Below are 52,406 nucleotides of genomic sequence, written 5' to 3'. Positions count from 1 at the left end.
GTGGAATAGGGCTGGCTGGCCCAGTCAAAGAACCACCAGCCCCAGATCTTCTTGTGCTGCATGCCGGTCGTCCCGCCCTTGTGTCTTTGTGCGGGCATATGGCCAATGGCGGCTCAGGCTGGCAAGTCGTCTTTCGGATCGCCGAATGCCAGATCCGGCAGGACCGGAGGCCAAGGCCGCTGTGCATCCGCCGCGATCCATGCCTGCACCCAGTCGGGCAGTTCCGGGCTGGTCGTGTCGCGGCCAGCCGCCTCCATCAGCCGGGCGGGCGGGACGATCCCGTCGGCCGAGGTGATCGCGCCCCGCAGCAGCATGTGGTTGCAGCATTCGCCTTTGCGCCAGATGCTCTGCTCCATATACAGGAAGCGCGCGTCCCAGCCCAAGGTGCGCGAGACCATGGTGAAGCGGTCGAAGCCCCTGACCCGGCGACGATAGCGCAGCGAGTTCCCGGCGACGGTGATGCCCCAGCCATTGTCGCGCATGGTGCCGATAATGCCGGTCCGGACCGCCATCGGCACCCGACCAAGGTCGTAAAGCGTCAGGGTGCGGCCGTTGTTCAGCTCGATCCAGGGGTCCAGGTCCCAAGGCCAGCAACGATGGGTCGAGACATGCGGGTCAAGCACGCCAATGCGCGGTGCATTGCGGTATTTCAGCATCTCGGCGGCAAAGCGCAGGATCGGATACATCGCCCCTCCTTGTATGGAACCCCGGCTATGCGCTGGATCGGCCAAGGTCAATCGGGACGCAGCGGCGCGCAGGGTTGCGCAAGGGCGGGTGCTGCCTTACCTGTCGCTGGCATGGATTTGGCGAGGAAATGATGGGCACGCTGTTCGAAGCACTGATGCTGATACTTGACGTGGTGTGGTTCGTGATGATCGCCCATATCATCATGTCCTGGCTGATCAACTTTCAGGTGCTGAACCTGCGCCAACCGCTTGTCTGGCAGATATGGAACGGTCTGAACCGGGTGCTTGAGCCGCTCTATGCCCCGGTCCGCCGCATCCTGCCCAGCACCGGATCGCTGGATCTGGCGCCGCTGGTGGTCTTCATCGTGATCATCATCGCCCAGCGTGCCCTGATCAACAACGCCGGCTGGTTCTACGGGTTCTGAGCATGTCCGCAGCCCCTCTGCTGCGGCAGGTCTTCGGCTTTGACGGCTTCCGTCCGGGTCAGGAGGAGATCGTCGATGCCGTTGCCTCGGGTCGCGACGTGCTGGCGATCATGCCGACGGGCGGGGGGAAGTCGCTGTGCTATCAGCTGCCTGCGCTGATGCGGGACGGGCTGACGGTAGTGGTTTCACCGCTGATTGCCTTGATGCGCGATCAGGTCCGCGCGCTGACCGAGGCCGGGGTCGCTGCCGCAGCCCTGACCAGCGGAAATTCCGAGGATGAGAACTCCGAGGTGCTGCGCGCACTGTCCGCCCGCGAATTGCGCCTGTTGTATATCGCACCGGAACGGCTGGCCTCGGGCGCGACCTTGCCCTTGCTGCGTCGCGCGGGCGTGCAGGCCATTGCCGTCGATGAGGCGCATTGCGTCAGCCAATGGGGCCATGACTTCCGCCCCGACTACCTGCGCGTGGGCGAGCTGCGCCGCGCGCTTTCGGTGCCGCTTGCCGCCTTCACCGCCACTGCCGATGCCGAAACCCGCGATGAGATCGTCGCCCGCCTGTTTGGCGACGCCGCGCCGCAGGTCTTCCTGCGCGGTTTCGACCGGCCGAACATCCATCTGGCTTTCCAGCCCAAGGACGGGCCGCGCCGCCAGATCCTTGATTTCGCCACGGCCCGCCGGGGCCAATCGGGCATCGTCTATTGCGGCACCCGCGCCAAGACCGAAACCCTGGCACAGGCGTTGAATGAGACCGGACTGGCCGCCGTCGCCTATCACGGCGGGATGGAGCCGGATAACCGCCGCGCCGTCGAGACCCGTTTCCAGCGCGAGGACGGGCTGATCGTCACCGCCACCGTCGCCTTTGGCATGGGCATCGACAAACCCGATATCCGCTGGGTCGCCCATGCCGACCTGCCGAAATCCATCGAGGCCTATTATCAGGAAATCGGTCGCGGCGGCCGCGATGGTGCCCCCGCCGAGACCCTGACCCTTTACGGCCCCGACGACATCCGCCTGCGTCGCAGTCAGGTCGACGAAGGCCTTGCCCCGGTCGAGCGCAAGGCCGCCGACCACACCCGGTTGAACGCGCTGTTGGGGCTGGCCGAATCCGCGACCTGTCGGCGGGTCGCGCTGTTGGGCTATTTCGGCGAAAGCGCCGAGGCTTGCGGCAATTGCGACATCTGCGATGCCCCGCCCGCGACATTCGATGGCACGCAGGCCGCGCAAAAGGTGCTCTCTGCCATTCTGCGCACCGGCGAAACCTATGGCGCGGGTCATATCATCGACCTGCTGATCGGCAACCCGACCGAGCGTATCAGCGCGCGCGGCCATGACCGGCTGCCGACTTTTGGCGTTGGCAAGGATCTGTCCCGCAGTGAGTGGCAGGCGGTGGTTCGCCAGATGCTGGGCCGCGACCTGATCCGCCCTGATCCTGAGCGACATGGCGGTCTTGCCATTACCGCGGCCGCCCATGCTGTTCTGCGCGGCGAGGAAACCGTCACCTTGCGCCGCGATCTGGTCAGCCGCGCGCGACCCGCAGTCGTCGTGCGCACGCAGGTCGACGAGGAGGACGCGCCTCTGCTTTCCGCCCTCAAGGCCCGTCGCCGCGCCTTGGCCGAGGCGGCGCGCGTGCCCGCCTATGTGATTTTTCCCGACCGCACCCTGATCGAGATGGCTCAGTCCCGTCCGATGACGCTGGACCAGATGGCGCGCGTGAATGGCGTCGGGGCCAAGAAACTGGAAAGTTACGGTGAGGCATTCCTGCGCGTCATCGCTGGCGAGGTGGCGCCCATGCATCCGGCCCGGAAAGCTTTGGCAGGTCGTCCCTCGGCAGAGCTGTTTGACCGGCTGTCCGCCGCGCAAATCCGCTTGCAACGCGGCGAGGACGGGACGGAAAAGCCGCTTTCCGTCGGAACCTCGACCCTGCGCCGGATCGCCGAGGATCGTCCCGATGATCTGTCTCGCTATCTCGACCTGGCAAGGCTTGACCGCTTCGGCGCGGCCTTCCGCACCGAGATTGACAACGACTAGGCTGCCGTATTTGCGCGCCCTGCGTCGCCGGGCGTGAATATCGCCTCTCCATATCGACAGACGACGCTCTGCGACATTGCCCCTGATCGCGACCGCTATTGGTAACTGCGCACCAGTGCCGTCGCCACCAGTTGCCATCCGTCCACGACGACAAAGAATGCCAGCTTGAACGGCAGGGCGACCACGGCTGGCGGAACCATCATCATCCCCATCGACATCAGCACCGCCGAGACGACCAGATCGATGATGAGGAAGGGCAGCGAGACCAGAAAGCCGATCTCGAAGGCACGCTGGATCTCGGTCAGCATGAAGGCCGGGACAAGGACCGACAGACGCGCAACGTCGCCTTTGGGTTCGGGCGACAGCTCGGCCAGCATTTCCAGCGTCTCGGGATCGGCGCGTGCCTCCATGAAGTTGCGGAATGGAACGATGCCGCGTTCAAAGGCCTGTTCGATGGTGATCTTGTTGTCGCGAAGCGGTGCCCCTGCAACATTCCACGCCTCGGTCAGAACCGGGCTCATGACGAACCAGGTCAGGAACATCGCAAGCGAGACGATGACCATGTTGGGCGGCGCCTGAGAAAGGCCGATTGATTGCCGCAGGACCGACAGGACGGTTGCGATGAAGGGAAAGCAGGTCACCATGATCGCAATGCCGGGCGCCAAGGAAAGGGCGGTCATCGCGGCCAGAATCGTGATCGTATGCCGACCGACCCCGTTGCCTGCTGCCTGTGCCACCTCGCCCCAAGGCGCCGTTTCCTGTGCGATTCCGACCTGAGGAAGCAGAACCGCAATCGTCAGCAGAAGCAGCCTGGTCATGACCGTTGTGCGGTCCCAAGAATACGGACGCAAAGCCGGTTGTCGCTTTCCCCGCCCGAGGTCAACTCGCCATGGGCGATCACCTTTTCGCCCACGCAGATTTCGACCCCGTCCGAGATCTCCTGATCCAGAGTCACGATATCGTCACGCGTCAGGCGTGAGAGTTCCGCGATTGTCATCCGGGTCCTGCCCAGACGGATCGTGATTTCGACCTGAATCTGGTCTGTTGCAATCATTCCGACCAAATCGTCCATGACTATTCCTCGTGTGTGAATTCCTGAATGATGGATCGGATGGATGAGATCATCCGCTTTGGCTCGATCAGCACGCGACCGCCTGCGCCCTTCAGTTCCACAGTGCTGCCGGTATCCGCGCTCTCGATGACCAAGATCGAATCACTACCGATTTGTGCGATGCAGTCGCGGACCGGAACTGCCATCTCTGACGAACAGGTGATTTTGACGGTTGTGCCGGAACTGTCTTCGGTCAGGACCCGCAGGGCCTGCGAAAGCTGTTCAATCAGTTTTTCACGACCATAACGTGGGCCAAGCTGATCGACGATCGAGATCAGGACAGGAAGCATCGCCTGCAGCGTATCCTGCCGAATTTGCGCGAATTCAGACGCCTGTTGCGCAAGTTGCTCGCTGATCCTGCCGATCTGTGCGGATAGCTGGTCGATACTGCGCGCATGGGCGTCCTGACGGCCTTGCTCAAAGCCCTCCTGCCAGGCCCGCTCCAGATCGGCCTCGGTCAGGGATCGTGGTGTCACCACCGGGCGGGCGAAGGATTCCAGCCGTAGCGCCGGGCCAATCAAATCCGATCCTCCCGCGCCTCAATCCATCCCGAAAGCAGCTTCACGCTTTCCTCTTTGCGGGATTTCATCAGCTCTTTCAGCCGCTGCACCGGATCGCCATTGCCGATCGCAGCGGGATCGAAGTCGATTTCGGGGATGGCGGCCGAAGCTGGTGGCATCTCCGGATCTGCGGTGATCTCGCGTGCGGTCAGCGCAGGAATCTCGGTCGGTCGGGACATGTCCAGCAGGGCTTCATTCTGGCGATTCCGCCGGATCGGACGCAGGACGAAGGCCACACAGGAAAGGATGAAAAGACCAGCCAAAACCAGACGCAACAGGCTGTTCAGATCAAGGCGAGAGAGCATCCCGGCCTCTGTCGCAAGCGTCCCAGCATCGGACAGCGTGGCAAAAGCCAGCGATTTAACCGTTAGCTGGTCTCCACGCCCCTCATCAAAGCCGACGGCCGAGGCGACCAGTTCGCGGATTGCATCAAGATCACCGGCTTCGCGGGGGACGAGTTGTGGGTTGCCACTCTCGTCGGGTTTGTTGATGCCGTTGACAAGGACGGCAACGGTCAGTCGGCGGATGGCACCGGGTTGACGGTTGACCTCGCGCGTCAGCTTGCTGACTTCGAAGTTGGACCTTTGCCGGGTCTCGGAGCGTGACGCACGGCTTTTGTCGCCGTCATCCTGCTGCCCTTCCGGTAGGTTCGATGCCGCGGTGACCGTTCCGGGCGCGGTATTCGAGCTTTGGTCCGCCAGCTCTTCGCTCTCTTGCGAAATCAAGGCGCGCTGCTGGGGATCGAAGCGCTGTTCGGTCAGGACCTCGGATTCGGTCACCACATCCAGGTTCAGCTCGACGACCGCGTTCCCGCTGCCGACATGGGCCTCAAGGATGCGCTCGACGTTGCGCTTCATTTCACCCGCGCGATCATCCATCGCGGCGTCATCGCCGGTCGAGATCACGCCCCGTTCACTGTCGATGACTGTGACCCGCTCTGCCGACATCCCCGGAACGCCGGAAGACACCAGAAACTTCAGCGCTTTGGCCTGCGAACGACTGATCGGAGTGCCGTCCGTGGTCAGCGTGATCGAGGAACTTGCCTGTGCCTCGCGCCGGTAGCCACGGCCATTTGGAACCGCCAGATGCACCCGCGCCGATTTTACATTGGGCAGGGCCAGAACGGTGCGGGCCAACTCGCCTTCCTTCGCGCGCCAATAGGCGGCGTCGAACATCTGCGACGTGGTGCCAAAGCCCGACATGCCGTCCAGTATCTCATACCCGGTCCCACCCGAGGCAGGCAGCCCCTGACCCGCCAGCGTCATCCGCAGCGCGTCGCGACGGCCTTCCTCGACCCAGATGGTGTCGCCGCGAACCTCGAAGCGGATGCCCGAGGCCTCGATCGAGGAAACGATGGCACCGGATTGCTCGGGCGCCAGCCCCGAAAACAGCGGAGCCAGCGTCGGGCGCGAGGCCATCCATGACACGCCGGCAATCCCCAGAAACGTGAGGACGAAGGCCAGAACCAGGGTAACCCGCTGATTCAGACTTCTTTCACGCCAGTAATCCTGCAGCTTCAGCATGCGTGTCCTTCGAATCGGCCTGTGACATGACCAGACCCTTCTGACACGGCGCGGATTAAGAATTGGTTAGCCCGCAGGTGATATCCGATTGAGGCCAAGACGGAGAATCACCATGGCTGACGCCGCCCTTTCCCCGCCCGACACCGTTCAGAAAACCGGCCGCAAGCCGTTCCTGTTCATCGCTGTTATCGCCGTGATGCTGGGTGCGGGCTTTGCCTCGAGCTTCTTTGGGATCTGGTCTCCGATGGCATTGCTGCCCGCCGGAAAGGCCCAGCATGAGGTCAAGCCGCTGCCCGCGATCGAATTCGTCTCGATGCCGCAGATCGTGGTGACGCTGGCCGGGCCACAGATGCGCACGCTGATCATGGCGGTCGAGGTCGAGACCACGCCCGAGAAACGGGCGGAAATCCAGTTGCTGCTGCCGCGGCTGAGCGATGCCTTCAACACCTTTCTGGCCGAGATCGACCCGTCTGCCTTCGAAAAGCGCGGGATTCTTGAAATCGTCCGCGACGAGTTGGCGACGCGCGCGATCTACATCCTTGGAAAGGATGCTTTCACCGACATTCTGATTACGGAGTTCCGCATTCAATGACCGTTTCCCACCTTCTTCAGGCTGGATTTCTGCTGTTTTCCGTCGGTCTGGCCTTCTTCTGCTTCCTGCTCGCGCGGCGGCTGCGCAAGCTGAATGATCTGGAAACCGGGCTTGGCGGGGCCATCGCCGTCATGACCAGTGAGATCAGCCGCCTTGAGCGATCGATTCAGGCCGCCAAGTCCGAGGCGATGGCCGCCACGCGCGGGCTGGCCGATGAGATCGAGCGCGCCAAAGAGGAACGTGCCTTCTGGGTGCTGCGAAAGAAATTCGCGGAAAACACCGCGGCAGGCTCGGGCAGGCTCAGGCGCAAACGCCGCGCTCCGGCCCGCGAGATGACCAATGCGTAGGCCACTGCTTCAGGTTTTCGGTGCAGCTATGCTGCTTGCGGCAGCGGCGCAGGCTGTGTCCCTGCTTGGGGGAACCGGGCCACTACGCGCGAATGCCGAGCCTGCGGCGCTACTGAAGGGCTGCGACGATGTCCCCGAGGCTGTGGCTCTGGCTGAAACCCTTCAGCAGCGGGGTCTGCGGATCGAGAGCTATATCAAGGACATCGACCGGCGAAAGACCGAACTGGCCGAGGCCGAGAAACAGTTGACCGAAAAGCTGGTCGAGTTGCGCAAGTTGCGTCAGCGCATCAACGACCACAACCAGCAGGTTGATCAGACCCAGAACGACGAGATCACCCGCATCATCGCCATGTACGACCAGATGAAGCCGGAACAGGCCGCGCAGGTCCTGGCCAATCTGCCGCCCGATTTCGCGGCGCAGATATTGATCCGGGTGCAGCCGGAAACCGGAGCAAGGATCATGGCCTCTGTCGAGCCGCATCAGGCCGCGGTTCTGACCTCGTTCATGGGCGTTGCTCGCGCAAATCAGAAACAGGAGTAGGCCATGTTTGGCATGATTGGGATCGTCCTGACCTTTGCGACGGTGTTTGGCGGCTACATCCTGGCAGGCGGAAAATTGGGGGTGATCCTGCATTCGCTGCCCTATGAGATGATGATGATAGGTGGCGCGGCGCTGGGGTCTTTCCTGCTGTCGAATGAGACCTCGGTGATCAAGCAGTCACTGGGCGGGATTGGTCGTTCGCTGAAAGGGCCAAAATGGCGTGAATCTGATCTGCAGGACGTTTTGTGCCTGCTGTTTCAACTGCTGCGGATCGCGCGCGCCAACCCGATCGAACTGGAAAGCCATGTCGAGGACCCAGAAAACTCACCTATCTTTCAGGCATTTCCCCGTATTCTTGCCGATGGACATGCGGTTACCCTGATCACCGACACGCTGCGCTCGGCCAGTCTGAACTACGACGACCCCTATCAGGTCGAGGAGATGCTTTCCCAGCGTATCAATCTGATGAACGAAGAAGCACTGCACGCCCCGCATGCGCTGCAGAATATGGCCGATGCGTTGCCTGCACTGGGGATCGTGGCGGCGGTGCTGGGTGTGATCAAGACGATGAGCGCGATCGACCAGCCGCCCGAGGTTCTGGGCAAGATGATCGGCGGTGCCTTGGTGGGGACGTTCCTGGGGGTGTTCCTGGCCTATGCGTTGGTCGCACCATTCGCGCAGCGCCTGCAGGCGGTAACGAAGCAGGATCAGTCCTTCTATGACGTGATCAAATCCGTGCTGGTGGCCGGTCTACATCAGCATGCGACCAACCTATGTGTCGAGGTCGGCCGTCAAACCGCGCCCGAACATGTTCGCCCCAGTTTCGGTGATGTTGAAAACGCGCTTCGAGACCTGAAGAGGGCATCATGATCGCGGCGCTGACCCTTGCCGCGATGATCGCGGCAACCGATGCGGCGGCGGGACTTTCTGTTCAGCACGATTCGGCGACGGCACTGATCGCAGACGCACGTGGCTGGCTGCTGAGCGGTGAGCCCCTGCCCAAGGACATGGCCTTGCGTCTGCAGCGGTTGGACCCGGCCGCACGGATCACGGTGCTGGTGTTCCTGCGGCGCTCCGGGCTGATGACCGGCCCCGGCTGGAGCGCTGAGCAGATTCTGTCTCCCCCTGATGTACCGGAAACTGCCGAATGAGCGATGTGCAGGCCTCGTCGACCGGGCAGGGGTCGCTGCGTCCATTGCTGATCACGGCAGGGCTGGTCATTGTCGTTCTGTCCATGGTGCTGCCCTTGCCCGCGGCGGTCCTTGATGTCGGCATCGCCTTTTCCATTGCGACAGCAACCCTGATCCTGGTGATGGCGGCGCTGGTCGAGAAGCCGACCGACTTTCAGGCCTTTCCGGTGCTGCTGCTTGTGTCCCTGCTGATCCGGCTGTCCCTGAACGTTTCATCGACCCGGTTGATCCTGACTCATGGACAGAACGGCCCCGAGGCCGCAGGCCATGTCATCAACGGCTTTGCGGAATTCGTCGCAGGTGGCTCGCTTCTGGTCGGGCTGACGGTGTTCGCGGTCATCTCGATCGTGAACTTCATGGTCATCACCAAGGGTTCGGGCCGGATGGCCGAAGTGTCGGCACGGTTCGCACTGGATTCCCTACCAGGTAAGCAACTGGCAATCGACGGCGACCTGAATTCGGGCGCGATCGATCATGAAGAGGCCAAGCGCCGTCGCATTCAGGAACAGAATGAAATCAGCTTCTTTGGCTCGCTCGACGGGGCGTCGAAATTCGTCAAGGGCGATGCGATTGCGGGGCTGCTGATTACCGTCGTCAATCTGTTCGTCGGGCTTGCGGCAGGCATCCTGGTCCATGATCTGCCTGTCTCCGAGGCCTTCTCGACCTATTCCCGGCTGACGATCGGCGATGGGCTGGTTTCGCAGATCCCGGCGCTGATTACCTCGATGGCTGCGGCGCTGCTTTTGTCGCGGGGCGGGGCGTCTGAGACGACGGCAGACCTGCTCTCGCGCCAGATGCTGTCGAACTGGCAAGTGCCTACTGTCGTGGCTGGCGGGATGCTCATCGTTGGCATGATCCCCGGCATGCCTGTCGGGGTGTTCGTGACGCTGGCCGCGGCCTGTGGGCTGGCCGGTTGGGTAATCCGCAAACGCAGCCTGAATGCCCCTGCCAATGATGCTGCGCAAGACAATCTGCCTGCTCCGCTGCCGATCCAAAACAAAATCGGCGATGTCCTGGATACCGAGGAGATCAGCGTCGAGATTGGTCCCGGCCTGATTGCAAGCGCGCTCGATCAAGGACGGGGGTTGGGTCAAAGGATTACCAATCTGCGGCTGCATATTGCCCGTGCCTTTGGGCTGATCCTGCCCGATGTCCGCATCACTGACGGGACGGATTTCGGACCGGGCGAATATGTCATCCGGCTGCAAGGTGTGGTGCGGGGGCGAGGTACGCTGCTGCCGGATCGCGTGCTGGCCTTGGGTGCCGAGGGCGTTCTTGGCCATATCCCCAGCGAGGAAATCAGAGAGCCGGTCTATGGCAGCCCCGCGAAATGGATCGATCCTGATGATCAGGATGAAGCCGCGATCGGCGGCGCAACGATCGTCACGCCCATGGAGGTGCTGTCCACCCACCTGATGGAGGTCGTGCGAACCAATCTGGCCCTGCTGATGACGATGACAACCATGCAGCGCATGATCCGCGAGCTCTGCGATGTCTCGGACACGCATCGGGCACAGGTCAACCAGCGCTTCTTCGACGGGATGGTCCCCGACAAGGTTTCGCCCGAATTGCTGCTGGCGGTGCTGCGGGCCATGCTCGAGGAAAGGCTGTCGGTGCGAAATCTCGTGCTGATCACTGACGCCGTCTATGAGGCCCGCAATGCCGCCTCGCCCGAAGCTGTCTATGAACAGGTGCGGCGCCGCATGCGCGGCCAGATCTGCGAGCAATATGCCGCCATCGACGGCCAGCTTGAGATCCTGCAGTTGCATCCGATGTGGGAGGCCGAATTGACCCGCGCCGAAAGCGAAGCAGGGCGCTTGGGCAATGCCGCCCTGCCGCAGTTGCAGCAGAAGTTGACCGAGGCACTGCGCAAACTGCTGGCGACACTGCCACCCGCGCAAGAGTTCGTCCTGACCGTGCCCGACCATCGGCGGCGCCTGATCCGAATGATTCTGGGCAGCGCCGGGATCTCGATGCCGGTCATGGGGCTTGATGAGATCGATCCGGCGATCCGCGTCCGGCTGTGCGGAACGGTCGCCTCGTGACCGAGCTGCTGCATGATCCACGCATGACGGCGATGTTCGGGGCGATGCTGCTGGTCTATTGCCGCGTGCAGGCATGCATTCTGGCGATGCCCGGGTTCTCGTTGCCCGGCCTTCCGGCCCGCATCCGCATCGCGGTGGCCATGGCGATGACGCCGCTTCTGGCCGAGGGGGTCGCGATTCCGCCGGTGTTGAATTCGATCGCATGGTTCGGGGTGGCTTGCCTTGCCGAGCTGGTGACCGGACTGGCACTGGGCATGCTGGTTCGGCTGTTTTCCGCGGCGCTGGACGTTGCGGCAGCGGCGATCGCGGCAACCGCCTCGCTTTCGCAGCTGATCGGCGCCGCGACGGAATATTCGCCCCATCCGATCGGCAATCTGCTGCATCTGGCCGGCCTTGCTGTGCTGATGGCCATGGGCTTCCCGCTGGCCGTTTGCGAGCTGCTGCGCGACAGTTTTGCCCTGCGCGCGGTGGGCGAATGGCCGCAGATCACGACTTTGCTGCCGGTGGCGATCGATATGCTTTGGCAGGGATTCTTGCTGGCGCTGATGCTGGCCGCGCCGTTCATCTTGGGTGGATACCTGTTTCAGGTGCTATCCGGCATGATCAGTAAGGTGATGCCGGCATTGCCCGTCACATTCATCGCAGCACCCGGGGCGATCCTGCTTGCGCTGGTCGCTCTGGTCTTGCTTGCGCCTGCCACGGTTTCGCTGTGGGCGCAGGCGGTGCTCTCCTCAATGCAGCAGGTGCTGGATTGAGCGGCTCTGAAGATGATGACGACAAGCAGTTCGATGCCAGCGAGCACAAGCTGCGCCGGGCACGCGAGGAAGGGGATATCCCCCGCTCGGCCGAGCTGTCATCGGCCCTGACCTATCTTGGTCTGTGGGGTGCGCTCAGCCTGGCGGTCGTCTGGCTGGTTCCCGACTGGACGGCAATGGCGGCGCGGGGACTTGGGGCCGAGCCTTGGCCGGATGGCCGCGGCAAGTCGGTCATGGATCTGGCCCGAGCTATGACCGGGCAGGCAGGGCTGGGGATCCTTGCCATCCTTGTGATCATTGCGCTGCCGGTCCTGATCGGCCTGATTGTGCAGCGCGCGATCATCGTCACCCCAAAGAAGCTGTTGCCCGATATCAACCGGGTAAATCCGCTGAAGAACGCCGGTCAGAAGTTTGGCCGCTCAGGACTGGTCGGCTTTGCGATCTCATTGGGCAAGGTGTCGCTGGTCGCTGCCGGGGGGTGGTTTCTTTATCGTTCGCTTCTGGGCTGGATCCTGTCCACGAACGCCATGGCCGAAATGCAGTGGATCTCTGGTCTTGATGACGTGACCCGCAAGGCGCTTTACCTCGCGCTCGGCATTGGCGCGCTTTTCGCCGGGATCGACGTGCTGTGGAAACGGTTCGAGTTTCTGCGCCGCCAGAGGATGTCCCGAAAGGAAATGCAGGACGAATACAAGGACAGCGAGGGCGATCCCCATTTCAAGGCTGCACGCCGTCAGAAGGGTGTCGACATCGTGATGAACGCGATGCTGGCCGATGTCGAAAAGGCCGACGTGGTCATCGTCAACCCGACCCATTACGCCGTTGCGCTGGAATGGAAACGGGGCAGCGGTCGTGCTCCGGTTTGTCTTGCCAAGGGTGTGGATGAGGTTGCACGCCGCATCCGCGAACGTGCGACCCAGCACAATGTCCCGATCTGGTCCGATCCACCATGCGCAAGGGCGCTGCACGCGACCGTGGAAATCGGACATGAAATCAGCACCGAGCAATTCGCCCCCGTCGCCGCCGCCATTCGCTTCGCCGAAGCCATGCGCCGAAAGGCACGCGGCGGCTGGACAAACCTGCCTGTCGGAGGACCACGCCCATGAGTCGTCAAACCCAAGGCCTGAACCGGCTCGAACGATTGGCCCGCCTCAAGTCGGATATCGAGATGCGGCGATTCTCGGCATTTCGGCAAACCGTCGAGGCCGCGCGCCTGCGCATCGCGGCGGTCGAGCAGGATCTGCAACGCCTCTACGATACCGAGACGGATTTCTCGGTGAGCGAAGCCAGACTGGCAAACGCCATCGCGCAAGAGCTCAGCCGGGCGCTTCTGAAAGCCGAGCGGGACCTGCAACAGATGCTTCCCGGTTTCGAGGCCGCTCGCATCCGTGCGCAACGCGAATTCGGTCGCGCAGAAGTTCTGAAGACGCTGCAGGTTCAATCTGGTTTGGAGGATCGGTTGATCGCGACGCGAAAACGTGAGCCGCAGGCTTAGTCGGCTGCTGTGCAGGCGATCCGGTTATTCGATGTTCCGGTGGCGATCGGTTCTAGAATGAATCCCCCTGCACATTAGCGAAGCTGGCATCATGGCCAGGCAAGGTCAGCCAAGCCTCCCAGATTCGGGCGTTTGGTCGTCAGTTCACCGGGCGACTTACTCACCCAGAGGTCCCTCAACTCCAACCTGCCCTTTCGCACAGAAATGCAAAGGCCCATCACGTGGCTCTTTGCAACTTCAGGTAATCGGCCTACAAATGAACCATCTGGTTCGCTCCGGTGATTTTTCTGAGTGGAAGCCCCTGATCCCAAGGGCAGATTTTAAGGAGCTCCGGTTGATGGAGAAGGGTACTTCGGTCATGAAAGGGCGCAAGTTCCTTCAGGTGCTGGAGGGTGCGCGGACGATCTTTCTGAGGGATGGTTTCGAAGGCGCAAGCGTCGATGACATCGCGCATGAGGCCGGGGTCTCCAAGGCCACGCTTTACAGCTATTTCCCCGACAAGCGGATCATGTTCACCGAGGTCTTTCGCAACGAACTGGCCCGCGACACTGCCGATGCCGGCGCGCTGCTCGAGGTGGATCTGCCGGTGCGCCAGATCCTGCCTTTCATCGTGCAACTGATCTCGGCCCATATCGTCTCGGACTTCGGGCTGGCCATGTATCGGGTCAGCGTCGCCGAGGCGGACCGCTTCCCCTCGCTCGCCCGCGAATATTACGAATCGGGCCCGGTCCAGCTGCGGCTTCAACTGGTCCGCTACCTGCGCCACCGCGCCGCGCGCGGCGAATTGGAGATCGCCGATTTCGATCTTGCCGCGGATCAGCTGATCGAACTGGCCAGCACAACCCTGCATGATCGCGCGCTGTTTGCCGGGCGCGAAGCCATCGATGCCGAGCTTTTGCGCAAAGTCTGCGACGGGGCGGTGCGCATGTTCCTGGCCTGCTATGGTACCAGCCTGTCCGAATTCAGGGGGCAGGGCGCGTAGAAAGGTCACGCCCTCGGGGGAATACGTCGCAACGGCTTCATTTTTCTGGCTCGTCTTCCTATGATGCGGCCACCAAATTTCAGCACCCTTGGATGAACTTGATGAACCGAGCCCTTCTGCTTCTTGCAGCTCTTTCTCCGCTGGCCGCTTGCGCACCTGCGCCCGCGCCTGAGCCCATCCCGCAGGTTGCGCCTGCGCCCATCGCCCCGGTTGCCGGTGTGTCGGGCCTTCAATCGCGCGAGCCCGATGCCTGTCACGCCAAGGACTATGTCTCGGCGCTTGGCCAGCCCGGCACCGTGATCCCGTCGCTGGGCATCACCCGCGAACTCCGCGTGGTAGAATATCGCGGCATCGAGCCGCAGGAATACAACCCGCTGCGCATCGTGTTCCGCCTCGATGCTTCGGGCAAGATCTACAACATCGACTGCGGCTGATCCGGCCAATGCGATTCCCGCTGCCGGCAAGGCTGGCAGCGGGTCTCAGCGACCTACCGACAGTTGTCGGTCTGGAACAGTTTACCGTCCGAGAAGAACTCCATCTTCTTGTAAGGATGCAGATAGAGGCGATATGTCGGGCCACCGTCGGTCGTCAGGCCGACTACGGCGGTTCTCTCTGCAGTTTCTTCCACAGCGAGGACGCTATATTGAGTGTCGTTAGCTGAAACCGACCGAAGGTCAGCGTCGAATTCCACCCGATATTCCCGTTTGGGGCTTTCACAGACCAGGGAGACCGGGTCGCTCAGCGATATCTGTGGGATGATGGCAGCGGTGGACAGAGCAACAGCCAGAAGTTTCACGAAATGATCTCTCCGCATGGTATCGGTGCATTGCCGATGCCGTCGCATGGGATCGCGTTGCAAGCGCAAATCAGTTGGTGAGGCTTTGGGCAGGTCGACCCACATGCTGCCATGAAACTGCAGCGACATCCTGTGCTTGATCGGGAAGTGGAGGCGGGTACCGCCCCCTTTGACGGGTAATTGCTCGTCGCAGCATGTAACATTTTCTTCGCAATACCAGCAATTTATCCCGGGCGGGTGTAACACTCCGTTGCGTCCAGTTGCATCCATCCGCTATCCTTTTTGTTGGGTAGTGCGTGGGTACGAAATGCCGAAGTTGGTTTCCGAACTGTCCCCCATCGAGGTAAAGCGGCTCTCTCATCCGGGAGGGGCACGCCCGAACGCGCTTTTCGCCGTGGGCGGCGTGACCGGCCTTCACCTGCAAATTACCCGCAACGGCGCGCGAAGCTGGATTCTGCGAGCGACGATCGGCGGCAAGCGTCGCGACTTGGGTCTAGGCGGCTATCCCGATGTGACGCTTGCCCAGGCACGAGAGAGGGCACGGGAGGCCAAGGATAAAATTTGGCGCGGCATTGACCCTGTCGAGGAGCGGAAGGCTGCCAGGGCCGCGTTGGCGGCCGCCCAGAAGCGCGGGATGACGTTCACGGATGCTTTCGAGAAGTATGCCGCAGCGAAGTTGGGTGAGCTTGGCACAGACAAGGATCGTATTCGCTGGCGGTCATCCATCGAGCGACATGTGCTTCCCCATGTCGGGGAGATGCTGGTCGCGGACTTGACCGTGCAAGACATGGTGCGGATGCTGGAGCCGATTTGGCACGAAAAGACCGACACGGCTTCTCGGGTCCGGGCCAGAGTCGAGGCAATCTTGTCCTGGGCGATCGTGGCCGGTCACAGGTCGGGCGATAATCCAGCGCGATGGCGGGGCAACCTCGATGCCCTGCTGCCGAGGCCCGGGAAGATCGCGGATACAGAGAACTGGCCGGCTGTTTCGCTCAACGCCGCGGCGCCATGGTTCGCTGCTCTGCGGAAGCGAGACGGTATCGCGGCCCGCGCTCTGGAGTTCCTGACCCTGTGCGCAAGCCGCTCTGGCGAGGTCAGGGGCGCGACTTGGGACGAGATCGACGCCAAGGCAAAGGTCTGGACGATCAGCGCCGATCGAATGAAGGCGGGGAAGGAACACCGGGTTCCTCTGACTCACGAGGCGCTGTCTATCGTCGAAGCCATGCCGAGGCACGCTGGTAGCCCCTACATCTTTACGGCACCCCGTGGCGCGCAGTTCTCAGACATGGCGATCAGCGCAGTCATGCGCCGGATGCACGCCGACGCGGTAAAGGCTGGAGAGAAGGGCTGGCTCGATGCTCGCTCTGGTCGCCCTGCGGTTCCCCACGGGCTGCGCTCGACCTTTCGTGACTGGGCTGCCGAGCGCACGGATTATCCCCGCGACATGGCCGAGATCGCCTTGGCACACACCGTCGGCTCGGCTGTCGAGCGGGCCTATCGTCGTGGCGACATGATGGAGAAGCGCCGTGCGATGATGGTCGACTGGGTGAAGTTTCTAGGAGCCGAGTAATGGATAAGCGGGTTCTAGATGCGCTCGTGGGTCTTAGGTACCGCAACTCAGATGACGCGATGCGCGAGATTGCCAAGTTGGTCCGCGAGGGTTGCACAGAGCCAATCTTTGTCCGCGTGCTGGCAGACCTCCTGGATCCCGGCGTCAAAACTACTTCCTTGGGGGCGAAATTTCGACTGGCAAGAACCACTGGGAAGAAGGCACCCCCTAAAAAGCCAAACTACGAGCTACGTATCTTCTTAGAGCGGTTTCTGGACATCTTCCCTGACGAAGAACCGGCGGAAGCCGTGAAGGCCGAGGCGGCGAGGCGGTTCAATGTGTCTAGATCCACGTGCGGAGAAGAAATCGCCACTATGCGCAAGTGGCAAGAACTACAGCCGGATGAATTCGAGTCGAGAAAAGCCGACGCCCTGCTACTACGCGAGTTAGGCGACCCGGACTATCTTCCCCTTTGGCCGGATAAGTAGTCACTTAACCGGACCCGCATTCTCGTGCATCCACGATAAATGTCGTCAGATTGAAAAGCATTCCGCAAACACGGGGTGCGAGGTGAAGCATCCCGAATCGCACGAGGATGCAGAATGTACCTGACCGACAAACAGATCGCTGATCGCTACGGAGTGACGCGCCCGACCATTTGGCGCTGGACCCGGACCGACCCGACCTTCCCGAAGCCCATTTCCCTTTCGCCCGGCTGCACCCGCTGGAAGCTCGATGAAATCGAGTCGTGGGAAGCTGCACGCCGCGCGGCCTGAGAGGATCAATATGCAGATGCAAATGGAAAGCCTCGGCAGCGCTGGCGGGCGCCCCGAGGCGGTATTCGAAGTCTTCTGGAATCGGTTCGATCATAATCTGGAACGGCAGTCCGCGGCAAGCGCGGTAATCGAGGCGGTGCTTGATTGTGATCCCGTCGATCGGGTGCTGTTCCTCGAAACGATCCTCGATCAGATCCGAGCCGGTTGGCCGAGCAGCTATAATATAGATCTAATCCAGGAAGCCTCATACTGGGCTGACATTTCGACCCGCCAGGAACGCAAAGCCTATCTCTGGGCCTGCTGGCAGCGCCTGCCGGCCGCTGATCAATCCGCGTTCCTGAGGCGCGTCCAGGGGAGGGCGGCGGCATGAGGGGCCTTCGCATCGCACTGCTCCGCCGGAAATATGGCTTTGACGCTGAACGCGCGGCTCTGCTCGCCTCGGTGATCTGGGGTGGCGATCATGAGTGACCTTCGCTCAGTCGACGAGCTGCTCTGGTCTTGGCCGACAGTATGCAAGACGGCGACCAATGAATGGGCACGAAGCTTTGCCCAGTCAATTCAGCGGAAATCCCGGCGCCCCAACTGGATGCCATCGCCCAAACAGCATCAGTTGATGAACCGCATGGTCAGCCAACTCTACCAGAATGACGGGGACGACTTTCCCTTGCTTGAGGATGACTAATCGGTGGGGAGAGATCGAAAGAACGAGCAGCAGACGGAGCATTGGACAAAGATGCTCAGGGCAACGATGGAGACTCCTGCGTGGCGGGCACTCTCTACCACTGCGCAGGCGCTTTATCCGTGGCTGAAAATGGAATGGAAGGGGCCACAGGCCAATAACAACGGCAGGATAAGTCTTCCCGTGCGTGAGGCAGCAGAGCGGCTCGGCTGCAACATGAAGACTGCCGCGCGCGCGTTCCACGACCTACAGGCCAAGGGCTTCCTTGTCCTGCGCACCCATGGACGGATGGGCGTCGAGGGCAAGGGCGCGCCTCCTGCATATGAGATAGCCGAATTGGCGATGCCCGGTGAGACCGCTGGCTGCAAGCTCTACCTGCGCTGGCAGAAGGATGGTGACTTTCCGGTTGGAGCGCATGCTCCAGTCAACCCGAGAGGGCACAACGGGTTATTGACTGGTGAGTCAAAAAACAAAATCCCGTCCCCAAAATTGGGACGTGTCGTCCCCATAAACGGGACGAAAGCATGAGCTCCAGTCCCCAAAATCGGTACGCCCAGTCCCCAAAACTGGGACGAAAAGGACCGGTTCTTGCCCATCTCCAGTCCCCAAAAACGGGACATCCTTATCTACCACTACCTAGCGCAGGCGCCCGAGGGGTGGGGGAGGGTTCGAAACCTGTTCGCTTCGGCCCGGGAACCCGCGTCCCAAGTCTCTTCACACATCCGCAATTCAAACTTTCGGAGGCATCCGATGCCTAGGCAGAAACAACCCCTCTCAAAAGCCCGTCTGACCGGCGCTGATCGGAAAGATCCGCAGCGTTACCGTGACCGCTCTGAGCCTGCTGGCGGTGGACCCGTGGGCAGCCCGCCTGCCCACCTCGATGCCGAAGCAAAATCGTTCTGGCGCATCTTCGTGAGCGAGCTTCCGTGGCTCACAAAGTCGGATCGTGCCCTGCTAGCCTCGGCATCTATACTGAGGGCACGTGTCGTGGCTTCCCCTGAGGGGATGACCTCGGCGCTCGTGCGGGAATACCGGTCTCATCTGTCATCGCTTGGTGCAACGCCGGTCGATCGGCAGCGAGTGGGATGGAACCCCGGCGATGATGAGAGCGATCCGTTCGGGTTTCTTGACAGACCGACGCAATGACGAAGATTTCCCCGAAGGAACGCCTCGTCGGTGAACTGTCAGTTATCATTGCCGCGCTAGAAAATCTAAAGCGGCGCACCAGCGGCGTTGTTCTGGCGCTGGGTGGAGACATGACCGACGACGGCGGCACAGCACTGATTGTCGCACAGTTGCGCGCCACCTGCGTTGAGCGCAATCACCCGCTCACGGGCGATGGATGGACAACCGAGCGTGCTGCAGCGGCCCTCATCGGCGTTGCTCCCTCCACCCTGCGGGGCTGGCGCGATCACGGCGATGGTGTCGCATGGCGCAAACTGCACAATGGCATGGTCCAATATTCATTGGTCAGCTTGGCCGAATATCTCGCGGATCTTCCTCAGAACACTGCTGAAACCCGCTGAATAGCGCTGAGCGTTACCGTGATCGGGGAAAGCAATTGGCTCATGATGGACGGAACATGTCTAAGGAGCCATCAGTATGGATCAGACCAACATTCGCACCATCGTCCGGAGCGTGGAGCGGGCCGCATTCGCAGCATTCAAGACCGGAGCCGATGCCAGAACTATCGGCGGCATCTATGATTCCACGCCAGTGGCGCGCCAATTGTGGCCGAACGATCCCGGCCCGCTGGCTATCCTGACCAAAGCTGCGGTGACTCCTCTCACGACTGCGGGCGTTCCCGATGCGGACCGCACGCTCAATCCGATCGGGGAATTCCTCTCGTCACTCGAGCAATCAGCCGGTGCCAAGCTGCTGCGCGCCGGGACCTTCTTCAATCTGAGCGGATATGAAACCGCCGTGATCCCCTATCTGCCAGACGATCCCACAGCGGCGCCATGGGTCGCTGAGGGCGCGCCGATCCCGGTTCGGGATTACTCATTGACCGCCGCGACGGTCGGTCCGGTGAAAAAGGCAGCACTGTTGACCGTCCATACTGCCGAGGCGGGTCGGATGCCTTCCGCTGAGATTGTCTTCACTGCCTTGCTTCGCAGAGACGCTGCCCGTGCCCTTGACGCCGCGCTGTTTAGCGATGCTGCAGCGACGGCTGATACTCCGGCAGGCCTGCTGAACGGTCTGACTCCGTTGCCCGAAATCCTGCCTGACACTGCCGAGGAATCGCTGAATGCTAACTTGGCGGCTCTGGCCGCGGCAGTAACCGAAGCTGGCGGTCAAGATGTTGTGTTCATCACGACGCCTGCGCTCGCTGCAAAGGTGTGGATTCGCAAGCCTGATCTCGCTGCGCGCGTGTGGGGTTCCCCGGCGCTGGATGCTGGAATGGTGATAGCTCTTGATCCGACCGCATTTGTTGCAGGGTTTGACCCCTACCCGGCGATCGAAGTCTCAACGTCCGCGACCTTGCACCTTGAGGACACCACCCCCGCGCAAATCGGCACCGCGGGCACCCCGAACGTTGTGGCTGCGCCGGTTCGTTCCATGTTCCAGACTGATACCGTTGGCGTTCGCATGGTCTTCGAGATGGCCTTCGCCATGGGCGCGCCGGCCATTGCCTTCATGGAAGACGTAGCATGGTGACGAAGCAAGAGGCCCGCGAGAGGGCGCAGGTTGTGCTTGCTTCGGTGGACCGGACGCTTGTCGAGCCTCGCCCCGAAAGACCGCCATCACCGGGCCAAGCCATGACGGAGTGGTGGGAGCGGAAGGAACAAGAATGGGCCAGATGGGAACGCGAGCAATTGGAGAGCAAGGAACGCGATGAGGAAGTCGGAAGGCAGGTCCGACAAGGCCGCCAGGCCGTTGGCCGGCCGGCCGGCAACATCTTTACGCGAATGAATGACAAACAGATTGTGGAGGTGTTCGGCACGCTCATTGGCGAATGCCGGGCCGATGCCCTGATCAAAGTGGAAGCGCTGGCAAAACTCTTTGCTGAGCTGGAAGCCCGCGTCGAAAAACTGGAGAAGCGCGATGAATGAAGCGAAAACCTCGTTAGCGTTCTTCTTGGAGCGCCTGCTATCCGAACTTGATGCAGCAACTGTCAAGGCGGCGGTAGATTTGTTGCCTTCCGGATGTACCCCGGAGAGTATGCGGAAAATCATGATCGCGGTCCGCGCAGAAGTCCTTCCCGCCCTCGTTGCCCGCGCGGAAATGCTGGCCGTAGAGATGGATCGCGCCGTCATATTCAACGAAGCGACGCAAGACGGTCATCAGTTGCAATGAGCAAGGGGGTGGGGCGGTTCGCAGGCAGCTACTGGCTGATTCGGGCCCCGCGCTGCCTCGGCATGGCGCGGCGCGACGTAATCGAAATTTGGGGTGAATGAATGCCGCAGGTAGGAGCGTTTTTTGCGACGGCAATACTTGGCCCAGGCGCGAGCGCCACTGCAATCGGGATTGTCGGCGGTATCGTCAACACGCTGATCGGCGCTGCGATCAACCTCGCAGTCGCCAAGGCAAATCAGCCGAAGGGGCCGCGCCCGTCCGAGATCACGACTGAGGTTCGGGGCAGCAGCTCTAAGCGCATCCGGCACTTGGGCCGCGTTCGCGCGTCCGGCACTGTAGCATTTGCTGAATGGGCGAGGGTCACAGATAGCGGAGGCTTTCAGCGCCGTTTCTACAAGCTCCTGTTGGTCGCAGACGGCGGCATGTCCAATGTGATCCAATGGTATCTGGACGGCCAGCCGGTCAGCGTGGACAGCAGCGGCTATGTGACGACCGAGCCTTGGAGCAAGGGCAACATCCGCCTGCGCTGGCGGTCGGGCATTCAGGCAAGCGGCCAATGGGACGGCGGGCAGTATGCCGACATGATTTCGGCATTCCCCGGATACTGGACGACCGACCACAAATGCCGCGGCATCGGCACGATTTGCGCCACATTCGATGCGGTCGAGGGCGAGGACATTTCCGAGGTCTATAGCGGCGGTGAGCCGGAAGTTTCAGCACTGATCGACGGGGCAGAGGCGTTGTGGGTGTCGGATGATTACGCCAACACCCGCAACCCTGCGCGCCAGCTCTATGACGTGCTGTGTAACCCGATTTATGGCGCGCTTTCGCAAGACGACATGAACGATGGCAGCTTTGGCACAGCCCGCACGAATTGCTTGGACGCCGTTCCGACAGATGGGGGCACGCGAGAGCGGTATCAGTCAGGCATTTCGTTCGCGCTGTCCGACCCGATGAAAGATACGGCGCAGAAGCTCTTGGACGCAATGGGTGGGCGGGCTTGGATCGACCTTGATGGCAGGTTGTCGGTGGAGGCCGGCGTCTGGACCGCGCCGACAGTCACGATTGAAGAACGCCACATACATGAAATGGAATACGGGGCGGGTACCGAGCGGATCAGCCGTGTCACCAACCTCATCCCGTCCTATGTCGCGCCGCAAGTCCGTTGGCAGGAAACGACCGCCGACGAGTGGGAGGACGCCGACGCAATCGCGCTGTGGGGCGAGGGTGAGCCGAAATCGCTGGATCTGCTGGCCGTCCAGCACCACGGCCAAGCGCGGCATCTGTGCAAACAGCAAATTGCCCAGATGAACCCGCGCCGGAAAATGACCCTGACACTCGGCGCTTTCGGCCTGCGGCTCTTGGGCGAACGCAGGGTGGCAATCCACATCCCGCGCATCGGCCTGAGCAACGTCCCGTTTTGGATCAATTCATGGTCCTTCGATGGGCAGAACGTCACCGTCAATGTGACCGAGGCGGACCCTTCCAGCTACAACTGGACCGCAGGAGAGGAAGGCGACCCGCCTGCCGATGCAGAGGATTACGACCGCGACAACCCGACATTCAGCACGACAATAGATAGCCTTGTCGTCGTCACTGATGACGGCCCCCCCTACATCCGCGTGGCAGGCACATACGCTGCAGAATGGGGCTATGTCGGCATGATGCAGTATCGCCGGACAGGGGCGAGTGAATGGACCGATGGCATCCGGGAAACGTCGGGAGCCAATGCATATCGGTTCAGGAGCAATCCTCTTGAGGACGGCGGAACGTATCAGGTGCGGACCTATGTCGCGCCGGGCGGGCAGACCTGGAAACAGGCCAGTACGCCAGTTGTCGTGTCAGATATCGACGTGGTGGCTAACAGCACGGCCCCAGATGCCCCAGTTGTCGTGTCGGAAAGCGGCGCGGCTGGCGGCACGCTGACGGTGACGTTTGTGCCAGATCTGGGCGTCAACTATTCCAACACCCGCCTTTATCGATCGGCGGCTGGAGGCGTTTTTGCTGACGCTGTGCAGGACGGAAATGCGAACTATGCGACCTCGTCGGACGTGACCATGACCCGCGCCATCCCCGGCGGCGGCGCGAAGTACTGGCTCCGGTCTTTCAACTCGTCCGGCGTGGCATCTGCCACGACCCTAGTCGGCAACTACCCCTAACGGCCTGAACGGCCTTCCCCTTAAATCTGTGAGGCATCATGACGTTCAGCTCGAGCGCCAATTCCGCATATCCCAACGGCGAACCGGTCGCAAAAGGCGATGTCAGGGGGCTTTGGGCTGAGGTCGACGGGATAGTGCGGTAGGCGCCCACGGGTTATGGGCTTCCCCGAGCATCTACTTGGCCGGGAGTGCCTTAGGTTGCGGCGGATCGTAAGCGTGAGGGCGGCGGGCGACGACCAAACCCGTGACGGGGTCCACAACAGTTGCACCAAGTAAGCAGCGCTCAAGGTGAACCTGCTTGATGGATGCTAGTTTTTTCCTTCCAACGAGTTGGCCGATTTCCTTGCTATGCCCAGCGTTGGGTGGCGAGATTACCTTGATTGACTTCTCTGGGAAGCTAGTCCTGACCATTCGGATTGCCGGCGTCAGATCACTGTCCCGGCTGACAATAAATGCCTCATCGAAATTGTCTTGATAGGCTTCATTCAGTAGCCACAAAGCGATGTTTACATCCGTCTCTTTTTCTTCGTGGGCTTTATACGGGCTTTTGCAAGTCCTGCAGTACATGTCTTTTTCTTTGAACCGGCCCATGATGGGAGTCACGCCAGTCACCTGTAACGCGGCGACGTATTGCTGATGGCGAGCATAAGACACTGCGCGCCAAGTTGCATAAGCAGAGAAGTAAAAGACTTCATTTAGGGTATGCGTTTTAGGGTCGGTGAATGCTGTAATCAGCTTTCGAAGATCAAACCATTTCAGGTGTGGTGCGCCAATCTTTTCCACAGCGTGGTAGAGATTAAAGCCATCCACAAAACACTGCACACGAATAGGCTTGGTCATGCCCTTCCCGATATGAGAACCCCCGAGCCGTGGCCCGGGGGAGGCGCTGTGGCCGAGGCCGCAGCGGGATTAATAAGGCTAGATAAGGCTACTGATTCGCGAATGTCAAGAGACTCTAAAGGGCTGAACGGACTCAAATCGGCTAACCTGTCAACAAGTATCTGTATTTTGTGCCTGCCGGGGTTTTTACGTCAACCTGTGGCGATCAGGATTGTTTGATCGCCATGGACCCCATCAGCCGCCGGATCATCTCCGGCCGCGTCGGCGGGGGAACGATTTTCTCGCGCTCAGCATCGAGCCACGCGAGAAGGTCAGGATGCAGGCGCACCATCACGGGCGTCCCCTGCCCAGAGGGAGCAGGGCCACGCTTCCCTTTTCTTGGTATCAAAGTTTTTTCTTGATCGCTCATAAAAACATTGATACCACAGTAAGCGGGCCAAGCAAGAGCTTCCACCTCTTACTCAGCCCTAACCGAAACCCGTTCTTTAAGGGAGAACGCGAATGGCTACTCATTGCCATAACGGACCCGGCTTGCCTGTCGCAAGCCTTCACGAAATCCACGACCACCTGACGCTGGCGCTCGATGCCAGCGAAAGCGCGCGCGGCTACAGCCAAGCGGAGCGCGAAGCCCGTACCTACGTTCGCAGCGCTCTGCGTCGCGTCGGCAAGCTGATGGAGGGGGTAGTATGAGCGCGGCTATCAAAGACGATACCGGCTTGCCCGAAGGTGTAACTGAACGCTTGGCAACCTTTGCAGAATGGACAAACACCACGCTTTTCCCTGCCGATAAGGTCGTTGTCGAATGCGACGGCGGTCACACCTTCAGCTCAGAGTTTCTGGCCTATGCGCAGGAGGTCGGCATGTCGCTCGATTGGGCCTATTCCGGTGATGCGATGGGGCTGGTGATGCGGGCGCACAATGCCGCACGGGAGGGCCGAGCATGATTACCCCCAACGACCTGGAAAGCGTGAGCTGTCAGCTTAGCAAGCTCAGCAACCTTTACGCGGCGCTGGCGCTGGCGGTGGAAAGCATCGACGATTCCGACAACCGCCAAGCCCGGGATGCCGTCATCGGTTTGACGGAAGTCATTGGCACACAGATCGAGAGGTCGCGCGGCGCTCTTGCGGCGTTGTTCCCGATCGCCCGAGATGCCGCAAAACAGGCGGAGGCAGCATGAGCCAGATCACCCCAGAAACCGAGAGCCAACTCGAAGCGGCCTATAAACAACTGGATCAAATTGAGCAGTTGATCGTGATCAGCGCGGCCCGCGATCTCGCCGCCGGTAAGATCACGTCCAAACAGTTTGCGTTGCGCGTTCAAGATCAGGCGGAGCGGCACCGCGCCGGGAAGCCTGTGTACATCAGCGAACTGGGTTTCTGACGGCCTGCGTCCGGCTTCGGTCGGGCGCTAAGTCTGATTCCGGCGCATCCTGTCGCGTCCAATCATTTTTCAGGTGATGGGTATCACGATGGGGTGCGAAACCGACCGTTCATAATGATGAGGAAAAACAATGCCTTGCGTGGATACGTGGAGGCGGGTACCGGAATCGAACCGGTCTTCACGGATTTGCAATCCGCTGCGTAACCTCTCCGCCAACCCGCCGCTGTCGTAGGATGGGACGGGGTTTAGCTGCTTCGGCGGCGGGGCGCAAGACGGCGTTTTGCTTTGCTGCGCTCAGATAGGGCGTTGGCCCTAGATGTAGTCGCGCCGGAACGGATAGGCCGCATGGGCACCGGGCGGATCGGGCGCGCGCGGGACGACCGTGCCGGATCAGCAGGATTTGGAAAAGCAAGGTCCAGCCCGATTCAAGGGCAAGTGCGCAGCCGGGCAGATACAGCCGGAAGGCACGCAGCACCTCGGCGGCGCGGACAGAGGGGGTTGGGTCTGGTGCGGCAGGGCCTCGGCCCGCTCCAAATGGGCCTCAAGCTGATCCGACCATTTCCGCGGTGCGCGATGTGGGCGCAGGTCTTCGATATCGACCATTTCCAGCCCGGTCTTCGAAAATTCGCGGATCACTGGCTCACATGCAGCAGATCGTCGCCGGAAAAAATGTAGTCCTTGATGAACTCGCCCAGCCGTCCGTCGACGGTGGCATCGTCAAAACCGGTCAGGGTGACGCCATGGTTCAGCGCTATGCCTTTGGAACGCAGCAGGTCGAGGATTCGCGCGCAATAGGTCCGCATATTGGCGCGGTCGATATGTTTTACGATGCCGACCGAGGCCAGCCTGTCGAAGGCGACGGTCGGAAATCGCGATAGTCGCATAGCCCGATCCGGACTCGGCCCTGCAACCCGTGTTTCGCGATCTGGCCTGACGCACCGACCTGATATGGGTCTACGGATGCTGCCACCGACGGCGAGGGCCGCGACCACCCGCATCAGGTCGCGCATCCCGCTCAATGCCGAGACATTGCCCGTCGACGATCTCTCCGGCCAGGGCGCGCAGATTGCCCGAAGCGAGTCGGGCAAGGGCGGCAGAGTTGTGAAAGAGGATCTCGACCGGGGCGGCGTCAGGGCCCAGTGTCCGGCCCGTTGGCAGTCGCAGCCGCAGTGGTCGGCTTGGCCGTTACAGCCAGCGTGCAATCACCTGATCCGTGGCGGTCATGTCCCAACCTCGTCAGCGGGCGCCACAGGTCAGCGGCGCTGCCATGCGAGGGGGTCAGCATACGCTTTTCCCCATGGCGCGGGTCAAGCGCCTGACCAGCCACAAATCGATGTCCGGAAAAAACAAAAGCGGCCCGAAGGCCGCTTTTTGCTTTCTTCCTTTCGGAAGATTTTTTGGAGCGGGCGATGAGATTCGAACTCACGACCCTAACCTTGGCAAGGTTATGCTCTACCCCTGAGCTACGCCCGCACTCCATTCCGTCGGTTGCTTCCGGCTTCGTCTGCCGTCATCCCCTTCGGTGAGCGGTGATTTACGGAAGGTAGCGGGGGGGCGCAAGAGCAAAAAACGAAATTCTTTAAAAAAACTTCAAGAAACTTTGTAGATCATTGTTTTTGATACGTTTTCATTTCGTTTTTGATGATGTGCCCGGATCAGGCCGGTTCGGCATGGCGGCTCAGGGCACTGATCGGGCGGTCCTGGGATTCGTCGCGCAGTGCCTCGCGCAGGAATTCCGGCAGCGAGATACGATGCTCGCGGAAATCTTTTGGCGGGGTCAGGGACGGATCGCCGTCCATGCGCAGTTCCAGCCCCTGCGCCGTGCTGTCGGCGCGGATGGTGATGTTGAATCCGTCGCCCGGTCCGTTCGACAGGACATGGCGCTGGGTCTGGCATCCGGGGAAACTGGCCTGATCGAAGGGCAGGACGTTGATCAGCGGAGAGAAGAAGAATCGCTCCTGCGTTCCCAACCCGTGATCGAAGCCGATCTGCTCGATCCGGTAGCGGCCATGGCGGCGCAGCTTGCGCAACCGCGCGGCCAGCCGGGTGAGGGTGGCGCGGACCGTCTCATCCGCCTCGACGGAAACATCGAAGGGCAGGATATTGACCACCAGCGCCGGGATCGAGATCGCGACGCTGCCCATCCGGCTCAGATAGGGCAACCAGACCGGCAGCCCGGCGCGCGTCCCGTCATCATGCCGCGCGACCGAGCCGTCCTTCAAATGCAGCGCGGCCCATGCCGCGCAAAGCGCGGTCAGCAGATCCGGCCAGCCGATGCCCAGTTCGGCGCTGCGCGCCAGCAGCGGCGCGCGCAGGTCCGAGAGCGATTCCTCATGGGACATCTCTTCGGCCGGGTAATCCTCGGAGCCCTTGGTCAGCGTCATTGGTGCTGGCGGGGCAGACAGGACCTGGCGCCAATGCGCGCCGTCGGTGTCGTGGCGCGGACTGGCGCGATAGGCATCCTCCTCGGCCAGATAGGCTGGGAAATGGCCAAAGGGCGCGCCGGCATCTGTTCCGCTGACCTCGGCCGCGTAAAGCCGGGCGCTACGCGATTCGATCAAACCCATCGCATAGCCGTCCAGCACGATGTGATGGCCGCGATTGTACCAGATCACGTGATCCGGCCCCAGATGGATCAGCCATTCCGCCGCGATGGGTTGGGTCAGCAGGTCCAGAGGTGCCTCCAGATCGGCCTGCATCATGGCCATGGCGCAGGCCCGAGGGTCGGCATCCGCCGACAGGTCGATCCGGCGCAGAACCGGGCGGCGGCCCTCGTCCAGATGCTGACGGGGCTGGTCATCGCCTGTGGCGGTGAAGCGCAGGGCCAGCACATCCGTTTCAAGGATGGTGCGGGTGATGGCGCGGGCAAGGGCCTCGATGTCCACAGCGCCGCTGAATTCGATGGCATGGGCCACGGTGGAAACCGCCTCGCCCGGATGTGCGCGGAATTCCTCCCAGAAATCCAACTGTGCGAGGGTCAGCGCGAAATCGCGTTCAATATGTTGATTGTTTTGCATGATTCTGTCCGCCCGGCGGGCGTGGCCCGGAAATGTGGCTTCGGGGTTCTGGCTGGCTGACCCGCGGCGAACCGCGGGCCAGCTTGCTTCGAGAGAGAAAGCCATATAAAAATACTCGACTATTACACCGCGTCAAGCGGGGATCGCGGCGCAGGCAGTCTTTCGCCGCTCAATGGACAGGAATTTTCGCGATGATCGAATTCACGCCCTGGCCCGACAATCTGGCCCGTCGCTATCGCGAGGCCGGTTACTGGATCGGCCAGCCCCTGACCCGCATGCTGGACCAGCAGGTCGCGACCCGCCCGGATGCGACCGCGATCGTCTGTGGGTCCCGACGGCTGAGCTATGCCGATCTGGACCGGCAGTCGCGCCATCTGGCCGGGCGCCTAGCCGTCAAGGGCTTCGGTCATGGCGATACGGCACTGGTGCAACTGCCCAATCTGGCCGAGTTCTACGTCACCTTCTTTGCCCTGCTGCGGATCGGCGTCGCGCCGGTCAATGCGCTGTTCAGCCACCGTCGGTTGGAGGTGGCGGATTATGCCCGCCAGATCGCGCCCGCCGTGGTGATCGGTGCCCGCGCGCATGAACTGTTCCGCGACGATGCCTTTGCCGATGAGCTGTGCGCGGGCGGCACCCGCCTGATCCTGCTGCTGGGCGAGGATGACCCAGCCCGCAGCCTGTCCGATTGGCTGGCCTCGGGTCCGGCTCTGCCCGAAGGCGCGGGGCCGACCCCTGCCGATCAGGTCGCCTTCTTTCAGCTTTCGGGCGGCAGCACCGGCACGCCCAAGCTGATCCCGCGCACCCATGACGATTACGATTACAGCGTCCGGGCCAGCGTCGAGATTTGCGGCGTGACCGCTGACACCCGTTTCCTGTGCGCGCTGCCGGCGGCACATAACTTCACGCTCAGCTCGCCCGGCGCGCTGGGGGTGTTCCATGCCGGGGGCACGGTGGTCATGGCAGCCAGCCCCGAGCCTCTGGCCTGTTTCGACCTGATGGCGCGTGAAGGCGTGACCATGGCCCCGCTGGTGCCCCCGGCGGTGGCGCTGTGGCTGCGCGCTGTCGAGGATGACCCGGCCCGCCGCGCCCAGCTTGCGACGCTGGATCTGATGCTGGTCGGCGGCGCAAGCTTTGCCGAGGCCACGGCCCGCCGCGTTCCCGACATCCTTGGTTGCCGGTTGCAGCAGGTCTTTGGCATGGCCGAGGGGCTGGTGAACTACACCCGGCTGGACGATCCGGCGCAGATCGTCTTTGCCACGCAGGGCCGCCCGATCAGCCCCGATGATGAAATCCGCATCCTAGATGAGGATGGCAACCCGGTTCCTGACGGCCAGCCCGGTGCATTGGCCACGCGCGGCCCCTATACGTTCCGCGGCTATTACCGCAGCCCCGATCACAACGCCCGCGCCTTCGATGCCGACGGCTTCTATCACTCGGGCGACGTCGTGGTCCGCGAAAACGGCTATCTGCGCGTCGTCGGGCGGATCAAGGACCAGATCAACCGGGGCGGGGAAAAGATCGCCGCCGAGGAGATCGAGAACCTGCTGCTGCGCCATCCCGACATCACCCATGCCGCACTGGTGGCGATCCCCGATCCGCATCTGGGCGAGAAAAGCTGCGCCTTCCTTGTCCTGCGCGATGGGGTGGAAAAGCTGTCCCCGCCCGCGCTGCGCCGGGCGCTGCTGGAACAGGGCGTGGCCGAATACAAGCTGCCCGACCGTTTCCGCATCCTTGCCCAGCTGCCGCTGACCGCAGTGGGTAAAATCGACAAGCGCCGCCTGCGCGACAGCTTGACCCCTGAGACCGCCTGAAAGGACGACCATGACCACCCTGACCGAAACCGCCGAGCTTTCCCCGGAATGGCTGGCCACCCGTGTCCTGTCCCTGATCGAGGACGAGACCGAGATCGACCCGACCGAAAATCTGGTGCTTTACGGGCTCGATTCCATCTCGGTGATGACGCTGTCCTCCGAGCTGAAGCAGCGCGGCATCGAGGCCAGCTTCGATGAGCTGGCCCGCGAGCCGACGCTGAATGCATGGTGGGCACTGATCGCGGCGCGCCGTTAAGCGCGCAGCGTCGCACCCCCATCGACATAAAGGTCGGCCATGGTGACATGGCCGGCCTGATCCGACAGCAGATACATGACCGCGCCGGCAATATCCTCGGGGGTGGCCAGCTTCTTCAGCGGGATGCCGGTGCGATAGGCGTTCAGGCTGCCCTCGATCACCGCGCGTTCGCCCGCGCCGCCATCCTCGGTCCACATGCCGGTCTGCATCGGTGTCAGGGTCGAACCCGGCGCGACGATATTGCAGCGCACGCCTGACCCCGCCAGTTCCAGCCCCAGACAGCGCACCAGCATGGTCGCCGCCGCCTTGGAGGCAGCATAGGCGCCCATGTTCTGGCGCGGGATGCCTGCCGCGTTGGAACTGACCGCAACCAGCGCGCCGCCACCGTTCCCGGCCATTGCCCGACCAAAGGTGCGGGTGACGTTGAAGGTTCCGGTCAGGTTGGTGCCGATCACCCGATCCCATTCGGTCTGGGGCAGATCGACCAGCGGCCCGATGGCCAGCACCCCCGCCGCATGGACGCCCAGCTTCAGCGGACCATGGGCAGCCTCGGCCTCGGCCACCAGTGCCTCGACCGCCGCGCCGTCGCGGACATCCAGCGCGCGCGGGATCGCGCCCTTCGGCAGCGGCGCCGCGAGCGCGGCGGCGGTATCGGTCGCCACCACCGTCGCGCCCGCGTCCAGCAGGGCGCGGGTCACGGCCAGACCGATCCCCCCCGCCGCGCCGGTGACAATGGCCAGATGCCCTTCGAATCCGCTCAGGCGCATGTCGCGACCTCGCCTGCAAACACATCCAGCGCCTGTTCGGTCAGCAACGGCACGCCGCAGGTCGCCGCGATCCAGCCCATCGCCAGATCATGCTTCTCGCGCGAGAAGTCGGCCTGTGCATCGGCTATGGCAAAGGCCTCGATATCGCGCTGGAACGCCTCGACCGCGGTGGCGAGGCAGCCGATATGGGCATAAATCCCGCAGATCATCAGTTGATCGCGCCCACGCGCCCGCATCAGCGTTTCCAGATTCGAGCGCTGGAAGGCGCTGTAGCGGTGCTTGTGCAACACGATGTCGCCCTGCTCGGGGGCAAGCTGGGGCAGGATCTCCTCATGCTCGGGGGTGGCGCTCATGCCCGGCCCCCACAGGTCGGCCTGAAGGCCGCGGTCGGGGCGGAACTGGTTGCCTTTCTGCGCGGTGTAGAACACCGGAACGCCCGCCGCGCGGGCCGCAGCGATCAGCCGGGCGATATTGGCAACCATCGGGGCCAGAGGCGCGCCCTCGGGATAGGGGCGGCAGAAATAGCGCTGCATGTCATGGACCAGCAGGGCCAGACGGTCGCGTTGCGGCTGCCACGGCCCGCGCGGCTGCGGCAGGTCGGCGGCGCGGGGCAGGGCATAGGGGGCAATGCCGGGAAGGGCCATGGTCGGGGTCTTTCGCGTTATTGGATCAGTCCGGCCAGCCCGGCATCCGCGGGCAGGCCAAGGGCGGCAAGGAAGGCGCCGAATTTCGCGCCGGTCTCATGGGCTTCGGCCAAGGGGTCCGAGCCGGGCACGATCCCGGCCCCGGCGTAAAGCCGTGCCTCGGCGCCGCAGATCTCGGCGCAGCGGATGGCGACATGCCACGCGCCGTCGCCCTGCGCATCGCACCAGCCGACCGCGCCAGCATAGAAATCGCGCGGCGCGGGTTCCAGTTCGCGGATCAGCGACTCGGCCCGGCCCATCGGCAGACCGCAGACCGCCGGGGTCGGGTGCAGCAGGGACGCGAGCACCACCGAGGGCGTATCCATGTCCCGCAGCCGCCCTTCGATCCGGGTGCCCAGATGCCACATGCTGCGTGTCGAGGTCAGGGTCGTGCCCTGCGGGATCGCCAGCTCGCGGCAAAGCGGCGACAGGCTGTCCATGATGTATTCGACCACGATGGCATGTTCGCGGTGATCCTTGTCCGACCCCATCAGCGCCTCGGCCGCCGATCGGTCAATGGCCGGATCGACCTCGCGCCGGGCCGAACCGGCCAATGGATGCGAGGCGATCTCGGCGCCGGATTTCGACAGCAGCAGTTCGGGCGTCGCGCCACACAGGACCACGGGACGGCCATCCCGCGGCGGCAGCGCCACCCGGAACGCGGTGACCGCCGGGTCCTGACCCAACCGGCGCAGCAGCGCGTCGACCGGGATGTCATGTCCGGCCCGGACCAGCAGGCTGCGGGCCAATACGATCTTGTGCAGGGCGTCGGTTTGCCCGGCTTCGTCCTGCATCAACTGCAGGGCGCGACCGACCGATTGGGAATAATCGGACGCAGGGGGCTGGGCCGCGATCTGCCAGTCCTGCAGCGGCAGGCCCCTGGTCGATACGGCTTCGGCCGCAGCGGGTTCGGCGCGGCATTGCCACAGGCAATCCTGATCGGCACGGTCAAAGGGCAGGGCCCCACCGATCAGGCTGTCCTGCGGCGCGTCGGCAAAGGCGCGGCTGATACGTTCGGCCAGATCATGGCGGGTGCCACGCGGCAGGGGCGTCGCTGCCCCCCCGCCCGAGGCATTGTCCCTGCCACGAAAGACAAAGGCCGGGGACGGGTTTCGGGTCAGTCCGGCCACATCGGAAGCATCGGTAATACGGATGTTCATGCGTGATCTCATCGAATGAAAATGCGCGCTGCCGCGGCGACAAAGGCGCACGGCAGGGGGCGGCGAATAGGTCGCAAATTGGCTGGCTCCAGCCGGGTCTGCGGGGCGGAACTCTCTCCTGCTCGTGACATTCCCGGGTGGCGGATACGCCGTTTCGCCCGTGTTTCAGGCGAATGGCGAACAGAGGGCGCATGACCCCTGCTGGCTTCCCGCGCGGAACATGTCTGAGGCGATCTGAAAGGGCAAGTAAAATCGTCAGGATTGTAAGGGGTGGCGGAACCCCGCCCATCCATCGGCGGGAACCCCCGGCGGATAGCGGTGTTGGCCCTGACATGTCCCAACGCCCGAGGTTCCGATGCCCCCATCCGACAGCGCCTTCGATCTGGCCAAGGCGCATGTCTGCGTGATCGTGAATCAGGGTTCGGGGCGCAAGGCGGGGGACAGCATCGCCGACCAGATCCGCGAGCGTTTGCAGGGTCGCGTGGCGCGGCTGGACTTTCGCCGCACCCCCAAGGGCGGCGATCTGACCGGCATCGCCCGTCACGCGATCGGTCAGGGCTTCGACCTGATCGTGGCGGCAGGCGGCGATGGCACGCAGGCTGCCATTGCCAGTGCGGTTGCGGGCAGTCCCGCCGCGATGGTGGTGATCCCCGGCGGCACCTTCAACTATTTCGCCCGTGATCTGGGCGTCGGCGAGACGGTCGAGCAGGCGCTGGCGGTCCTTGACGCCCCCCAGCTTCGCCGCATCCATGTCGGCGAGATCAACGGGCTGCTGTTTCTGAACAATGTCAGTTTCGGCGCCTATCCCGAGATCCTGAAACGGCGCGAGGACATCTACAAACGCTGGGGCCGTTCCCGCGTCGCGGCCTATTGGTCGGCGGTGGTGGCGATGTGGAACCTGCGCCACCCGATCCGGTTGGTGGTGCGCGCGAACGGAACCGAACGGCGCTTCAAGACCGCGCTCGCCTTCGTCGCCAAAAGTGCCTACCAGCTGGACAGTTTCGGTCTGGACGGGGCCGAGGACATCCGGCAGGGGCGGCTGGCACTGCTGGTGGCGCGGGCGCGCAGGCCGTGGCCGCTGATCCGCTCGGCCCTGCGGCTGGCCTTTGGCAAATCCGCCCGCTACCAGGATTTCGACCTGATCAGCGCCGAGGAATTCACGTTGGAAACCGAACCGCGCCACGAATATGTCGCCCATGATGGCGAAAAGCTGTGGATGGATTCGCCGTTTTCGGTGCGCGTCCTTCCCAATGCCTTGGCGGTCCTTGTGCCCTCGGGGTCCAACGGACGGGATGCACAATGACCCGGCTGGTGCATCTGTCAGATCTGCATTTCGGCCTTGAGCGCGCCGCCCTGATCGAACCGCTGTTGGAGCGGGTCAATGCGGCCCGCGCCGATCTGGTGGTGGTGACCGGCGATCTGACCCATCGTGGCCGCTCGGCGCAATTCGCCCATGCGGCGGCCTTTCTGCGCCGGATCGAGGCGCCGCTTTTCGCCGTGCCCGGCAACCATGACATCCCGCTTTACCGCCTCGATGACCGGGTGATGCAGCCCTATCTGCGCTATCGCCGCGACATTTCCGAGAATCTCGAACCCGTCGGCCATGTCGGGCGGCTGCGGGTGCAGGGCGTGAACAGTGTCGATCCGATGGCATGGCAGCGCGGCCAGATCACCGCCGCCCAGATGCGCCGCGTCACCGACCGGATCGAGCCTGACTGCATCAATATTGTCGCCCTCCACCACCCGCTTCAGCAGCGCCCCGAGATCGACAAGGCCCTGATGCGCGGTGCCCCCGAGGCGGTGGCCCTGTTCGAACTGAAGGGCGTCGATCTGGTGCTGAGCGGGCATCTGCATATCTGGGCAGCGGGGGCGTTTTTGCCGCCGGACGGGCGCGGGATGCTGCAGATTCAGGCCGGGACGGCGCTTTGCGCGCGCGAAACCGACCTTCAGAACGAATTCGCGGTGCTGGATTTCGACGGGTCGGATCTGCTGATCGAACGCCATGTCGCGCCGATGGACCAGCCGGGTTTCCTGTCGCCCCAGTTCCTGCGCTTTACCCGCGTCAATCGGCGCTGGCGTGCGGCCTAGGCGGAAATCCGACAGTTTCACTTTGTTTTGGCTGGACCTGATCCTGACCAGAGGCTAGCTAAGCCGCGACTCCGCGGTCACGCGGTGGCCAGAAGCATCAGAGGTCCAGACATGCGCGCCTTCGCCCTTTCGACTTTCCTTGCATTCTCTCTTGGATCCGCGGCCTTTGCTGCCGATCTGTCGGTGCCGACCGCACAGGGCGATGTGGCCCTGAAGGGCGTTCCGCAAAAAGTCGCGGTCTATGACCTGCCTTCGCTGGATACGCTGACGGCGCTTGGCGTCGATGCGGCGGGCGTGCCGGAAAAACTGTACGTCAAGCACCTGCAACCGCTGGCCGAAAAGGCCGCGCCGGTCGGCACGCTGTTTGAGCCGAACCTTGAGGCGCTGGCCGGGCTGGGTCCCGATCTGATCGTCGTCGGCGGCCGCTCTGCCGCGCAAAAGGCCGCGGTCGAGCAGGTGGCCCCGGCCATCGACATGACCATCGGCGAGGATCTGCTGAGCGACGCGAAAGCCCGCATCACCGCCTTTGGCACGCTGTTTGACCGTCAGGACAAGGCCGCCGAGCTGACCGCCAGCCTTGACGCCAAGGTCGCCGCCGCCACTGCTGCCGGCAAGGACAAGGGCAGCGCGCTGATCGTCATGACCAACGGGCCGAAACTGGCCGCCTATGGCAAGGCCTCGCGCTTTGGCTGGATCCATCAGGCGACCGGCCTGCCCGAGGCAGTCGAGACGATCAAGGACGCCAATCACGGCGACGCCATCAGCCACGAATTCATCGCTCAGGCCAATCCCGACTGGCTGATCGTCATCGACCGCGGTGCCGCCATCGGCGAAGAAGGTCAATCCGCCGAGGCCGTGCTGAAAAACCCGCTGGTCGAGGGCACCAATGCCTGGAAATCCGGCCATGTCGTCTATCTGGACGCGGCTGACGCCTATATCTCGGCCGGGGGTTATACCTCGACCATCACCCTGCTGGATGAGTTGACCGCAGCGCTGACCAAGGGATGAGGCTGCTGCCAGCCGCGATGCTGGTTCTGGCTGGCCTGAGCGTGGCCAGCCTGACCATCGGCGCCGCCAGCGTCAGCATCCTTGAAGCAACCCGGGACCCTTGGGCGGCACTGGTCCTGATGGAATCGCGCCTGCCCCGGACGCTGGCCGTGATCCTGACCGGCGCGGCGCTGGCGGTGGCGGGTGTGGTCCTGCAAGCCCTTGTCCGCAACCGTTTCGTCGGCCCCGAAACCACGGGGACCGCCGAAAGCGCGACATTGGGCCTGCTGGCCGTCACCATCCTGTTCCCGGCCTCCCCGCTATGGGTCAAGATGGTGGCGGCCAGCCTTGCCGCCATGCTGGGCACGGCGCTGTTCGTCGCCGTCATCCGCCGCCTGCCGATGCGCGAGGTGATGCTGGTGCCGATCGCGGGGCTGGTGCTGTCGGGGGTGATCGGTGCGATCGCCACCTTCATCGGCTGGCAGACCGACCTGCTGCAATATGTGAATGGCTGGCTGATGTCGGGCGAGTTCTCGGGCGTGCTGGCCGGGCGGTATGAGCTGCTGTGGGTCGCGGCCGTGGCGGCGGGTCTGGCTTGGTTCGCCGCTGACCGCTTCGCCATCCTCGGGCTTGGCGACAGCGTGGCCACGGGGCTTGGCCTGTCGCCGGGCGCGGTGATGCGGCTGGGGCTGGCGGTGGTCGCGGTAGTGACGGCCATGGTCATCACCACTGTCGGGCTGATCCCCTTTGTCGGGCTGGTCGTCCCGAATATCGTCGCCCGGATCATGGGCGACAATCTGCGCGCCTCGATCCCGGTGGTGGCGGTGTTCGGCGCGGTGCTGCTGCTGACCTGCGACCTGATCGGGCGGCTGATCCGTTTCCCCTATGAGATCCCCGTCGGCACCATCCTTGGCGTGGTCGGAGCGGTCATCTTCCTGTGGCTGCTCTACCGCAGGCCCGCGCATGGATAGGCGGCCCGCATATGAATAAAAGGCTCGTGCTTTGGGTGCTGGCCGGAGTGCTGGCACTGGCAGCGGCAATCTGGCTGCTGCAGGGCCTGCCCGATGGTCAGGCGCGGGCATTCGTGCTGAAGCTGCGGACCGAGCGGCTGGTCGGACTGCTGCTGGTCGGGATTTCGACCGGGATGGCGACGATCCTGTTCCAGACGGTCGCCGCGAACCGGGTGCTGACGCCGCAGATCATGGGCTTTGATGCGCTTTACATGCTGATGCAGACACTGCTGGTTGCAGCCTTTGGCATTGCCGGTTTCGCCGGGCTGCCCGCAGGCGTGAAATTCACCGGCGAGGTCGCGGTGATGGTGCTGCTGGCGGCGGCCCTGTTCGGCACGCTGTTGGGGCAGGGGGTGCGCGACATCCCCCGCACGATCCTGACCGGGGTGATCCTTGGCATACTTTTCCGCTCTCTCAACACCTTTGTCGGGCGGGTGCTGGACCCCAATGAATTTGCAGTGGTCCAGCAGGCCAGCTTCGCCAGCTTCAGCAAGATCGACGCGGCGCTGCTGCCTGCTGCGGGGGCGCTGACGCTGATCGGCGCGGCGGCGGCAATGCTGATGGCGTCACGGCTGGATGTGCTGGGACTGGGCCGCGATCCGGCGGTCTCGTTGGGACTTCATCATCGCCGGGTGGTGCTTGCCGCGCTGGCAATTGTCGCGTTGTTGGTTTCGGTCTCGACGGCGCTGATCGGTCCGGTCACCTTCTTTGGTCTGATCGTCGCTGGGCTAACTCATGGGTTGACCCACAGCGCGTGCCACCGGGTCCTGCTGCCCGCGTCGGCGATGATCGCCGCGATCACGCTGATCCTGGGCCAGACCGTGTTCGAGCGCGTGCTGGGTCAGGCCGCCTTCCTCTCGGTGGTGATCGAATTCGCCGGAGGCCTGTTCTTCCTGCTTCTGCTGATCAAGGGACGCATCCGATGATCCGTATCTCCGGCCTTTCGCATCGCATCGGCAAATCGGCGATCCTGCATGACATCAGCGCCGACCTGCCAAAGGGCAAGCTGACCGCGCTGATCGGCCCGAATGGCGCGGGCAAGTCGACGCTGCTGCGGCTGATCGGGCGGCTGGAACCGCTGCAATCGGGCAGCGTCACCTTGGATGGTGCGGATCTAAGCCGGACGCCCACCGATCAACTGGCGCTGAGGATGGCGGTGCTGGGCCAGCAGACGGCGATCGCCAGCCGCCTGCGCCTGCGTGAACTCGTCGGTTTCGGTCGCTGGCCCCATCACAAGGGCCGTCCGCGCCCCCGCGACCTTGAGGTTGTCAATCAGGCACTAGCGGCGTTTTCGCTGGATGATCTGGCCGACCGATTTATCGACGAGATTTCGGGCGGTCAGGCGCAGCGCGCCTATCTGGCGATGACCGTGGCGCAGGAAACCGACTGGCTGCTGCTGGATGAGCCGCTGAACAACCTCGACATGGCCCATGCGCGCTCGCTGATGGCGCGGCTGGGTGAATTGGTCAGGGTCGGCGGCAAAAGCGTCGTGACCGTCATCCACGAGGTGAACTATGCCGCCGCTTGGGCCGATCATGTCGTGGCGATGAAACAGGGCCGGATCGTGGCGCAGGGCAGCCCCTATGAGGTGCTGACCAGCGAAACGCTGTCGATGCTTTACGACACGCCGGTTGGGGTCGGCAGCCATCGGGGACGGCCGCTGGTCCTGCATCACGTCTGAATTCTTTCTTGTGAAATTATCCCGGGGGACGCCTGCCCGACCCCATTGAGGGGTCGGGCAGGCGGGGGGCAGAGCCCCCAGGCGCCCTTAGCCCTTGGCCGCGACCGTGATCCGCGTACCCCAGGGGTCGGTGAAGCTGTTCGCCCCCAGACCCGCCAGCACGCCCGGATCGGCCTCCAGCACCAGTTCCGCCAATCCGGTCGCATTCGCGCTGCGTTTCCCCGCGCCGCGGCTGTTCCAGATATTCCCCGCCAGATGGTGGTGATAGCCGCCGCTGGAGAAGAAGCTGGCCCCGAAGCGATGCGAGGTGCGGTCCAGACCAAGGCTGTTCATGTAGAAATCCTCGGCCTCGGCCACATCGCCGACTTGCAGGTGGACATGGCCAACCACCGTGCCCTTCGGCGCGGTCTGCCAGCCGTCGACACCAATGCCCAGAAGGCCGGGCACGTCCAGCGCCACCGTGTCCATCAACACCTCGTCGCCGCGCCGCGTCCAGCTGTCGCGGGGGCGGTCGACATAGACCTCGATCCCGTTGCCCTCGGGATCGTGCAGATAAACTGCTTCGCTGACCAGATGGTCCGAAGCCCCGTCCAGCTTCATCCCGCCCGCCGCGATATGGCGCAGCCAGCTTCCCAGCGCGGCGCGGTCGGGCAAAAGGAAGGCGGTGTGGAACAACCCCGCCTCATTCGGGCGATGGCGCGCGGCCTTGTCGGCGCGCAGTTCCAGCAGCGCCTGTCCATCCACGCCCAGCAGGACCTGCTCGGCATCGCCCGACAGGCGTTGCAGGCCGATCACCCGCTGATAGAAATCCCCGACCTTGCCAAGGTCGTTTACGGTCAGGGCCACCCGGCCGATCTGAAGGGGGGCATCGCTCGTCGCCATGACAGTCTCCTTTCCCAATGCTTGCAGACAATCTAACCCCCAGCATTCTTCCAGAAAATGGCGAAGGCAGGGGAATACTGTCACCCAATTGGCGACAATGACGGATCATTGCCTTTGCCGCCACCAAAGGGCATGATGCAGGCCCTTTTTTCGCAGGCGCTCACCCATGACGACCCGACCCAGATCCCCGCGCCGTCAGGCCGCGCCCCGCCCGTCCGCACAGACCCCCAAGCCATCCGCCAAGGCGAACCCCAAACCCGCCCCGGACCGGCCCGAACCTGCGCCCCTTGCCGCTGACCAGTCGCGGATGGAGATCTTTCTGGTCGCCACTCCCGGCCTTGAGGAACCCTTGGCCGCCGAGGTCAGGGAGCGCGGCTTCACCCCGGAAATCCAGCCCGGCGGCGTCACCTTCACTGGCAGCTGGCCCGAGGTCTGGCGCGCCAATCTGGAAATCCGCGGTGCCACCCGCGTCCTTGTCCGCATCGGCAGCTTCCGCGCCATGCATCCGGCGCAGCTCGACAAGCGCGCCCGCCGCTTCCCTTGGGCTGACTTCCTGCGCCCCGACATCCCCGTCCGGGTCGAGGCCTCCAGCCGCCAATCCCGCATCTATCACGCCGGGGCCATCACCCAGCGGATCGAAACCGCCCTGCGCGAAAGCCTTGGCGCGACCATCGCCGATGACGCGCCGGTCACGATCAAGGTCCGCATCGAGGATGACCTGTGCACCATCAGCCTCGACAGCTCGGGCGAGTCGCTGCACAAGCGCGGCCATAAGCAGGCCGTCGGCAAGGCCCCCATGCGCGAGACCATGGCGGCGATGTTCCTGCGCCAATGCGGCTACGACGGGCGCGAGCCGGTGCTGGACCCGATGTGCGGCTCGGGAACCTTCGTGATCGAGGCGGCCGAGATGGCGGCAAACCTGCGCCCCGGTCGGTTGCGCAGCTTCGCATTCGAACATTTCACCAGCTTCGACCCGCAGGCCTGGGAAAAGCTGCGCAGCGCCCCGGCGCGGCCCGCGCCCGATGCGCCGCGCTTTTACGGCAGCGACCGTGACCCCGGCGCCATCCGGATGAGCACCGAGAACGCCGAACGCGCCGGCGTCGCCGCACTGACCGAGTTCCGAAACCTGTCGATCGGCGATATCGAGCCGCCCGAAGGCCCGCCCGGCCTTGTCATCATCAACCCGCCCTACGGCGCGCGGATCGGCAACAAGGGCCCGCTTTTCGGCCTGCACGCCGCCATGGGCGAGGTCCTGCGCAGCCGCTTCAAGGGCTGGCGAGTCGCCATCGTCACCACCGACGCGCAACTGGCCCGCGCCACCGGCCTGCCGTTCCTTGAGCCCGGCCCTTTCGTCGCCCATGGCGGGCTGAAGATCCGGCTATGGCAGACCGGGCCGCTGTGAGGCATAGGACGGGGTCATTCCGGAAGTGGGGTGACCTCCAGCATCTTTTCTTTCCGTTCGGCTTGCGCATTCGTTTCGAAGGTTGAAGCGCCTATGATCTTGCCTTTGTGAAAGGTCGCCTCGACCGTCGCTTCATATGGACGATTTGTCGGATCGAGTGCCTTGATTGTGAAGGCGTAAACATCGCTGTCGGTCAATTTCCCGTTTTCGATGAAGGCTGTGGTGACCTTAAACAACTTGTAGTGAGCGCCCAGTATCGGCAGGTCAGACGGGAAGGTGTCATAGCGGTCCTGCAAGGTCTCCAGTTCGCCCCATGCGCGCTCGCCATGCATCTGGTATTCGCAGCCGCTGCCACGGTACCTGATCTTGAAGGTGCGCAACTGCCCTGGAACGGGTTTGGTGGTGATGACGGCATAGTCTCCGACAAGGTAAATTCGGTCGCCCGGCGTGCGCGTCAGTTGGCAATTGATGTGGATGTCAAACAGCCGACTTAGTTCAGCGGCGGAATAATCCGACGCCAAAGCCGGGCTTGAGGGCGAGTTGACCAAAAACGCCAAGGTAATGCTTGCGATATGCAGGGCGTGTCTGAACATGCGGCGCTGTGTCCCTTTGGGTTTTGGGGCGATGCCATTGATCATGAGTCAGGCCCCAATTTTGCCAATAGCGCGCTGAAAATCCACCAGTTCCTGACTGGGTTGCATTGACGAAAGGGTCAGGTTGAGCCGACGAGAGGTGCTGCCGTGCTGGACGGATTAGCCCGCTGCGTCGGTCAGCAGCGGCATCAAGATTGCCTGATCGGGGAATGCCGGGGATTGCCTTGGCGACGCAATCGGCATCTATAGCGGTCCGCGCCGGAATGCTCGAAGATCACCGAGCTTCTGAAAAGAACGAAAGAGATACCTATGCCGAAACTGCCCGCCATCCTCATCTGTGCCTTGGCGCTCACCGTCGGTGCCTGCGGGCCAAACACCGCGACACGCGCCACGACCGGCGCAGCGGCGGGGGCGTTGGTTGCAGGGCCGATCGGCGCGGTCGCCGGGGCGGCTATCGGGGGCAGTGGCGCGGTGCATATCAAGTAAGGCTTTACCTCACCGCCCGGCTCGGGTCGCGGCGGAGTGAGTAATCCGTTCCAGGTCACCGGGAACGCTACTGCCTTGTCATCAGGCCGAAGCGGATGGCCGGCTGCGGGCTTATCGTCGCTCAATCCTTGCCGAAACGTACCCCGGCCCGCCGCGTCGGCCAGCGAGGCAGGGCCGGAATGTCCAGAACCTCACCGGGTTCGATCGCTCCGGCCAGCCAGATAAGATCGCGCCGCGCCATGGCAATGCAGCCTGCAGTCGGAAATCCCGGCCTGCGCCATTGATGCAGGAAAATGGCCGAGCCGAGCCCCGCCTGCGCATGGGGCCAGTTCCAGTCGGTAATCAGCACGATGTCGTAAAGCGGATCGGCGCGGCGCATAGCCTCGTGACTGGGCGCAAAGGGCGCGCGGACGAACTGGTTATAATCGGCGTGACCCGAGGCATCGCACCACAGATCGCCCGGCAGGATCGGTTGCGCCCAACCCGCAGGCCGCGCCACCCGGTCGGGGCGGTAAAGCAACCCGACAATGCGATGTTCGCCCAAGGGCGTGGCGCCGTCGCCCTCGCGCTTGGCGTCGGTCAGGCCGCCGCGCCCGACCGAGCAGGGCAGAACCCGGCCCCGCGCCATCAGACCCATGGGCGTCAGCCGGATCACAGCAGATGCCCCGATTTTTCCGCCTTCACGTCCAGATAGCCGGTGTTGTGGCGATTGCGCGGGGTGATCAGCGGCACGCGCTCGGTCACGGCGATGCAATGGCCCTCCAGCATCGAGACCTTGCGCGGGTTGTTGGTCATCAGACGCACCTTGCTGAAACCCATGCGCCGCAGGATGCCGGCACCGATGCGGAAGTCGCGCTCGTCATCTTCAAAGCCAAGACGGTGATTGGCCTCGACCGTGTCAAAGCCCTGCGCCTGCAGGGCATAGGCCCGCATCTTGTTGGCCAACCCGATGCCGCGCCCCTCCTGGTTCAGATAGATCAGTACGCCCTCGCCCGCCTGACCCATCGCCCCCAGCGCGGCATGCAGTTGCGGACCGCAGTCGCATTTCAGGCTGCCCAGCACGTCGCCGGTGAAACACGCCGAATGCAGCCGCGCCAAAACCGGCTTGTCGCGGGACGGTGCGCCGATCTCGACCGCGTAATGCTCGGCCTCGCCATCGTCGGGTCGAAAGATATGCAGCTTCGAATTCTCGGCGGCCAGAAGCGGTAGCCGTGCCGCCGCGACCGGAGCCATGATGGATTCTCGCGCCAGTTGCTCCAGCGCGGGGCCGGGTTCCAGCCGGGTCAGCCCCTCGGGGACGCTATCCACCGGAACCATCAGCACGGCAGGCAGCAGTTCCGCCGATTTCGCCAGCGCGATGGCGGCGCGATGCGCCGCGACATCGCCGCCGCGCAGGCTGTTGAGCGGCCCCTTCATCGGTGTCATCAGATCGCCCGCCGGATCGGCCATCGATCGCAGCCAGGCCAGATCGGCATCGGGGGGCAACGCGATCCGCGCCAGATCGCCGTCATAGACCCGCGCCTTCAGCGTGCCCGCGCGCCAGCTGGTCAGCGCCAGATGCGCCGCGCCCAGTTGGCGCATCAGGGCCAGCCGATCGGGCGACAAGGTCTCGATCGCGGCGGCCAGATAGCCCCCCAGCACGACCGGCAGACCGATCCGCAGATCGGTGCGCGCGCGCGAAACGGTTTCGATCAGGGTAGGGATCAGGGACATGGCTCGGGCCGGATTGAAACAAACTGAAACATAGGGACGATTTCCGACAACTCCATGTGAGAATTGCTGCAATGCGCTGGACGCCCGCCCCCGGTCCCCTCACGTTTCCGACATAAAGCCAAAGGAGGCAAGAATGGCCGGACTGAAAAAGATCCTGTTGGTCGATGACGAAGAGGACCTGCGCGAGGCGCTGGCCGAGCAACTTGTCGCGACCGAAGATTTCGAAGTGTTCGAGGCAGGCTCGGGCCATGAGGCGGTCGAACGCACCAAGGGCGCGATCTTTGACCTCGTGGTGCTGGATGTGGGTCTGCCCGATACCGACGGGCGCGAGCTGTGCAAGCGCCTGCGCAAGCAGGGCGTGAAATGCCCGATCGTCATGCTGACCGGACATGACACCGATGCCGACACCATCCTTGGCCTTGATTCCGGCGCGAACGACTACATCACCAAGCCGTTCAAGTTCCCGGTGCTGCTGGCCCGCCTGCGGGCGCAACTGCGCACCCATGAACAGTCCGAGGACGCGATCTTCCAGCTTGGCCCCTATACGTTCAAGCCGGCGATGAAGATGCTGATCGATCAGAAGGACCGCAAGATCCGCCTGACCGAGAAGGAAACCAACATCCTGAAGTTCCTCTATCGCGCGCAGGACGGCGTGGTTGCCCGCGACGTGCTGCTGCACGAGGTCTGGGGTTACAATGCCGGCGTCACCACCCACACGCTGGAAACCCATATCTACCGACTGCGCCAGAAGATCGAGCCCGATCCCTCCAGCGCGCGCCTGCTGGTCACCGAATCCGGCGGCTATCGGTTGGTGGTCTGAGGGCAGGTTTCAGCCTAGGCGGCGGGGGCGCTTCGCCCCCCGCACCCCCCGAGGATATTTAAGCAAGAAAGAACGTCCCGACCCTCTTGGTGCCGCGCAGCTTCTTTCTTGTCCAAATATCCCGCAGGGGGTTCGGGGGACGCGAAGTCCCCCGTGGCGGAACGGTGGACAAGGGCGCTCCGCCGCCCTAGGGTCCGGCCCCGACAAAGGAGCGCGCCCATGTTCACCATCGCCACCTGGAACATCAATTCGGTCCGCCTGCGCGAGGCGCTGGTCTCGCGGCTTCTGACCGAGGAAACCCCCAACATCCTCTGCCTGCAAGAGATCAAGACCCCGATCGAGAAATTTCCGGCCGAGGCCTTTGCCGCGCTTGGCTACCGCTATCTCGTGGCGCGGGGGCAAAAGGGCTATAATGGCGTCGCCATCCTGTCGAAGCTGCCGCTGGAAGATGCGGGCGACCGTGACTATGCCAGCCTTGGCCATGCCCGCCATGTCGCGGCCACGCTGGAAAACGGCGTTACCATCCACAATTTCTATGTTCCTGCGGGCGGCGACATTCCCGACCGCGAGCAGAACGTGAAATTCGGCCAGAAGCTGGATTTCCTGACCGAGATGCGCGACGCCTTCCATGCCGACAACCCGTCGAAATCCATCATGGTGGGTGATCTGAACATCGCGCCGCGCGAAGATGACGTCTGGTCGCACAAGCAGTTGCTGAAGATCGTCAGCCACACCCCCATTGAGGTCGAGCATCTGGGCGCTGCGCAGGACGCGGGCAAATGGGTCGACATCACCCGTCAGGACATTCCCTCGGGCCTGCTTTACAGTTGGTGGAGCTATCGCGCCAAGGATTGGGACGCCGCCGACAAGGGCCGCCGTCTGGACCATATCTGGGCCACGCCCGATATCGCGAATGCCGGCCACGCCAGCCGCATCCTGCGCCCCGTGCGCGGATGGGAACAGCCCAGCGACCACGTCCCGGTTCTGGCCAGCTTCGATCTGTAATCCGGCCTTTCGCAAGACCCGATCAGGCACCATATTGCGCCTGACGCAAAACACCCGAACTTCTGGGGAAGACAATGGCCATGCTTTTTGACGGCGCCGCCCAACCCGCGCCCAAGACCGAAGACTTCATCATCGACGTGACCGAGGCCAATTTCATGGCCGAGGTGGTGGAAAAATCCATGGAGGTCCCGGTCATCGTGGACTTCTGGGCGCCGTGGTGCGGTCCCTGCAAGACGCTGGGACCCCAGATGGAGGCCGAGGTTGCCCGCCACAAGGGCCGCGTGCGCATGGCCAAGGTGAACGTGGACGAGAACCAGATGATCGCCGCGCAGATGCGCGTGCAGTCGATCCCGACCGTCTATGCCTTCTTCCAGGGCCAGCCGGTTGACGGTTTCCAGGGCGCAGTGCCGCAAAGCCAGATCAAGCAATTCGTCGACAAGCTGGCCCAGATGGGCGGCGATGATGGCGGTCTTGCCGATGCGCTGGAAGCGGCCGAGGCCATGCTGACCGAAGGCGCGAACGAGGACGCGGCCGAAACCTTTGCCGCGATCATCGGCGAGGAGCCCGAAAACGCCATCGCGTGGGGCGGGCTGATCCGCGCCCGTCTGGCCTCGGGCGATCTGGATGCGGCCGAAGCCGATCTGGCCAATGTCCCCGCCGCTGCCGCCACCGCCGCTCCGGTCGAAGCTGCACGCGCCCAGTTGCAACTGGCGCGTCAGGCCGCATCGGCCGGACCGCTTGACGATCTGCGCCACAAGGTCGAGGCCGATCCCGCCGACCAGCAGGCGCGTTTCGACTATGCTACCGCGCTTCATGCCGGGGGCGAGGTCGAAGCCGCGATCGACCAGCTTCTGGAAGGTTTCCGTCGCGACCGCGAATGGAATGACGGCGCGGCCAAGGCCCAGCTCATCACCATCTTCGATGCGCTGAAGCCCACCGATCCGATTGCCCAGAAAGGCCGCCGGCGGCTGTCGTCGCTGATCTTCCTGTAAGATGGCGCGCAGCCCGGACCTGCCACGAACGATCCCGCTGTTCCCGCTGGGGGGCGCGATCCTGCTGCCGCGCTCGCGGCTGCCCCTGCAGATCTTCGAGCCGCGCTATCTGCAGATGGTCGAGGACGTGCTGGCCACGCCCGAGCGGCTGATCGGCATGATCCAGCCCATGCAGAACGGCAAGGGGCGGCTGTCGCAGATTGGCTGCGCCGGCCGCATCGTCGCCTTTTCGGAACTGCCGGACCGGCGGATGATGATCTCGCTTCAGGCGCGCTCGCGCTTCCGGGTGCTGCATCAGGAACCCGAGGGCGAGCGCCCTTACCGGGTCGCGCTGGTCGATTGGCAGGATTTCCGGCAGGATCTGGACAGCCGCGGCGAATCTGCCCCCGGCTATGACCGCGCCACCCTGATGACGCGGTTGCGGCGCTTTGCCGATCTGCGCGGGCTGGCCTCGGATTGGAGCGCTGCCGAATCCGCCGAGGAAGAAACGCTGGTCAACATGCTGTCCATGCTGCTGCCTTTCTCGCATGAGGAAAAACAGGCGCTGCTGGAAAGCCCGACCCTTGCGGATCGTCGCGAATTGCTGGACGGGCTGCTGGAATACGCCCTGCGGGGCGGCGAAGACGAAGAGAGGATCCAATGAGCGACGCAACTGCATCCGCCCCCGAACGCGGTTTCGACCGTCATATGCTTGAGGCGCTGGTCTGCCCGGTGACCCATGCCACCCTGCGCTATGACGCCAAGGCGCAGGAACTGATCTCGGAAGCCGCCGGACTGGCGTTCCCGATCCATGACGGCATCCCGATCATGCTGATCGACGAGGCCCGGCAGATCAAGGCCGACTGAGCTTTCGGTGCTGCCCGGCATACGGGCGGTTTACGGCCTGTGTACAGATGTCACAGGCCGTTTTTTCATGTTCTCAGGCCGTTACAGGCCCGCAGCCTCATCGGCGCCCAGCATGATGTTCAGGTTCTGAACCGCCGCGCCGGACGCGCCCTTGCCAAGGTTGTCCAACACCGCCACCAGCACCGCGCAGCCGTTCTCGGCATCGCCATGCACCGACAGTTCCAGCCGGTTGGTGTCATTCAGCGCCGTCGGCACGACCCGCGCCGCAGCATCGACGACCGAGACGAAACGGCTGCCCGCGTAATGCGCCTCAAGCGCCTCGCGCAGGTTGGTCAGGTTGCGCTTGCCGTCCAGATGCAACGGGATCTGAACCGCCATGCCTTGGGCGAAATTGCCCACCGAAGGCGCAAAGACCGGGCGCGTCGAAAGCCCGACATATTTCATGATTTCAGGTAAATGCTTGTGCTTCTGTCCCAGTGCATAGACGAAGGCGGCGGGGGCCTGGCCGCGCTCGTATTCGCCGATCAGCTCTTTGCCGCCGCCGGTATAGCCCGACACCGCATTGATCGACAAAGCCTCATCCGTGCCGACCAGCCCGGCCTTGACCACCGGCGCAAGCGCCGCGATCGCCCCGGTCGAATAGCAGCCGGGATTGCTGACCAGTTTCGCGCCCGCGATTGCCTCGCGCATGCCGGGGGCCAGTTCGGCAAAGCCGAAAACCCAGGCCGGATCAACGCGATGCGCGGTCGAGGCATCGATGAAGCGCACCGGCAGGTCTGCGGCCAAAGCCACGGCTTCCTTGGCGGCCGCGTCGGGCAGGCACAGGATCGCCACATCGGCGCTGGCAAAAGCCTCGCGACGGGCATCGGCATCCTTGCGGCGGGCGGGATCGATCTGGATCAGTTCGATATCCTTGCGCCCGATCAGCCGGTCGCGGATCTGCAAGCCGGTCGTGCCGGCTTCGCCGTCGATGAAAACCTTATGCGCCATCATGGCCTCCTGTATCGCGGGGGCGTTGTAGCGCAGGGGCGGGGTTCAGGCAAACCCGGATGTCAGATCTCGCACAGGTCCGAGCGGGTCAGGAACCGCTGTTCGCGCCCGTTATCCAGACTGAACATGCCGCCCCGGCCGGGAACCGCGTCGATGGTCAGGCGGGTATGCTTCCACACCTCGTACTGGCTGGCCGAGATGTAAAAGGGCATGCCGCCGATCTCGCCCAGCTTCACGTCACGCTCGCTCAGGCGAAACTCGCCTTGCGGGTAGCACATCGGCGAGGACCCGTCGCAGCATCCCCCCGACTGATGGAACAACACCGGCCCGTGTTCTGCGACGATCTGGGCCAGCAATTGCAGCGCGGCATGGGTGGCGGTGACGCGGTCCTCCATGGTTCAGGCCTCCATGGCTCAGGCGGTCAGGTCAAGGACCATGCGGCCCTCGATCTGCCCCTTGTGCATGCGCGAGAAGATGTCGTTGATGTCTTCCAGTTTGGCGCTGTGGACGGTCGCACGAACCTTGCCCTGCGCCGCGAAATCCAGCGATTCCTGCAGATCCAGCCGCGTTCCGACGATCGAGCCGCGCACCGTGATCCCGTTCAGCACCATGCCAAAGATATCCAGCGGGAAATCCCCCGGCGGCAGGCCGTTCAGCGACACGGTGCCGCCGCGCGCGGTCATGCCGATGGCCTGCTCGAAGGCCTTGGGACTGACGGCGGTGACCAGAACGCCCTGCGCGCCGCCATCGGTCTCGCGCCGGATGGTGGCGGCGGGGTCTATATCGGTCTTGGCGTTCACGGTGATCGTTGCGCCCAGCTTGCGGGCAAAGGCCAGCTTTTCATCGTCGATATCGACGGCGGCGACGTTCAGGCCCATCGCCTTGGCATATTGCACGGCCATATGGCCCAGCCCGCCCACGCCCGAGATCACCACCCAGTCGCCGGGCTTGGTATCGGTGACCTTGAGCCCCTTGTAGACGGTGACGCCCGCGCACAGCACCGGGGCGATTTCCAGAAAATCGATACCTTTCGGCAGATGGCCCACGTAATTCGGATCGGCCACGACATATTCGGCAAAGCCGCCATTGACCGAATAGCCGGTATTCTGCTGCTCGGTGCAAAGCGTCTCCCAGCCGCCAAGGCAATGGCGGCAATGGCCGCAGGCGGTGTAAAGCCACGGCACGCCGACGCGGTCGCCTTCCTTGACATGCTTCACGCCCGCGCCCACGGCAGAGACAAAGCCCACGCCCTCATGCCCCGGAATGAAGGGTGGATTGGGCTTGACCGGCCAGTCGCCCTCGGCGGCATGCAGATCGGTATGGCAGACACCCGAGGCCTGTATGGCGACCTGAATCATGCCGGGGCCGGGTTCGGGGACCGGCACCTCGTCGATGGTCAGGGGTTTGCCGAATGCGCGGACCACCGCGGCCTTCATGGTCTTTGCCATACCGTATGCTCCTTGCGGAAAGATCGTCGGGAAGGAAAAGGGTAGGGCACCGGGGCGGATCGACCGCCCCGATGCGCTTGCCGGTTCAGAAGAAGCCGAGCTTCTTGGGAGAGTAGCTGACCAGCATGTTCTTGGTCTGCTGATAGTGATCCAGCATCATCTTGTGGGTTTCGCGACCGATGCCGGACTGCTTGTAGCCGCCAAAGGCCGCGTGGGCCGGATAGGCGTGGTAGCAGTTGGTCCAGACCCGGCCGGCCTTGATGCCGCGGCCCATGCTGTAGCAGGTATTGGCATCGCGCGACCACACGCCCGCGCCAAGGCCGTACAGCGTGTCATTGGCGATTTCCAAGGCTTCGGCCTGGGTCTTGAAGGTCGTGACCGACACCACCGGGCCAAAGATTTCTTCCTGGAAGATCCGCATCTTGTTGTGGCCGCGGAAGATCGTCGGCTCGATATAGAAGCCACTGGACAGCTCGCCGCCCAGATCGGCCGCCTTGCCGCCGATCAGGACCTCGGCACCTTCCTTCTTGCCGATGTCCAGATAGGACAGGATCTTTTCCTTCTGCTCGGAGGAGGCCTGCGCACCGATCATGGTGGCGGCGTCGCGCGGGTCGCCCTGCTTGATCGCCTGCACGCGTTTCACCGCGCGTTCCATGAACCGGTCATAGATCGATTCCTGAATCAGCACGCGCGACGGGCAGGTGCAGACCTCGCCCTGATTCAGCGCGAACATGGCAAAGCCTTCCAGCGCCTTGTCGAAGAAATCGTCATCCTCGCGGGCAACATCCTCGAAGAAGATGTTGGGAGACTTGCCCCCGAGTTCCAGCGTGACCGGGATCAGGTTTTCAGCCGCATATTGCATGATCAGGCGGCCGGTGGTGGTTTCCCCGGTGAAGGCGATCTTGGAAATCCGCGGGTTCGAGGCCAGCGGCTTGCCTGCCTCAAGCCCAAAGCCATTGACGATGTTCAAGACGCCCGGAGGCAGCAGGTCACCGATCAGGTTGGCCCAGACCATGATGCTGGCCGGGGTCTGTTCGGCGGGTTTCAGGACCACGCAGTTGCCTGCGGCCAGCGCCGGGGCCAGTTTCCAGCAGGCCATCAGCAGCGGGAAGTTCCACGGGATGATCTGGCCGACGACGCCCAGCGGCTCGTGGAAGTGATAGGCGATGGTGGTGGCGTCGATTTCCGAGATCGTGCCTTCTTGCGAACGCAGGACACCGGCGAAATAGCGGAAATGGTCGATGGCCAGCGGCACATCGGCGGCCATGGTCTCGCGGATGGGTTTGCCATTGTCCCAGGTCTCGGCGGTGGCGAGCAACTCAAGGTTCGCCTCCATCCGGTCGGCGATCTTCAGCAGCGCATTGGCCCGTTCGGCAACCGGGGTCTGGCCCCATTTGTCCTTGGCGGCATGGGCCGCGTCCAGCGCCAGTTCGATGTCATCGGCATTGGAACGCGCGATCTCGCCGATCTCGGCCCCGGTGATCGGCGTGGTGTTGGTGAAGTATTTTCCGGATTTCGGCGCGACCCAGTTGCCACCGATAAAGTTGTCGTAGCGCTTGGCGAAGGGCAGCACGTTCACGCCCTTGAAGTCATGCGTCTGGTCGTTCGGCATTGTTTCCTCCTGTCAGTCCGGCTCCTCCTGCCGGTCTGGGGAAAGCCTGTGACGGAGGCGCAGACAAATCAACGCAAGGTCACGCCGCAGCGCGGAATGTGTTTCAGGACCGAGACAGTCGGCCCGGATTTTCGGAAATCCCCAGACGGGACATGCGCCGGTACAGCGTCGCGCGTCCCACACCCAGCGCGCGTGCTGCCGCCGAGACGTTTCCTTCCGCCCGCGCAAGGGCACGAATCAGCGCGGCGCGTTCGGCCTTTTCAAAGCCGGTCGCCTCATCCTCGCGCCCGAACAGGTCCGATGCGGGGCGGGGGCGAAGCTGGCCTTCCTTTTCCAGCCCAAAGGCGCGGCGGGCGGCGCGGTTCGCGCCGATGGCCAGATCGTCCTTGTCGACGGCGATCA

Annotated in this window: 65 protein-coding genes and 2 tRNA genes (2 of these 67 cut by a window edge); 42 read left to right on the top strand and 25 right to left on the bottom strand. The window is 63.3% G+C overall.

The window, feature by feature from the left end; all coding sequences use genetic code 11:
- Together GL300_RS07330 and GL300_RS07325 are read right to left on the bottom strand one after the other, a co-directional pair.
- Window positions 1-62, bottom strand: the 5' portion of a protein-coding gene (locus GL300_RS07330; protein WP_155038950.1) for an MFS transporter. It extends 1,297 nt beyond the left edge of the window; only the first 62 of its 1,359 coding nucleotides appear in the window; its start codon is at window positions 60-62; its stop codon lies beyond the left edge, outside the window.
- Window positions 63-113: 51 nt separating this feature from the next.
- Window positions 114-686: an acyl-CoA thioesterase gene (locus GL300_RS07325; RefSeq protein WP_155038949.1), complete on the bottom strand. Its 573-nt coding sequence runs from the start codon at window positions 684-686 to the stop codon at window positions 114-116.
- 131 nt (window positions 687-817) lie between these two features.
- On the opposite strand from GL300_RS07325, the gene GL300_RS07320 reads away from it, so the two are divergent.
- Both GL300_RS07320 and recQ read left to right on the top strand, forming a co-directional pair.
- Complete coding sequence (locus tag GL300_RS07320; RefSeq protein ID WP_155038948.1) at window positions 818-1,111, top strand: YggT family protein; 294 nt, start codon at window positions 818-820, stop codon at window positions 1,109-1,111.
- A 2-nt stretch (window positions 1,112-1,113) separates the two neighbouring features.
- A complete protein-coding gene (gene recQ / locus GL300_RS07315) occupies window positions 1,114-3,138 on the top strand; it encodes a DNA helicase RecQ (RefSeq protein ID WP_155038947.1) in 2,025 nt (674 codons plus the stop codon).
- 95 nt (window positions 3,139-3,233) lie between these two features.
- On the opposite strand, the gene fliP is transcribed toward recQ, so the two are convergent.
- The 4 genes from fliP to fliF are packed head-to-tail and all read right to left on the bottom strand — an operon-like array spanning window position 3,234 to window position 6,332.
- Complete coding sequence (gene fliP / locus GL300_RS07310; protein WP_155038946.1) at window positions 3,234-3,956, bottom strand: flagellar type III secretion system pore protein FliP; 723 nt, start codon at window positions 3,954-3,956, stop codon at window positions 3,234-3,236.
- Window positions 3,953-4,210, bottom strand: a complete 258-nt coding sequence (locus GL300_RS07305; RefSeq protein WP_155038945.1) for a FliM/FliN family flagellar motor switch protein — start codon at window positions 4,208-4,210, stop codon at window positions 3,953-3,955. Before GL300_RS07305 ends, fliP begins: the two co-directional genes overlap by 4 nt.
- Before the next feature lie 2 nt (window positions 4,211-4,212).
- A complete protein-coding gene (locus tag GL300_RS07300; RefSeq protein ID WP_155038944.1) occupies window positions 4,213-4,770 on the bottom strand; it encodes a FliH/SctL family protein in 558 nt (185 codons plus the stop codon).
- Window positions 4,767-6,332 carry a flagellar basal-body MS-ring/collar protein FliF gene (fliF, locus tag GL300_RS07295; protein ID WP_155038943.1) on the bottom strand — a complete coding sequence of 522 codons (1,566 nt, stop codon included), beginning with the start codon at window positions 6,330-6,332 and terminating at the stop codon, window positions 4,767-4,769. The genes GL300_RS07300 and fliF overlap by 4 nt, the downstream gene beginning before the upstream one ends.
- 112 nt (window positions 6,333-6,444) lie before the next feature.
- Between fliF and GL300_RS07290 the strand changes: the two genes are divergently transcribed.
- The 11 genes from GL300_RS07290 to GL300_RS07240 all read left to right on the top strand — a co-directional run bounded on the left by GL300_RS07290 (window position 6,445) and on the right by GL300_RS07240 (window position 14,713).
- The gene (locus GL300_RS07290) at window positions 6,445-6,924 is read left to right on the top strand and encodes a flagellar basal body-associated FliL family protein (protein ID WP_155038942.1); all 480 of its coding nucleotides are present in this window, start codon (window positions 6,445-6,447) and stop codon (window positions 6,922-6,924) included.
- The gene (locus tag GL300_RS07285; RefSeq protein ID WP_155038941.1) at window positions 6,921-7,271 is read left to right on the top strand and encodes a hypothetical protein; all 351 of its coding nucleotides are present in this window, start codon (window positions 6,921-6,923) and stop codon (window positions 7,269-7,271) included. The genes GL300_RS07290 and GL300_RS07285 overlap by 4 nt, the downstream gene beginning before the upstream one ends.
- Before the next feature lie 28 nt (window positions 7,272-7,299).
- Window positions 7,300-7,812, top strand: coding sequence for a MotE family protein (locus tag GL300_RS07280; RefSeq protein WP_246195102.1), 513 nt, complete (start codon window positions 7,300-7,302; stop codon window positions 7,810-7,812).
- Window positions 7,813-7,815: 3 nt separating this feature from the next.
- Complete coding sequence (gene motA / locus GL300_RS07275; protein WP_155038939.1) at window positions 7,816-8,682, top strand: flagellar motor stator protein MotA; 867 nt, start codon at window positions 7,816-7,818, stop codon at window positions 8,680-8,682.
- Entirely contained in the window at window positions 8,679-8,963 is a 285-nt protein-coding gene (locus GL300_RS07270; RefSeq protein WP_155038938.1) for a hypothetical protein, read from the top strand. Before motA ends, GL300_RS07270 begins: the two co-directional genes overlap by 4 nt.
- The gene (locus GL300_RS07265) at window positions 8,960-11,047 is read left to right on the top strand and encodes a flagellar biosynthesis protein FlhA (protein ID WP_155038937.1); all 2,088 of its coding nucleotides are present in this window, start codon (window positions 8,960-8,962) and stop codon (window positions 11,045-11,047) included. The genes GL300_RS07270 and GL300_RS07265 overlap by 4 nt, the downstream gene beginning before the upstream one ends.
- The gene (locus GL300_RS07260) at window positions 11,044-11,802 is read left to right on the top strand and encodes a flagellar biosynthetic protein FliR (RefSeq protein WP_192336185.1); all 759 of its coding nucleotides are present in this window, start codon (window positions 11,044-11,046) and stop codon (window positions 11,800-11,802) included. The genes GL300_RS07265 and GL300_RS07260 overlap by 4 nt, the downstream gene beginning before the upstream one ends.
- Window positions 11,799-12,908, top strand: coding sequence for a flagellar type III secretion system protein FlhB (gene flhB, locus GL300_RS07255; protein WP_155038936.1), 1,110 nt, complete (start codon window positions 11,799-11,801; stop codon window positions 12,906-12,908). The genes GL300_RS07260 and flhB overlap by 4 nt, the downstream gene beginning before the upstream one ends.
- Window positions 12,905-13,297, top strand: coding sequence for a hypothetical protein (locus GL300_RS07250; protein ID WP_155038935.1), 393 nt, complete (start codon window positions 12,905-12,907; stop codon window positions 13,295-13,297). Before flhB ends, GL300_RS07250 begins: the two co-directional genes overlap by 4 nt.
- A gap of 337 nt (window positions 13,298-13,634) precedes the next feature.
- Window positions 13,635-14,279, top strand: a complete 645-nt coding sequence (locus tag GL300_RS07245) for a TetR/AcrR family transcriptional regulator (protein WP_155038934.1) — start codon at window positions 13,635-13,637, stop codon at window positions 14,277-14,279.
- Between the two features lie 101 nt (window positions 14,280-14,380).
- Window positions 14,381-14,713, top strand: coding sequence for a hypothetical protein (locus GL300_RS07240; protein WP_155038933.1), 333 nt, complete (start codon window positions 14,381-14,383; stop codon window positions 14,711-14,713).
- A gap of 53 nt (window positions 14,714-14,766) precedes the next feature.
- Here the strand turns inward: GL300_RS07240 and GL300_RS07235 are convergent, their stop codons facing one another.
- Window positions 14,767-15,345 carry a hypothetical protein gene (locus tag GL300_RS07235; protein ID WP_155038932.1) on the bottom strand — a complete coding sequence of 193 codons (579 nt, stop codon included), beginning with the start codon at window positions 15,343-15,345 and terminating at the stop codon, window positions 14,767-14,769.
- A gap of 37 nt (window positions 15,346-15,382) precedes the next feature.
- Here GL300_RS07235 and GL300_RS07230 point away from each other — a divergent pair, with 37 nt between their 5' ends.
- The 10 genes from GL300_RS07230 (at window position 15,383) to GL300_RS07185 (ending at window position 23,535) form a co-directional block, all read left to right on the top strand.
- Complete coding sequence (locus GL300_RS07230) at window positions 15,383-16,645, top strand: tyrosine-type recombinase/integrase (protein WP_155038931.1); 1,263 nt, start codon at window positions 15,383-15,385, stop codon at window positions 16,643-16,645.
- On the top strand, window positions 16,645-17,112 hold the full coding sequence (locus GL300_RS07225; protein ID WP_155038930.1) for a hypothetical protein: 468 nt from the start codon (window positions 16,645-16,647) through the stop codon (window positions 17,110-17,112). Before GL300_RS07230 ends, GL300_RS07225 begins: the two co-directional genes overlap by 1 nt.
- A 114-nt stretch (window positions 17,113-17,226) precedes the next feature.
- Window positions 17,227-17,400 (top strand): helix-turn-helix transcriptional regulator, encoded by a 174-nt coding sequence (locus tag GL300_RS07220; RefSeq protein ID WP_155038929.1) that lies wholly within the window; start codon window positions 17,227-17,229, stop codon window positions 17,398-17,400.
- Between the two features lie 10 nt (window positions 17,401-17,410).
- A complete protein-coding gene (locus tag GL300_RS07215; RefSeq protein ID WP_155038928.1) occupies window positions 17,411-17,770 on the top strand; it encodes a hypothetical protein in 360 nt (119 codons plus the stop codon).
- Window positions 17,771-18,148: 378 nt separating this feature from the next.
- Complete coding sequence (locus GL300_RS07210; RefSeq protein WP_170297618.1) at window positions 18,149-18,607, top strand: GntR family transcriptional regulator; 459 nt, start codon at window positions 18,149-18,151, stop codon at window positions 18,605-18,607.
- Window positions 18,608-19,221: 614 nt separating this feature from the next.
- Entirely contained in the window at window positions 19,222-19,605 is a 384-nt protein-coding gene (locus tag GL300_RS07205) for a hypothetical protein (RefSeq protein ID WP_155038926.1), read from the top strand.
- Window positions 19,606-19,681: 76 nt separating this feature from the next.
- Window positions 19,682-20,737, top strand: coding sequence for a hypothetical protein (locus GL300_RS07200; protein ID WP_155038925.1), 1,056 nt, complete (start codon window positions 19,682-19,684; stop codon window positions 20,735-20,737).
- Window positions 20,731-21,132, top strand: coding sequence for a hypothetical protein (locus GL300_RS07195; RefSeq protein ID WP_155038924.1), 402 nt, complete (start codon window positions 20,731-20,733; stop codon window positions 21,130-21,132). Before GL300_RS07200 ends, GL300_RS07195 begins: the two co-directional genes overlap by 7 nt.
- Window positions 21,125-21,376: a hypothetical protein gene (locus tag GL300_RS07190; protein WP_155038923.1), complete on the top strand. Its 252-nt coding sequence runs from the start codon at window positions 21,125-21,127 to the stop codon at window positions 21,374-21,376. Before GL300_RS07195 ends, GL300_RS07190 begins: the two co-directional genes overlap by 8 nt.
- 101 nt (window positions 21,377-21,477) lie before the next feature.
- Window positions 21,478-23,535, top strand: coding sequence for a phage tail protein (locus tag GL300_RS07185; protein ID WP_155038922.1), 2,058 nt, complete (start codon window positions 21,478-21,480; stop codon window positions 23,533-23,535).
- Window positions 23,536-23,709: 174 nt separating this feature from the next.
- Here the strand turns inward: GL300_RS07185 and GL300_RS07180 are convergent, their stop codons facing one another.
- The gene (locus GL300_RS07180; protein WP_155038921.1) at window positions 23,710-24,375 is read right to left on the bottom strand and encodes an NYN domain-containing protein; all 666 of its coding nucleotides are present in this window, start codon (window positions 24,373-24,375) and stop codon (window positions 23,710-23,712) included.
- 205 nt (window positions 24,376-24,580) lie between these two features.
- A complete protein-coding gene (locus GL300_RS27060) occupies window positions 24,581-24,706 on the bottom strand; it encodes a hypothetical protein (RefSeq protein ID WP_281353112.1) in 126 nt (41 codons plus the stop codon).
- A 170-nt stretch (window positions 24,707-24,876) separates the two neighbouring features.
- Here GL300_RS27060 and GL300_RS07175 point away from each other — a divergent pair, with 170 nt between their 5' ends.
- From GL300_RS07175 to GL300_RS07160, 4 genes are read left to right on the top strand one after another with little or no spacing between them, the layout of a single operon-like run.
- Window positions 24,877-25,065: a hypothetical protein gene (locus GL300_RS07175; RefSeq protein ID WP_155038920.1), complete on the top strand. Its 189-nt coding sequence runs from the start codon at window positions 24,877-24,879 to the stop codon at window positions 25,063-25,065.
- The gene (locus GL300_RS07170) at window positions 25,062-25,319 is read left to right on the top strand and encodes a hypothetical protein (protein ID WP_155038919.1); all 258 of its coding nucleotides are present in this window, start codon (window positions 25,062-25,064) and stop codon (window positions 25,317-25,319) included. The genes GL300_RS07175 and GL300_RS07170 overlap by 4 nt, the downstream gene beginning before the upstream one ends.
- Window positions 25,316-25,552 carry a hypothetical protein gene (locus GL300_RS07165; protein ID WP_155038918.1) on the top strand — a complete coding sequence of 79 codons (237 nt, stop codon included), beginning with the start codon at window positions 25,316-25,318 and terminating at the stop codon, window positions 25,550-25,552. The genes GL300_RS07170 and GL300_RS07165 overlap by 4 nt, the downstream gene beginning before the upstream one ends.
- The gene (locus GL300_RS07160) at window positions 25,549-25,755 is read left to right on the top strand and encodes a hypothetical protein (RefSeq protein ID WP_155038917.1); all 207 of its coding nucleotides are present in this window, start codon (window positions 25,549-25,551) and stop codon (window positions 25,753-25,755) included. Before GL300_RS07165 ends, GL300_RS07160 begins: the two co-directional genes overlap by 4 nt.
- 148 nt (window positions 25,756-25,903) lie before the next feature.
- Here the strand turns inward: GL300_RS07160 and GL300_RS07155 are convergent.
- From GL300_RS07155 to GL300_RS07140, 4 genes are all read right to left on the bottom strand, one after another.
- A tRNA-Cys gene (locus GL300_RS07155) sits at window positions 25,904-25,977 on the bottom strand.
- Between the two features lie 410 nt (window positions 25,978-26,387).
- Window positions 26,388-26,639, bottom strand: a complete 252-nt coding sequence (locus GL300_RS26610) for a class I SAM-dependent methyltransferase (protein WP_246195101.1) — start codon at window positions 26,637-26,639, stop codon at window positions 26,388-26,390.
- A 514-nt stretch (window positions 26,640-27,153) separates the two neighbouring features.
- Window positions 27,154-27,228: transfer RNA gene (locus GL300_RS07145), tRNA-Gly, on the bottom strand.
- Between the two features lie 182 nt (window positions 27,229-27,410).
- Window positions 27,411-28,772, bottom strand: coding sequence for a condensation domain-containing protein (locus GL300_RS07140; RefSeq protein WP_155038916.1), 1,362 nt, complete (start codon window positions 28,770-28,772; stop codon window positions 27,411-27,413).
- A gap of 191 nt (window positions 28,773-28,963) precedes the next feature.
- On the opposite strand from GL300_RS07140, the gene GL300_RS07135 reads away from it, so the two are divergent.
- Both GL300_RS07135 and GL300_RS07130 read left to right on the top strand, forming a co-directional pair.
- Window positions 28,964-30,583, top strand: coding sequence for a (2,3-dihydroxybenzoyl)adenylate synthase (locus GL300_RS07135; protein WP_155038915.1), 1,620 nt, complete (start codon window positions 28,964-28,966; stop codon window positions 30,581-30,583).
- A gap of 10 nt (window positions 30,584-30,593) precedes the next feature.
- A complete protein-coding gene (locus tag GL300_RS07130) occupies window positions 30,594-30,839 on the top strand; it encodes a phosphopantetheine-binding protein (protein WP_155038914.1) in 246 nt (81 codons plus the stop codon).
- Here GL300_RS07130 and GL300_RS07125 read toward each other — a convergent pair.
- The 3 genes from GL300_RS07125 to GL300_RS07115 are packed head-to-tail and all read right to left on the bottom strand — an operon-like array spanning window position 30,836 to window position 33,449.
- Window positions 30,836-31,606, bottom strand: a complete 771-nt coding sequence (locus GL300_RS07125; RefSeq protein ID WP_155038913.1) for an SDR family oxidoreductase — start codon at window positions 31,604-31,606, stop codon at window positions 30,836-30,838. The two genes, GL300_RS07130 and GL300_RS07125, sit on opposite strands and share 4 nt — an antisense overlap.
- Entirely contained in the window at window positions 31,597-32,250 is a 654-nt protein-coding gene (locus GL300_RS07120; RefSeq protein WP_155038912.1) for an isochorismatase family protein, read from the bottom strand. The genes GL300_RS07125 and GL300_RS07120 overlap by 10 nt, the downstream gene beginning before the upstream one ends.
- Window positions 32,251-32,267: 17 nt before the next feature.
- Window positions 32,268-33,449 carry an isochorismate synthase gene (locus GL300_RS07115; protein ID WP_246195100.1) on the bottom strand — a complete coding sequence of 394 codons (1,182 nt, stop codon included), beginning with the start codon at window positions 33,447-33,449 and terminating at the stop codon, window positions 32,268-32,270.
- Window positions 33,450-33,804: 355 nt separating this feature from the next.
- Here GL300_RS07115 and GL300_RS07110 point away from each other — a divergent pair, with 355 nt between their 5' ends.
- The 6 genes from GL300_RS07110 (at window position 33,805) to GL300_RS07085 (ending at window position 39,215) form a co-directional block, all read left to right on the top strand.
- Window positions 33,805-34,752: a diacylglycerol/lipid kinase family protein gene (locus tag GL300_RS07110; protein WP_155038910.1), complete on the top strand. Its 948-nt coding sequence runs from the start codon at window positions 33,805-33,807 to the stop codon at window positions 34,750-34,752.
- Window positions 34,749-35,537 (top strand): metallophosphoesterase family protein, encoded by a 789-nt coding sequence (locus GL300_RS07105; RefSeq protein ID WP_155038909.1) that lies wholly within the window; start codon window positions 34,749-34,751, stop codon window positions 35,535-35,537. Before GL300_RS07110 ends, GL300_RS07105 begins: the two co-directional genes overlap by 4 nt.
- 111 nt (window positions 35,538-35,648) lie before the next feature.
- The gene (locus GL300_RS07100; RefSeq protein ID WP_155038908.1) at window positions 35,649-36,545 is read left to right on the top strand and encodes a siderophore ABC transporter substrate-binding protein; all 897 of its coding nucleotides are present in this window, start codon (window positions 35,649-35,651) and stop codon (window positions 36,543-36,545) included.
- A complete protein-coding gene (locus GL300_RS07095; protein WP_155038907.1) occupies window positions 36,542-37,495 on the top strand; it encodes an ABC transporter permease in 954 nt (317 codons plus the stop codon). The genes GL300_RS07100 and GL300_RS07095 overlap by 4 nt, the downstream gene beginning before the upstream one ends.
- Window positions 37,496-37,506: 11 nt before the next feature.
- Window positions 37,507-38,460 (top strand): iron chelate uptake ABC transporter family permease subunit, encoded by a 954-nt coding sequence (locus tag GL300_RS07090; protein ID WP_155038906.1) that lies wholly within the window; start codon window positions 37,507-37,509, stop codon window positions 38,458-38,460.
- Window positions 38,457-39,215, top strand: coding sequence for an iron ABC transporter ATP-binding protein (locus tag GL300_RS07085; protein ID WP_155038905.1), 759 nt, complete (start codon window positions 38,457-38,459; stop codon window positions 39,213-39,215). Before GL300_RS07090 ends, GL300_RS07085 begins: the two co-directional genes overlap by 4 nt.
- Before the next feature lie 87 nt (window positions 39,216-39,302).
- Here GL300_RS07085 and GL300_RS07080 read toward each other — a convergent pair whose 3' ends face one another.
- Entirely contained in the window at window positions 39,303-40,097 is a 795-nt protein-coding gene (locus tag GL300_RS07080; protein WP_155038904.1) for a VOC family protein, read from the bottom strand.
- A gap of 166 nt (window positions 40,098-40,263) precedes the next feature.
- Here GL300_RS07080 and GL300_RS07075 point away from each other — a divergent pair, with 166 nt between their 5' ends.
- The gene (locus GL300_RS07075; RefSeq protein WP_155038903.1) at window positions 40,264-41,499 is read left to right on the top strand and encodes a THUMP domain-containing class I SAM-dependent RNA methyltransferase; all 1,236 of its coding nucleotides are present in this window, start codon (window positions 40,264-40,266) and stop codon (window positions 41,497-41,499) included.
- Between the two features lie 14 nt (window positions 41,500-41,513).
- On the opposite strand, the gene GL300_RS07070 is transcribed toward GL300_RS07075, so the two are convergent.
- Window positions 41,514-42,137: a hypothetical protein gene (locus GL300_RS07070; RefSeq protein ID WP_155038902.1), complete on the bottom strand. Its 624-nt coding sequence runs from the start codon at window positions 42,135-42,137 to the stop codon at window positions 41,514-41,516.
- Window positions 42,138-42,401: 264 nt separating this feature from the next.
- Between GL300_RS07070 and GL300_RS26145 the strand changes: the two genes are divergently transcribed.
- Window positions 42,402-42,578 (top strand): hypothetical protein, encoded by a 177-nt coding sequence (locus GL300_RS26145; RefSeq protein WP_170297617.1) that lies wholly within the window; start codon window positions 42,402-42,404, stop codon window positions 42,576-42,578.
- Between the two features lie 121 nt (window positions 42,579-42,699).
- Here GL300_RS26145 and GL300_RS07065 read toward each other — a convergent pair whose 3' ends face one another.
- Both GL300_RS07065 and ribA read right to left on the bottom strand, forming a co-directional pair.
- On the bottom strand, window positions 42,700-43,215 hold the full coding sequence (locus GL300_RS07065; protein ID WP_155039230.1) for a L,D-transpeptidase family protein: 516 nt from the start codon (window positions 43,213-43,215) through the stop codon (window positions 42,700-42,702).
- A 14-nt stretch (window positions 43,216-43,229) separates the two neighbouring features.
- Complete coding sequence (gene ribA / locus GL300_RS07060) at window positions 43,230-44,291, bottom strand: GTP cyclohydrolase II (RefSeq protein ID WP_155038901.1); 1,062 nt, start codon at window positions 44,289-44,291, stop codon at window positions 43,230-43,232.
- A 133-nt stretch (window positions 44,292-44,424) separates the two neighbouring features.
- Between ribA and GL300_RS07055 the strand changes: the two genes are divergently transcribed.
- The 5 genes from GL300_RS07055 to GL300_RS07035 all read left to right on the top strand — a co-directional run bounded on the left by GL300_RS07055 (window position 44,425) and on the right by GL300_RS07035 (window position 47,954).
- Window positions 44,425-45,111: a response regulator transcription factor gene (locus GL300_RS07055; protein WP_155038900.1), complete on the top strand. Its 687-nt coding sequence runs from the start codon at window positions 44,425-44,427 to the stop codon at window positions 45,109-45,111.
- A 219-nt stretch (window positions 45,112-45,330) separates the two neighbouring features.
- Window positions 45,331-46,116, top strand: a complete 786-nt coding sequence (locus tag GL300_RS07050; protein ID WP_155038899.1) for an exodeoxyribonuclease III — start codon at window positions 45,331-45,333, stop codon at window positions 46,114-46,116.
- A 74-nt stretch (window positions 46,117-46,190) separates the two neighbouring features.
- Window positions 46,191-47,108, top strand: coding sequence for a thioredoxin (gene trxA / locus GL300_RS07045; RefSeq protein WP_370576842.1), 918 nt, complete (start codon window positions 46,191-46,193; stop codon window positions 47,106-47,108).
- A gap of 1 nt (window position 47,109) precedes the next feature.
- A complete protein-coding gene (locus GL300_RS07040; protein ID WP_155038898.1) occupies window positions 47,110-47,751 on the top strand; it encodes an LON peptidase substrate-binding domain-containing protein in 642 nt (213 codons plus the stop codon).
- Entirely contained in the window at window positions 47,748-47,954 is a 207-nt protein-coding gene (locus GL300_RS07035) for a Trm112 family protein (protein WP_155038897.1), read from the top strand. Before GL300_RS07040 ends, GL300_RS07035 begins: the two co-directional genes overlap by 4 nt.
- A gap of 81 nt (window positions 47,955-48,035) precedes the next feature.
- Here the strand turns inward: GL300_RS07035 and argC are convergent, their stop codons facing one another.
- The 5 genes from argC to GL300_RS07010 all read right to left on the bottom strand — a co-directional run.
- Entirely contained in the window at window positions 48,036-48,944 is a 909-nt protein-coding gene (gene argC / locus GL300_RS07030; protein WP_155038896.1) for an N-acetyl-gamma-glutamyl-phosphate reductase, read from the bottom strand.
- 62 nt (window positions 48,945-49,006) lie between these two features.
- Entirely contained in the window at window positions 49,007-49,339 is a 333-nt protein-coding gene (locus tag GL300_RS07025) for a DUF779 domain-containing protein (RefSeq protein ID WP_155038895.1), read from the bottom strand.
- Window positions 49,340-49,357: 18 nt separating this feature from the next.
- The gene (gene adhP, locus GL300_RS07020; protein WP_155038894.1) at window positions 49,358-50,392 is read right to left on the bottom strand and encodes an alcohol dehydrogenase AdhP; all 1,035 of its coding nucleotides are present in this window, start codon (window positions 50,390-50,392) and stop codon (window positions 49,358-49,360) included.
- Window positions 50,393-50,477: 85 nt separating this feature from the next.
- Window positions 50,478-52,004, bottom strand: coding sequence for an aldehyde dehydrogenase (gene adh, locus GL300_RS07015; RefSeq protein ID WP_155038893.1), 1,527 nt, complete (start codon window positions 52,002-52,004; stop codon window positions 50,478-50,480).
- Between the two features lie 103 nt (window positions 52,005-52,107).
- A protein-coding gene (locus GL300_RS07010) for a GAF domain-containing protein (protein WP_155038892.1) crosses the window boundary here: on the bottom strand, window positions 52,108-52,406 show its final stretch. The gene runs 673 nt beyond the window's last position; only the last 299 of its 972 coding nucleotides appear in the window; the start codon falls outside the window, past its right edge — the gene reads right to left on this strand; the stop codon is at window positions 52,108-52,110.

The organism is Paracoccus litorisediminis (assembly GCF_009711205.1).
Lineage (GTDB): Bacteria > Pseudomonadota > Alphaproteobacteria > Rhodobacterales > Rhodobacteraceae > Paracoccus > Paracoccus litorisediminis.
The sequence above is the reverse complement of the archived record's forward strand: the minus strand, read 5'-3'. Positions and strand labels throughout refer to the sequence as shown.

What these genes read in the sequence shown, in the direction of transcription:
- ribA (WP_155038901.1), bottom strand. Translation starts at nt 44,291, where the DNA reads ATGTCCCTGATCCCTACCCTGATCGAAACCGTTTCGCGCGCGCGCACC.
- trxA (WP_370576842.1), top strand. Translation starts at nt 46,191, where the DNA reads ATGGCCATGCTTTTTGACGGCGCCGCCCAACCCGCGCCCAAGACCGAA.
- GL300_RS07115 (WP_246195100.1), bottom strand. Translation starts at nt 33,449, where the DNA reads ATGAACATCCGTATTACCGATGCTTCCGATGTGGCCGGACTGACCCGA.
- GL300_RS26610 (WP_246195101.1), bottom strand. Translation starts at nt 26,639, where the DNA reads ATGCGACTATCGCGATTTCCGACCGTCGCCTTCGACAGGCTGGCCTCG.
- GL300_RS07165 (WP_155038918.1), top strand. Translation starts at nt 25,316, where the DNA reads ATGATTACCCCCAACGACCTGGAAAGCGTGAGCTGTCAGCTTAGCAAG.
- argC (WP_155038896.1), bottom strand. Translation starts at nt 48,944, where the DNA reads ATGGCGCATAAGGTTTTCATCGACGGCGAAGCCGGCACGACCGGCTTG.
- GL300_RS07320 (WP_155038948.1), top strand. Translation starts at nt 818, where the DNA reads ATGGGCACGCTGTTCGAAGCACTGATGCTGATACTTGACGTGGTGTGG.
- GL300_RS07140 (WP_155038916.1), bottom strand. Translation starts at nt 28,772, where the DNA reads ATGCAAAACAATCAACATATTGAACGCGATTTCGCGCTGACCCTCGCA.
- GL300_RS07240 (WP_155038933.1), top strand. Translation starts at nt 14,381, where the DNA reads ATGAACCGAGCCCTTCTGCTTCTTGCAGCTCTTTCTCCGCTGGCCGCT.
- GL300_RS07105 (WP_155038909.1), top strand. Translation starts at nt 34,749, where the DNA reads ATGACCCGGCTGGTGCATCTGTCAGATCTGCATTTCGGCCTTGAGCGC.
- GL300_RS07050 (WP_155038899.1), top strand. Translation starts at nt 45,331, where the DNA reads ATGTTCACCATCGCCACCTGGAACATCAATTCGGTCCGCCTGCGCGAG.
- GL300_RS27060 (WP_281353112.1), bottom strand. Translation starts at nt 24,706, where the DNA reads ATGGTGCGCCTGCATCCTGACCTTCTCGCGTGGCTCGATGCTGAGCGC.
- GL300_RS07250 (WP_155038935.1), top strand. Translation starts at nt 12,905, where the DNA reads ATGAGTCGTCAAACCCAAGGCCTGAACCGGCTCGAACGATTGGCCCGC.
- GL300_RS07235 (WP_155038932.1), bottom strand. Translation starts at nt 15,345, where the DNA reads ATGGATGCAACTGGACGCAACGGAGTGTTACACCCGCCCGGGATAAAT.
- GL300_RS07130 (WP_155038914.1), top strand. Translation starts at nt 30,594, where the DNA reads ATGACCACCCTGACCGAAACCGCCGAGCTTTCCCCGGAATGGCTGGCC.
- motA (WP_155038939.1), top strand. Translation starts at nt 7,816, where the DNA reads ATGTTTGGCATGATTGGGATCGTCCTGACCTTTGCGACGGTGTTTGGC.
- GL300_RS07325 (WP_155038949.1), bottom strand. Translation starts at nt 686, where the DNA reads ATGTATCCGATCCTGCGCTTTGCCGCCGAGATGCTGAAATACCGCAAT.
- GL300_RS07210 (WP_170297618.1), top strand. Translation starts at nt 18,149, where the DNA reads ATGGAGACTCCTGCGTGGCGGGCACTCTCTACCACTGCGCAGGCGCTT.
- GL300_RS07040 (WP_155038898.1), top strand. Translation starts at nt 47,110, where the DNA reads ATGGCGCGCAGCCCGGACCTGCCACGAACGATCCCGCTGTTCCCGCTG.
- GL300_RS07025 (WP_155038895.1), bottom strand. Translation starts at nt 49,339, where the DNA reads ATGGAGGACCGCGTCACCGCCACCCATGCCGCGCTGCAATTGCTGGCC.
- GL300_RS07205 (WP_155038926.1), top strand. Translation starts at nt 19,222, where the DNA reads ATGACGAAGATTTCCCCGAAGGAACGCCTCGTCGGTGAACTGTCAGTT.
- GL300_RS07035 (WP_155038897.1), top strand. Translation starts at nt 47,748, where the DNA reads ATGAGCGACGCAACTGCATCCGCCCCCGAACGCGGTTTCGACCGTCAT.
- GL300_RS07070 (WP_155038902.1), bottom strand. Translation starts at nt 42,137, where the DNA reads ATGATCAATGGCATCGCCCCAAAACCCAAAGGGACACAGCGCCGCATG.
- GL300_RS07075 (WP_155038903.1), top strand. Translation starts at nt 40,264, where the DNA reads ATGACGACCCGACCCAGATCCCCGCGCCGTCAGGCCGCGCCCCGCCCG.
- adhP (WP_155038894.1), bottom strand. Translation starts at nt 50,392, where the DNA reads ATGGCAAAGACCATGAAGGCCGCGGTGGTCCGCGCATTCGGCAAACCC.
- GL300_RS07225 (WP_155038930.1), top strand. Translation starts at nt 16,645, where the DNA reads ATGGATAAGCGGGTTCTAGATGCGCTCGTGGGTCTTAGGTACCGCAAC.
- GL300_RS07100 (WP_155038908.1), top strand. Translation starts at nt 35,649, where the DNA reads ATGCGCGCCTTCGCCCTTTCGACTTTCCTTGCATTCTCTCTTGGATCC.
- GL300_RS07120 (WP_155038912.1), bottom strand. Translation starts at nt 32,250, where the DNA reads ATGGCCCTTCCCGGCATTGCCCCCTATGCCCTGCCCCGCGCCGCCGAC.
- GL300_RS26145 (WP_170297617.1), top strand. Translation starts at nt 42,402, where the DNA reads ATGCCGAAACTGCCCGCCATCCTCATCTGTGCCTTGGCGCTCACCGTC.
- GL300_RS07170 (WP_155038919.1), top strand. Translation starts at nt 25,062, where the DNA reads ATGAGCGCGGCTATCAAAGACGATACCGGCTTGCCCGAAGGTGTAACT.
- GL300_RS07110 (WP_155038910.1), top strand. Translation starts at nt 33,805, where the DNA reads ATGCCCCCATCCGACAGCGCCTTCGATCTGGCCAAGGCGCATGTCTGC.
- GL300_RS07085 (WP_155038905.1), top strand. Translation starts at nt 38,457, where the DNA reads ATGATCCGTATCTCCGGCCTTTCGCATCGCATCGGCAAATCGGCGATC.
- GL300_RS07125 (WP_155038913.1), bottom strand. Translation starts at nt 31,606, where the DNA reads ATGCGCCTGAGCGGATTCGAAGGGCATCTGGCCATTGTCACCGGCGCG.
- GL300_RS07245 (WP_155038934.1), top strand. Translation starts at nt 13,635, where the DNA reads ATGGAGAAGGGTACTTCGGTCATGAAAGGGCGCAAGTTCCTTCAGGTG.
- GL300_RS07220 (WP_155038929.1), top strand. Translation starts at nt 17,227, where the DNA reads ATGTACCTGACCGACAAACAGATCGCTGATCGCTACGGAGTGACGCGC.
- GL300_RS07180 (WP_155038921.1), bottom strand. Translation starts at nt 24,375, where the DNA reads ATGACCAAGCCTATTCGTGTGCAGTGTTTTGTGGATGGCTTTAATCTC.
- GL300_RS07215 (WP_155038928.1), top strand. Translation starts at nt 17,411, where the DNA reads ATGCAGATGCAAATGGAAAGCCTCGGCAGCGCTGGCGGGCGCCCCGAG.
- GL300_RS07095 (WP_155038907.1), top strand. Translation starts at nt 36,542, where the DNA reads ATGAGGCTGCTGCCAGCCGCGATGCTGGTTCTGGCTGGCCTGAGCGTG.
- GL300_RS07230 (WP_155038931.1), top strand. Translation starts at nt 15,383, where the DNA reads ATGCCGAAGTTGGTTTCCGAACTGTCCCCCATCGAGGTAAAGCGGCTC.
- GL300_RS07200 (WP_155038925.1), top strand. Translation starts at nt 19,682, where the DNA reads ATGGATCAGACCAACATTCGCACCATCGTCCGGAGCGTGGAGCGGGCC.
- GL300_RS07160 (WP_155038917.1), top strand. Translation starts at nt 25,549, where the DNA reads ATGAGCCAGATCACCCCAGAAACCGAGAGCCAACTCGAAGCGGCCTAT.
- GL300_RS07135 (WP_155038915.1), top strand. Translation starts at nt 28,964, where the DNA reads ATGATCGAATTCACGCCCTGGCCCGACAATCTGGCCCGTCGCTATCGC.
- GL300_RS07270 (WP_155038938.1), top strand. Translation starts at nt 8,679, where the DNA reads ATGATCGCGGCGCTGACCCTTGCCGCGATGATCGCGGCAACCGATGCG.
- GL300_RS07190 (WP_155038923.1), top strand. Translation starts at nt 21,125, where the DNA reads ATGAATGAAGCGAAAACCTCGTTAGCGTTCTTCTTGGAGCGCCTGCTA.
- GL300_RS07065 (WP_155039230.1), bottom strand. Translation starts at nt 43,215, where the DNA reads ATGGGTCTGATGGCGCGGGGCCGGGTTCTGCCCTGCTCGGTCGGGCGC.
- GL300_RS07175 (WP_155038920.1), top strand. Translation starts at nt 24,877, where the DNA reads ATGGCTACTCATTGCCATAACGGACCCGGCTTGCCTGTCGCAAGCCTT.
- GL300_RS07055 (WP_155038900.1), top strand. Translation starts at nt 44,425, where the DNA reads ATGGCCGGACTGAAAAAGATCCTGTTGGTCGATGACGAAGAGGACCTG.
- GL300_RS07265 (WP_155038937.1), top strand. Translation starts at nt 8,960, where the DNA reads ATGAGCGATGTGCAGGCCTCGTCGACCGGGCAGGGGTCGCTGCGTCCA.
- GL300_RS07305 (WP_155038945.1), bottom strand. Translation starts at nt 4,210, where the DNA reads ATGGACGATTTGGTCGGAATGATTGCAACAGACCAGATTCAGGTCGAA.
- GL300_RS07185 (WP_155038922.1), top strand. Translation starts at nt 21,478, where the DNA reads ATGCCGCAGGTAGGAGCGTTTTTTGCGACGGCAATACTTGGCCCAGGC.
- GL300_RS07280 (WP_246195102.1), top strand. Translation starts at nt 7,300, where the DNA reads ATGCTGCTTGCGGCAGCGGCGCAGGCTGTGTCCCTGCTTGGGGGAACC.
- adh (WP_155038893.1), bottom strand. Translation starts at nt 52,004, where the DNA reads ATGCCGAACGACCAGACGCATGACTTCAAGGGCGTGAACGTGCTGCCC.
- GL300_RS07080 (WP_155038904.1), bottom strand. Translation starts at nt 40,097, where the DNA reads ATGGCGACGAGCGATGCCCCCCTTCAGATCGGCCGGGTGGCCCTGACC.
- recQ (WP_155038947.1), top strand. Translation starts at nt 1,114, where the DNA reads ATGTCCGCAGCCCCTCTGCTGCGGCAGGTCTTCGGCTTTGACGGCTTC.
- fliP (WP_155038946.1), bottom strand. Translation starts at nt 3,956, where the DNA reads ATGACCAGGCTGCTTCTGCTGACGATTGCGGTTCTGCTTCCTCAGGTC.
- GL300_RS07290 (WP_155038942.1), top strand. Translation starts at nt 6,445, where the DNA reads ATGGCTGACGCCGCCCTTTCCCCGCCCGACACCGTTCAGAAAACCGGC.
- GL300_RS07195 (WP_155038924.1), top strand. Translation starts at nt 20,731, where the DNA reads ATGGTGACGAAGCAAGAGGCCCGCGAGAGGGCGCAGGTTGTGCTTGCT.
- fliF (WP_155038943.1), bottom strand. Translation starts at nt 6,332, where the DNA reads ATGCTGAAGCTGCAGGATTACTGGCGTGAAAGAAGTCTGAATCAGCGG.
- GL300_RS07090 (WP_155038906.1), top strand. Translation starts at nt 37,507, where the DNA reads ATGAATAAAAGGCTCGTGCTTTGGGTGCTGGCCGGAGTGCTGGCACTG.
- GL300_RS07285 (WP_155038941.1), top strand. Translation starts at nt 6,921, where the DNA reads ATGACCGTTTCCCACCTTCTTCAGGCTGGATTTCTGCTGTTTTCCGTC.